Below are 43,414 nucleotides of genomic sequence, written 5' to 3' on the forward strand. Positions count from 1 at the left end.
GACCGAGGCGACCGAGGCGACCGAGGCGACCGAGGCGACCGAGGCGACCGAGCGCAACGACCGGGCGGCCGACCGGGCAACCGCCCCCGGACGGCCGCCGCCCTCTTCGCTGCCCTGGACCGGGTCGACAGCGTGCCCGGTTCCGATCCGACCGCGATGTTGCGCGAGCACCTGACCACTGGTGGCACCCCTGATCTGAACCGGGATCTGCGCGAGGAGGACCGGGACCGGGCCAGAGGGATCCGCCGCGCCCTGCGCCCACCGCGGCGGCAGATCGTCGCCACCGGCGACGCACAGCTCTCCTGGGAGAGCGAGACGTCCCGGCGGGCCCTCGCTCTCGCCCTTGAGCACGGCGTGGCGCTGCTGGCTCCCGACGTACCGGTCGCCGACCGGCTCGTGTTGAACGACTCGGTGCGTCGCTGTACTCGGCGATGCCCCGAGGGAATGGCCGTGGCCATCCTGACCTCGACGGTCTACCGATCCGATGGCGGCCAGCGAGCCAAGTCCGAACTCCTCCTGATCAGCCTCGGTGGCGAGCCCGGCGAACCGGTCGCCGCGGACGGCGAGCGACCGGTGAACGAGGAGACGACGCGATGACGCATCCGATTCCCGTCCCGGTCTGCCTCGACGTGCGTGAATATCGCGAGCCGCTCCGCGACGCGGACGCCTACCTGGAGCTCTGGCGGGGACTCGAACCGCTTCTTGTACAGGTGGATCCGCGCGAACACCGGCCCCTGCGCCTGGAACTCGGGAATCGCGGCGTCCTGACGCTCCAACTGCTCGACCCGGTCGGCAACCCGGACATCTTCGACGCGGACACCCGGTTCGCCATCCGAGGAATCCTCGAAGTCCCGCGGATCCGGTACGCGTGCGGGCCCTGTGCCGCCCAGGGTGTCACCGGTTACGGCCCATTCCAGTGCCACGCCTGCAACGAGGACAGGAGCACCGGCACCCGAACCCGGCTGTGTGACCGGCACGTGGTGATCCTCGACGGCACCTTCCGGACCGTGTGCCCCGAACACGCACCCGCCTGCCCGGCGTGCGACAGCCCCGGCGTGTTCTGGTGCGACGGCGCCCTCTGCCGAAACAAGCGGGCGTGGTGTGCGAACCACCGCACCGCGCATCCAGGTGACGCGAGAACGTCCTACTGTCCGGACTGCTTCAGCGACCGGTTTCCGACCTGTGTGGCACCGCGCTGCGGACAGACCGGCTACCTCCGGTGCGAGCACGTCTCCCGCTCGGACGGCACCTGTCCGCACCGTATCTGCGCGGCGCATGCCGGACGCTGGCAGATCTACGGCCCCCACAAACGCGGGCCGGCCCTGTGCCCGGCCCATCTCGACGGCTTGCGCAGACTGTCGCGCGACGAGCTCGTCTTTCAGATCGTGGCCGCCACCGCCGCACGCCGACGCAGCGCATCCCGTTCGACCGGACCGGCCCTGCTCCCCCGACTGTCCGTGGTCCGCCACATCCTGATCCATGTCCGCGACGAAGCCCTCGACATGGGCATCATCGACGACCTGTTCAACGGGCTCCGGGCGAGGCTGACCGACGATCGGCGCGACGCGACGATGATCGCGCTGCTGGACGCGCACGCCACCGTACGCAGGCAGGATCTCACCGCTTTCCAGGACGATCAGAACCAGGGGCGTCGCCACTACGGCGCGTTGCTCGGCCTGCTGATCGCCGACGGCAAGGCGCAACTCGCCGACCGTCTGGCCTTCTCGGATTTCCGGCCCAAGGCGAACACCCTCTACGTCCGGGTCCCACAAGACGTGACGGGGCTGTTCATCGGGCGCGGCGGATCCGGCATCCGCGACCTCGGTGCCCGGCTGGGCATCACTGTGAAGGTGGAGAAGCGATGAACGTCCACGTGCGCTCCGGCCCCGACACGCGACTGGTGATCGTAGGGGGCGACGGCCTGGTCTCGGACAACCGCGTCGGCGTCTCCGCCGTCGAGTCGCCCGCCGAGTGCGCCGGCCTGCTCTTCCCCGCCGCTTCGGATCTGGAGCGGAGCCGGGCCGTGCGAGTGGTTCCGCTGCCCGAGGTACCGCGGGGAGTGGTGGTGGTCCATGAGGACCTGGCCCGCGCCGCCTCGCTGTCCGGTGCCCCTGGGGAGGACTGGTTGCTGCGCGCCGAACCCGCCGTCGTCGCCGCGTCCGTCGTGCTGGAGTCCGGCGCCGAGACCCTCCCGGACGCGTGCGTGCGGCAGCTCCAGGGATCCTCGGCACTGGACGGCCAGGTCTTCCGGCACGAACCCGGGGCACGGTCGGCCACCACGTGGCTGCACGCGGACGGCGTCCCGTACCGGGTCCGGAGCGTCACCGACGGCTCCGGGAATCCGTTGACCGGGCTCCTGCGCATCGGCGTCACCACGACGCTGCACTTGTTCCTACCGGGCAACCGAACCGGCATCGACGTGGTGATCCTCGCCGACTGCAGTGGCTCGATGTCCTGGAACGATGTCCTGGACAGCAGCGATGTCGGCCGATTCGGCAGCCGCTCGGATGCTTACGTGACCCGGATGGACGCGCTCAAGCGCGCGCTGCGCGAGATGGCCGACGTCCGTCTGTCCACCGGTGGACGACCCACTCGGCTGGCGCTCGTACGCTTCACGAAGGGGTCCGTCCCAGTCTTTCCGCGCACAGGCGGCATGGCCGAGGTCGGCGACGAGGCCACCATCGAGGAATTCCGCGCCGCGGTGGGTCTACTCAAGCCGGAAGACGCGGGGACCGACATCGGCCAGGCGCTGCATCACGCGTCGGAACTCCTACACCGGTACGGCACACCGCACAACGAGCGCCTGGTGGTACTCGTCAGCGACGGCGCCGACTGGGCGGAGAAGGGGGTCGACGCCACCGGTGAGATGCTCGCCGCCACCGCCGATCCGGTGTCGCTGGTGGAGGAGCTGAGTGGCTCTCTCGGTATCCGGTTGCACGCGGTCGGGGTCAGTGACGAGGCCACCTTCTGGCCCTGGTGGGAACGACACCACCGGCGCGACAGGGGCGAACCACACGTCAGCATCGTCCCCAACCACGGGCTGCTACGCCGCTTGGTCGCGGTGGGAGGAGGAGATCCCACCCGCATCGGCGGCACCGACGTGCTGCGGGAGTACTTCGGCGAACTGGGCGCGGGTGTCACCCAGACCGTCGGTCATCCACGCGCCGGCCGACTGCCCGGGCCGCAGTCCGAGATCGCCGAAGCCATCCGGGAAACCGCCGGCAGCGAAACGGACATCAGGCGAGTGGACCTCGCCGAGCGAATCAGCCTGTTGTACTCGTCGTGCGTGGAGGCCTCCCGCCGCCGCATCGGTCGGCCCATCTACCGGCAGACCAACGACATCCGGGCATTGCACCGCGTGCGCCTACCGGTCCGGAGCCGATCAGCCTTCGCAGCCTGGGTGCTCGATGTGCACAAGGTCTTCCACGAGCAGCAGGAAAGCGCGCTCAACTCCCCTCCGGAAACCTGCAGCTACCCGATCCCGGGCATCGCCGAGATCATCTGGGACGGGCGCCTCGGCCGTATCCACACCATGCGCCTGGAGACGGCACACGACAAGGTCGGCCGGAACAACGACAACAAGGCGGAGCAGCACCAGCGGGCCATCGGTGAGATCTACCTCGCGCTCACCGGCCGCTACCACCTGGCCGACGACGACGCCATGGGTTGGACTCGCCTGCAACTCGGCCTCATGGAGGAGCTCGCCGGGATGCTCGGCGATATCTACGACGTGCTGAACGCCAAGTCCGCACCCACCGCGGCGGACAATGACGGAGAGCAGGAGGGCGGGGGCTTCGTCCCGTCGGACAACGGAAGCATCCGGATCCAGGGTTTTTGACCCGCGCCTGGAAGTCCTTCATGCAGGCGCCCGGGACCGGCCCGGACGCGGTGGCCGTCACCGTGATCCTTTCGCCAACCAGGCGGAAGAGGTCTTTTTCTGGCGGGTGACGGAACCCGGAAAACGGTATCCGATTCCACTGATCGTCGAGGCGCGGACAGGCACTGAACGGGTGACGATCCGAATCATTGGGCTTGGTACGCGGTATGCGTGGGGTGCGCCTCGCGGCGAGAGATGCCTGGCGCCGGACGACCCCTGGAGGATGCCGTGGAGCCACGCCCGGCACGTCTGTCTGCGCTGATGCGCGTCGCGATGCGCGCAGAACACGACACAACCCGCCAGTCGCCGTTCATGGCCAACCTCCTCGCGGGCCGGCTGGGGACAGAGGCGTTCACCGCATTGTCGCGACAGCTCTGGTTTGTCTACCGCGAGCTGGAAGTCGCTGCCACGGCGCTGGCTGATCATCCGCTGCTGCGGCCCCTGCTGGACCCGGCGTTGTCGCGGATCCCCGCGCTGGAGCGCGACCTGGCCCACCTTGACGGGCCCTCCTGGCGGCCGGCCCTGGTCCCGAGCCGGGCGACCCGCGTCTACTGCGATCGGGTCCGCGAGGTCGCACGGACCTGGCCAGGGGGATACGTAGCCCACCATTACACCCGCTACATGGGCGACCTCGCCGGCGGCCAGATCGTCCGCGACATCGCCGCCACGGCCTGGGGCCACGTCCACGAGGGCGCCCTGTTCTACCACTTCGACCAGGTAGCCGATCCTCCCGCCTACCGCCGCCGTTACCGGGACGTCCTGGACACGCTGCCGCTGGGCGATGACGAGCGGCAGCGGATCGCCCGCGAGGTCACCCACGCCTTCCATCTCAACAAGGCGATGTTCCGCGACCTGGCCACAGCCCACACCCCCACCGGGCCCGGCCGCCCGCCACAGGTTCGGATCTTCCTAGGCCAAGCCTGCGGCCTCGTCCCGCAGGTGATCCCGTAAAGGGACGCGAGCCCGGACACCCGGAAGTGTCCGTGAGCCCGGGTCGTGAGGACGGTGACCCGCGCCGTCGGCGGCCTCACATGGAATTCGACCGCGGGGGCAACTTTACCGGCGGCTGAAAGTGTTTGCTCGCCCGCGCTCGCCGGAGCGGTCTCACCTTTTGCCTTGTTGCGGCCGTCTTGGGCAACTGATGTTCGAGGGTCTCTGCATCCCGGTGACCGCACAGAGGGCAACCTCTCAAGGCTGCCGCGGCCTTCAGCTTGTCGTACTCGTCCTTTCCTGGATTTCCCTTGCGGGACATGCGCTGCGTGTAGTTCTTCGTCAGCCCGGCTCTGTCAGACCTGTCGGTGGGCTTGATCTTGAGGTCAACCAGCGCATAGAGGGCAACCGCCATGGCCACGGTTTCGAACCGGTCAGCGGCGTGGTGATGTCCAGCCGAGTACCGGGGTGACCCGGACTCCGTCGTCCGTGGCGGTCGCGAAACGGACTGCGCCGATCCCGCGCAGAGCACCGTCAGCGATGCCAGGGCCGAGCCCCACTCCGTATGTGCCGCCCGCGTAGCCTTGCCACGACCAGCCGAAAGGGCATTCGAGAATGTCGGCGCCGTGCACGATGCTTCGGGGAGGACGACGCGACGTGTCATCGTTCATTGAGGCGCCCATGAGGGCGTCCGTCCAGCGCTCGGCGATAGCGGCCGTCCAAGTGCTGGCACTCGCTGTCTGGTTCTCCATGTCGGCGGTGGTCCCCAGCCTGCGCACCAGCTGGGGCATCGGCTCCACTGCCGCCGTGTGGCTGACGGCGTCGGTCCAGCTCGGATTCGTTGTCGGTGCCGTCGCGTCGACCGTCCTCGGTCTCGCCGACCGCTACGCCCCCCAGCGTCTGCTCGCCGTTGCGGCGGCAACGGCAGCGGCCTGCACCGTCCTGCTGGCTCTCTTCGTCCACGGGCTGCCGGCTGCCGTCCCGCTGCGCTTCGCCACCGGAGTGTGCCTGGCAGGTGTGTATCCGGTGGGCATGAAACTCATGGCCTCCTGGGCGACCAGCGCCAGGCGCGGTACGGCCATGGGCATCCTCATCGCGGCTCTCACCCTCGGCTCCACGCTGCCGCATCTCATCACCGGGCTCGGCTCACTGCCCTGGCGAGGGGTCCTCCTCGCGGCCGCGGCGGCAGGGCTCCTAGGGTCGGCGCTCGCACTGACCGTGGTACGTGCGGGTCCGCACGTCAAGGCGACCTCTCCGACGGGAAACCCCCGCTACGCGCTGATCATGTTCACCCAGCGCGGCCCTCGCCTCGCCAACCTCGGCTACTTCGGTCACATGTGGGAGCTCTACGCCCTGTGGACCTGGCTGCCGACCTTTCTCCTGGCCACCGACGCCGCTCACAGCCTTCCCGGCTCGGTCGAGATCACCGTTTTCGTGACGATGGGGCTCGGCGGGGTGGCCGGCTGCCTCCTCGGAGGCTGGTTCGCCGACCGCTTCGGCAGGCCCGCCGCGGCTCGAGCCGCGCTCCTCGCCAGTGGGCTGTGCTGCCTGCTCTCACCTTTCCTCTTCCACGCCTCGGCCGCAGTCGTGGTGGCGTTCTGTGTGGTGTGGGGGGCGGCTGTGATCGCGGATTCGGGTGTGTTCTCGACCTCGCTCAGCGAAGCGGCCGATCCCCGCTACGTCGGTACCGCCCTGACCGCCCAGACTGCGATCGGCTTCGGCCTCACTGTCGTGACCATCCAACTCGTCCCCGCCATCGCCGGAGCCGTCGGCTGGCACTACGCCTTCCTTCTCCTCGCCCCAGGACCTCTGATCGGCGCTCTCGCCATGAACGCACTGGCCAGGCCCCGGCCCTCGCAGGCACTCGCGTAGCCCCCGTGCCGCTTTCAAGGCACCCGATCCCCGTGAGCTGCCGCCGCCCTTCCCGACAGGACCGTGCGGTGCCCCGATCAATCGCCAACGGGGGGACGCGGTGCGCGACGCTCCCTCCGGCTTCGAACAGGCGCCCCCGATGGTCGCGTGTCCGCGCGGCCTGCCTCGGGGAGGACGGCCTCATGTCCACTCCGCAGCGAAGCGCACTATGCGTCTTCCCCCCTTGATCATGGACACCTGGAGAATGGGATCTTGAGGTTCCACGTCTTGGAGCCGCTTTTCAGGCCCGGACGTGGGAGCCGTCGACCGCCGCCCGGGAGAAGTCCAGGGCGTTCGCGGCGCGGAGCTTGGCGAGGAGAACCTCGTGCAGCCGAGGAGAACCTCGTGCAGCCGGTGCCACACACCGGCCTCGGTCCACTCGGCCGGGCGGTACCAACAGGTCATGCCCGAGCCGAAGCCGAGTTCCTGCGGCAGGTGTTCCAAGGAGAGCCCTGTACACAGTACGAACACGATGCCCTGAACACCGGTCGGTCCGGATGCCGCTGCGCCCGGATGACGTGCCCTGCATTCCACCTTGGGCAGCAGCGGTTCGATCGCCGCCCACCACTCGTCATCGACGTCCCACAGCTTCGGCCGAACCATCCCGCACCCCCGGATCAACGTTCACAAAGTGATCCAACCACCTTGAAGATCATTTCGTTGGGAGTTCTTGGCGGCCAGGTTCTCGCCGCGGTTTCAGAGTCGACCAGCCACGGCCCGTAACTTGCCAGCACCTCAAGCGCAGAGTCGTAGCGGATCGCTCGGCTGACTCAGTGAGCACAGCTCGATACGCGCCGCGACGGGTTACGTCGGGCTCGACACCTACGATGTCCTGCGCCAGCAGGTCGTCTCGCACCACCTACCACCATATGCACGACGTCTTGTCAGCGCTCCGGACCAGACCGTCCGGCTCGGATACCTGCCCGAGGGTCCAGGCGACGCCCGGTGGAGGGTCGTCAGGAAGTTTTCTGTGCACGGTAGAACACACGTAACGATCACGCCGGCCGACCCGGCGCGGCTACCGGGGCACCCCGCCGCAGCCGTCCTGCATGCGTCACTCACTCCTGAACTCATAGGGCCGGCTGCAGCCCTTCGAAGCGCACCGTCCAGCGTTGGTCTGCTGGAAAGCCCGGCGCATGCCGGTCGGGTGCGCCGTCCCAGCCGGCTGCCATGAACGCGATGGCGTACAGCAACGCGGCGTTGCTCGGGAAGTACGGGAACGGTCCGCCGGTTGCCAGGCCCGCGTCGTCGAACTGGAAACCCGCGGCCGGGTGCAGCAGGAAGTCCACGGCGTCGTCGGAGCGTCCGAGCCGCGCGGCGCACATGGCGAGCATCGGGAAGTCCCATCCCCAGGTCCGGTCGAACTGCCAGCCGGTGAAGACCTTCTCGGCCGTGCGGGCCATCGTGGGGACGTCGACGCCGTCGCCCGGCAGCCAGCCGTACGGGCCGATCAGGGCCGGGTGCTCGTTGTTCCACTGTGTCCACATGTTCTGGACGCCTTCATGCAGGACGTACGTGCCGTCCTGCACCGGCAGCGGCGCGAGCCCGTCGTGGACCCGCTGCCACCCCGGGTCGCCGTGCAGGCCGAGACGTTCACGCCACTGCTGCGCGACCCGCAGGCCGAAGCGCCAGTAGGCGAGCTCGAACGTCGGGTTCTGCGTGGTCTTCGGGTCGGTGTTCTCCGAGACGATGTACATGGGCGGGCCGAGGATGTAGCGGCACGTGACCTCGTCCCAGAAGGCCCAGGAGGAGAGGAAGTCGGCGGTGTCAAAGACGATGTCGCGCCACTTCTGCAACGTGCTCTCGTCGGGATGCGCCCGGTAGTTCATCTCGGCCAGGAAGATCGGGTGCGGCTGTTGCCACACCAGCAGGGCGTGGATGGCGTGTGGTGACTCGCGCCCGTCGGCCGTCGTGCACTTCGGCCAGCGCGCTCCGCGGAAGCCCTGGGACTCCGCGCGTTCGCGCGCCGACCGGTGGAAGCGTTCATAGACGTCCAGGCTGCGGTCGAGCATCGGCCAGCGGTTCCACAGCGCCCAGTGCGCACCGTGCCACCAGTACATCTCCATGTGGAACTTGCCGTTCCAGCCGTTGTTGACGAGCCCGGATTCCTGCGGTGGCAGCGAGCCCGCCTCGTTCGCGCGCATCAGGTACTGGGAGAGCACGACACGCCGCTCCAGTTCCGTCCAGCGCGGGTCGGTGCTCGCGGAGAGGTCGATCGCTCCGCCGGAGAGCCAGTACTGCCGCCAAGCCCGCGTGCTCGCCGCGAAGGTCGCGCTCGGCGTCGGCCCCGACCCGGACGGCGTGGGCGCGAACGTGCAGGTGAACCGCAGCCGATCGGCGTGGCGGTCGCCGGCGAGACGGTAGCGATGCCGGTTGGCCGCTGCCCCGATCGACAGGTTCTGGTCGTCCGGGACGACGATGTCGTGGTCCTGGCCCGCGTAGGTGTAACCGAGAACCAGGCGCTTGGCCAGGCCGGGCGCCGGGTCGCCGAGGTTCAGGTAGTTGACAAGGAGGATGAGCGAATTGTCCGTGACCAGTTGTGCGAGCTTGCCGGTGACGTCGGCCCAATGACCGTCGGTTCCGTACTGCGCAGTGCGGATGACGAGTTCTCCGGCGGTAGAGTCCAGTCCGGTGAACACCCCGTGGCCTTCCCAGGCGAGCGCGGCGTGGTACTCGGTGGAGTCCAGGCGGTGTGTGATGTCGGCGTGGTTGTGCCCGCGTGTCGCCGCCGTCGTCTCGTGGGCGTCGGGGGCACCGTAGGTGCCGACATACGCGGCGAACTCCTGCTTGTCGGGGTAGGGGAAGTCGAGGAAGACCGCCAACCGCTCGGCAGCGACGAGCGGCGAGTCGATTTCCACAGCGACCGTGTCGTGATCGGGGTGGCAGCAGGTGCGGACGTGCACTGGTTCACCGGCGATCTCGAACCGGCTGTCGACGACGCCGGTCCACAGGTCGAGTTCCTGGTGGATTCCCGTGATATCGCCGGCGACGGCGGCGCGGCCGTCGGGCATGGCCAGCTCCAGACCGATACGTCCGAGGTTGATGCGAGCCGGGCTGGCGTAGAGCCACGACGACAGGTCCGGCTGGTCCGGATTCGGGATGGGGTAGTCGACGGGGCGGCCGTGCGTGTCCCAGGTTTGGCCGCGGAAGTCCGACGGCTCCTGGCCGGGCGGCAGCGGAAAGCTGTGCCATCCCCAGTCGGACATGGTGTTGAAGGGGACGAACGTCTGCAGCCCGGTGACGTCGACACCGAATGCGAACCCGCCATTGCCGACCTGCAGCGGGCTCTGCGTGTCGAGTTTCCCGCGCACGACTCGATGGCGGGCCACGACGGATTGCCGATCGATCGGACGCACCGACGTGGCATCGGCCGGTGTTCGAGCCGCGGCGGCGGGCTCCGAAGTGACGCCGACCATCGCCGCGGCCGCCGAGCCGGACAGGAACGTTCTACGAGTGACCATACGATGCTTCCTGACTGAGAGATGGAATGGCCACCCTTCTCGGCCATGTGGGCGAGGTAGCGGCGGCTGTCTCCGCACTCATCACGGGACCTGACGCGACATCAATGGATGGGCGGAATGCCCCCGGTCCGCACACCACGCACTCGGCAAGAGACTGGTCGGCCAGTCAGCCGACCAGTGCCCGTCGTGCTCCTTCACCGGCATCGAACAGTGGACAGCGCACGTAGATGATGATGCCGTTGATTCGATTCAAACTGTGCGACAGGCTAAGCCAGTTGTCTCGATTCAGGCAATGCGCAGTACACAAGTCGTCTGTGCCGTCCCTCGGCGTGAAACCTCACCCGGCCACGTCTGACGCCATTGAACGTTTCAATCTCTCCTTCGCTCCGATGGGGCGGACGGTCCGGGCGTCTACCTGTCCGGCGAGGTTGAGGTTGTGCGGACGGGCGACGCCGAGCATGGCGTGGTGGACACCATCGCCTTTGAGTCGGCAGTCGCGGAGGATCTTCCAGGTCTCCATAGGTCGTGTGCGGTGAAACGATTCCGGTGCAGTCTGTTTACAGGCTTCGTTCCGACCGGTAAGCAATCACCAGTACTGCGCGAAGTCGTCCGGTGTTGTTGATAGTTGGTCGGTTCCGATACGGAGGACTGGATGAGACGGCGAAACCTGCGTAGCGGCCCCATGGCGCTGATGGTTGCGGCAGTCAGCGCCGCACTGGCCCTGGCTTTGGCCAACCCGGCGAGCGCATTGCCTGATAACGTTGTCGGTTCACATTCCGGCCCCGCGGCCACGTCATGGACCGTGCAGCGTGGCGGGCCCACCGCAGTCGTCACCCTCGACCGGACCGACGGCTCGCTCGACTTCTCCGTCCGGCGGAACGGACGGACGGTCCTCGAACCCGCGCCCGTCGGTGTGGTCACCGATCAGGCGGATCTGACCTCGCACCTGCACCTGCTGCACCGCAGCAGCCGGGCGGTCGACGAGAAGTACACGACGACCGTCGGCAAGCAGCTCCGGCGGTCCGTCCACATGAACGAGTCGCGGTTCGCCTTCGAGGGGAAGGACGGTGCACGCCTCGATCTGGTGGTCCGGGCCGCCGACGACGGGGTGGCATACCGCTATGCGCTACCTGGCAAGGACGGCATGACCGTCGAGCACGAGGACTCCGCCTTCCAGCTCCCGGCCTCCTCGCCGGCGTGGCTCAGCGCCTACTCCGCCCCTCACGAACAGCCTTACGACCGGACCACCGCGGCCTCCGCGGGCAGCGGCGAGTACGGCTACCCGGCGCTCTTCCAGGTGGGCGACCAGAACGTCGTACTCGCCGAGTCGGACCTCGACGGCCGGTACTCCGGCAGCCGTCTCGTACACGAACAGGGCACCGGACGCTACGAGGTGGCGCTTGCCGACAAGGAGGTCCACTCGGACGGACCACTCACCACCCCGTGGCGCGCCGCCGTCATCGGCGATCTCGCGACCGTCACCGAGTCCACCCTCATCGACGACCTGGCGCCGCCGTCCCGGATTCGCGACACCTCCTGGATCAAACCCGGGAAGGTCGCCTGGTCATGGCTGGCCGGTTTCAACGAGGCTCAGCGCAGCCTGGAGACGCAGGAGAAGTTCGTGGACTACGCCGCGGCGCACGGGTGGCAGTACGCCCTCGTCGACGACGGCTGGAAGACCACGGACTGGATGCCGCAGCTCATGGACTACGCGAAACGGCGCGGAGTGAAGATCCTGCTGTGGATGGCCTGGACGGACCTCGACACCGCCGCCAAGCGTGACGCGCAACTGAACAAGGTCAAGGAGTGGGGCGCCGCCGGCCTCAAGATCGACTTCATGGACTCCGACACCCGTGAGCGTTATCAGTGGTACGACGAAATACTCAAAGCCACAGCCGAGCGCAAACTCCTCGTCGACTTCCACGGCTCCACGATCCCGAACGGCATCCAGCGCACCTGGCCGCAGGTGATGTCGATGGAGGCGGTGCACGGGGCCGAGCAGGGCGACGTCCGGGCCGACAACATCGCGACGCTGCCGTTCACCCGTAACGTCGTCGGGTCGATGGACTTCACCCCGATGGGTTTCCAGTTCGGTCAGCGCAACACATCCGATGCGGCGGAACTGGCCCTGTCCGTCATATTCGAGTCGGGTCTGCAGAACTTCGCGGGCAGCATCGAGGAGTACCGAGCCCGTCCCGAACTGGCCCGCTTCCTGGAGCAGGTGCCGACGGTCTGGGACGAGACGAAGCTACTGAAGGGCAGCGCGCCCGGTCGGAGCGCCGGCTTCGCACGCCGCAGTGGCGCCCGATGGTTCCTGGGTGAGATGGCCGCAGGTGCGGCTCGTACCCACCGGGTGCCGCTGGACTTCCTGAGCGGCGGGAAGTGGCGCGTCGATGTGGTCCGCGACGGCTCGGACGGTCTGGTCCGGGAGAGCCGCCTGCTCACTCGCCACGACACCCTGAAGGTGCCGGGTGTCGAGAACGGTGGATTCGCCGCGATCGTCTGCCGTGCTGTGCCCGGCCGGGCCGGTTGCGACGAGCCCGTACGCCATGTCCCCTCGGGCACGCTGACGGTGGACCCGCGGCAGATCGCGGCGGATCCGGGCACGGAGGTGCAGCTCGACGGCAGCTTCGCGATCGACGAGTTCGGTCCGGTCACCGATGTCACGCTCAGCACGAAGGCCCCGGAGGGCTGGAGCGTCGAGGGGCCGGGGGCGACCGCGGCCGAGCTGGCCACCGGTCAGCCGCTGACCGCGGACTGGCGGATCACCGTGCCGGAGCAGCCCGCCTACGGCTGGACGGAAATTCCGGTCACCGTCACCTATCGGAACCCGGCCACGGGCGCAACAGCCCCGAAACTGAGTCTGCAGAGGCAAGCCCGTGTCTTCGTGTCGCCGCCCGGCATCGACTACGTCAGCAATCTCCCCTTCACGGCGGAGAGCAACGGCTGGGGCCCGGTCGAGCGGGACACGTCCAACGGCGAGTCGGCCAAGGGCGACGGGGGCCCGCTGCGTATCGGCGACCGGACCTACGACAAGGGGCTCGGCGCGCACACGCCCTCCGAGGTGACGGTCGACCTGGGCGGTACCTATGACCGTTTCAGCGCCGACGTCGGCATCGACGAGGAGAAGCCGGACAAGGGTTCCGTGGTCTTCGAAGTCATCGGCGACGGGAAGGTACTGGGCACGAGCGAGGTCATGGGGCCGAATGACGCCGCCCATGCCTTCGACATCGACGTCACCGGCGTGCGGCAGCTGACCCTGCGCGTGACGGACGGCGGCGACGGTAACGACTCGGACCACGCGGACTGGGCCGACGCACGGCTGCACATCGCCGCCGGCACCGCCCGCCGGTAACCGGTCGGGTCCGGGTGAGGTGCCCCGATGTTTCCGGACAGGGACCCAATAGGTTTGCCCTGAACAGGAAACGAGGATGAAGTGGCGCCACCGAGCAAGTACTCGCCGGGCTTCCGCGAGGAAGCCGTCCAGATCGCGCTCCGGTCCAGCCGGTGATGTGACCACCGACCGATGAGGCAGCGGTAAGCACCTCCTCGCCTTGACGCTCCGGGGAGGAGCCGGCCAACTTCCTGCGGGAAAGCCTGCGGACGCCCAGCAGACACCTTCCACAACCGTCGTAGGGTCGTTCGAACACATCCAGATCCGTACCGCGCACAGCTTCTCCGTTTCGCGCACGCGGAGTACGGAGATTTGGCGGCCGCTCCCAGGACGATCTTGATCAACCCAGGAAGCTCAGGCGGACCTGGCGATCCGTGTTGTCGACGTTCGTGTCCGCCAACCTCCGCTAAGGCAACCGTCAAGATACCCACCCAGCCCCACGAGTCAGCAGGGTCGGTCCAGATGATCGTGAAGTACAAGGAGACAGCGCGCGACGGGCTCGCCGTGAACATCATCGAGTGCTGAGAAACAGCCGCTGATCAGGTGTTTCCCGTCTTTCAGCTCTGTCACGGGCCTTCCCGCTCGCACGGCGGATCGTCCCTGAAAAGTCCCTCCGACAGAGCTGAAAGTCCCTGAAAAGTCCCTGCCAGTTGGATCCTCTGGGGTAGCACCGACGCCGACGAACCACACGAACCGACTCGTACGTGGACGGTCCTCGGCTTGTGGTCGTAGCACAGCAGACTCAGGCCCACGCATTACAAGACCGTGGGCATTCGTGTTGTGTTGTGCCCGGCCATGCCGTCTGGTGCTGTTCTGCCTGATTCGAGCGCATACAACTGGTTGGCTTGTAGTGCCGCGTGTTACGTGGTCCACCGAAGGCGTCCGGCCACCGGTCGGCCACCGGAGGCGTCATAAAGACCTCCACCGAGGGGTTTGTCGGTCTTGAACAGAACCACTGCGCACTGTCCTGTTGTCTCGTTGAGGAATTCGGCCAGTGACGGAGTCCAGAGGGACCTACGAACGGCAAGGCTTCATCGCGCACGAGGCGCGGTGAAGCGCGAGCGACCCATCCCGAACTCATGCACGCGCGACCCGGGCCTCCGCACGTCCGTCGCCCCAATGAGAAAACTGCCCCCACGGCCGGACCGGAACCTGCCCAACACACAGAAAGACCGCGCCAGTTCGGATCGTTCTCGCACTGAAGCAGCGGCTTGGACGACCATGCCTTACGCGGCGGCCAGCCTGGGGCGCCGTTCAAGGCGGCGGTCATGTAGTTCTTGAAGAGTTCCGAGGGATCAATTCTCCGCAGATCTCGGCCTGGTCACCCGTCATGTATCCCTCCAGGAACGTCCGGCCGCTGACCTCGGGGTTGCCGTCACGTCGGTACATATCGATGGCGGTCGGCATCTGCAGCGCGTACCGGACGAACAAAACTATCTTGCCCTGCCCGGCACCAGGCATTCATCATGGCCCGACCCTGACATGAGTGACGACGGCGCGACGGCTCGAATCACAGGAGTTCCTCCGTAGCGAAATCGCCAATTGCAACATCCCATCGAATACCAAACCCCGGCTGGGCCCTTGAGCCGGAACGGAGCGGATTCGTCCAGGTGCAAGCCCCGTGGCAGTAGTCCCATACGCTCGTCCGCATGCCCGAACAGCCCGCGCACATGAGCCGCGCCGGCCTCCCCTGCGGCTCGGAAGGCCCATGAGTCGTGCACGTTTGTCTCACTCCTTGACCGGGGTGTTGCCGTTCATGGCGAAGCGGGCGGAGCACTGCTCGTCGGATCGGTCGTTGGCGTTCCAGACGCAGATATACATCGTGTGGCCGACGTCCGAGACGAAACTCGTTTTCGTGGCGCCCACGGAGGCCTGGAACGTGTACGCGATGCCGTCGTTGCGGTACAGCTCGGCGCCGCAGCTCTGGCCCAGGGAGGTGTTGAGGACGCCTGCCAGCTCCCCGGAGCCGTTGTCGTCCAGCCAGGCGGAGCAGGCGGCGTCGTTGCCGACCCAGGATGTGTCCGCCTCGGAGCCCTTGACCTGCTGCGGGTCGTCGCCTCCGTTGACACCGCTGATCGACGACGAGGTGACGCGGGTGGCGGCTGCCGAAGACGCGGCGGTCGTGACGGGGCCGGAGGGCGAACGCGTGCTGGACGCGCTCGCCGGGACGGTCGTGTCCGTACCGGCCGGGGCCACCGGGGCCGGGTGCCCGGACTGCGAGGTGGGCGAGTCCGAACGGCTCGGGCTCGCGGAGGACGTCCGTGTCGCCCCGGCCACGGGCTCGACGCTGACCGACGCGCTGTCGGACGGATGCGCGGCGCCGTTGTGCCGGGAGCCGAACGGGACGTTCACGAACGCTGCGCCGGCGCCGAGGACGATCACTGCGGTGGTCGCGAGCAGGAGCGGGCGTTTGCGCGGGCGGCGAGGTAACGCGGCGGACGGGGGCGCGGTCTCAGGCGTCGGATCCGCATCCCGGTCCGGCGGCGGGACGGTCTCCAGCTTGCCGACCGGCGTCGCGGCGAAGGCACGTCGCGAGGCGATGCGTGTCATGACCTCGGACGGCCAGGAGGGAGGAGGAACAGGCAGGTGTGCGCGGGCCGCCTCCGCCACCTCGCCGGCGGTGGGGCGGGCTCCGGGGCCGGTCGCGAGACAGGGCCCGATGACGGCGGCCAGGTCGGCGTCCACGGCACGCAGCGGCTCGACGTCGGGGACGACACCGGGCGTGCGGCCCGAAGCCCCGTAGAGCACGAGCGCCCCGAGCGAGTAGACGTCCGCGGGCGCGTCCACGTCCTCGTCCCCGGCCTGCTGTTCCGGTGCCGAGAATCCCTGCGTGCCGTAGCTGCCACCGCTCTTGGTGAGCCTCGCCTGGTCCGCGGCGCGCGCGATGCCGAAGTCGATCAGCTTCACGCCGTCCCGCACCAGCATGACGTTGCCGGGCTTGACGTCGCGGTGCACGACCCCGAACTCGTGCACGACCGACAGGTGAGTGGCCGTCTCGGCCAGCAGCAGCCACAGCGCCTCGACGGGCAGCGGGCCGCGCAGCCGGACCGCCTCGTCCACGGTGAGGCCGGGCACGTACTCGGTGGCGAACCAGGGACGTTCGGCGGTGCCGTCGCTCGCCAGCACCCGCGGCCCGACCCCGGCCGGCACACGGTAGAGGATGCCGACCTCACGTTCGAAGCGCTCGCTGGAGACCAGCCGTGGCCGGACACGCTTGACGGCGGCATAGCCCTTGTCGGACGCCCCGAGGTAGACCTCGCCCATGCCGCCGACGCCGAGCAGACCGATGATGTTGAAGCTGCCGATCTCCTGCGGATCGTCCGCGCCGAGCAGTTCGGCGATCGTGCTATCCATCATCAGCAGTTCCCCGACCGCTCGCGTTCACGGGCGGGCAGGCTATCGAGCAAGTCACGGCGAGGCAAAACGAGTTGGCGTCGCGCGCGCCCTCCCCGGCGCGCCTCTGGGGGAGGACCGGTCCTCGCGGTGCGCTCATACACTGACGCGAGCCGAGCCGGAGGTGTGCGATATGGCATACGGAAACTTCCCACCCCAGATGCTGCCGCCGGGCAGTCCCTCCGACAGAGTGCCCTCGGCGCCGCCGGGGACGATCTTCCTACTGGGTCCGGAGGGCGGGTACGCCGTGCCGCCTCGCCGGTACACGCTGCTGTTCGGGCGCGACCGCGAGGACGTGCATGTGCCGGTCGGCGTCGGCGACCCGACCGTCAGCCGTCGGCACGGCGTGTTCACCTGCACGGCCACGGACGGCGACTGGTGGCTGGTCAACACCGGCAATCTGCCGATCGAACTGCCCAACGGCGTGCTGATGCTCACCGGCCACAAGCGGCTCATCGAGTCCGGGTACACCCCGCTGGTGATCAACTCGTCCAAGCGGCGTTCCCACCTGGTGGAGGTCCGCGTCGTGGACGAGGACGACCACAATCCCCGCTCCACGAGCGGTGCGGAGACCGTGGATCCCGAGACGGTCTACGAACTCTCCCCGCAGGAGCGGCTGGTGCTCACCGCGCTCGCCCGGCGCTACCTGGAGGGCCACGACGCCTTCCCGCTCCCGCTGGCCTGGGAGGACACGGCCCGTCTGGTCAACGCCTCCCCCTACGTGACCAAGTCCTGGACCTACAAGTCGGTCGCGAACACGGTCGAGGACGTGCGCGAACGGCTGCACCGCCGGGGCGTGCGCGGACTGCTGCGCGACGAGGTCGGCGAGCCGGTCGGCTCGACACTCAGTGTCAACCTGATCAGGGAACTGCTGAAGACGGCGACGCTGAGTGCTCAGGACCTGGAGCTGCTGGCCGACAAGGACTGAAGGATTGAGCGGAACGCAGAGTACGTGCCCCGGCCGATCGTCGGCCGGGGCACGCGGCGTTTCTCAGCCCTGCGCCGCACGCTCGGCTGCGGCGTTGTACGTGACGTGCATGATGCCGTCTTGGACTGCGAAGGCGGCTGCCTTGTCCTTCGCGGAGCTCTGCTGCTGCGGCGGCTGCGGCTGCTGCGGGTCGGGGTGAGGCGTCGTGTTCGTCACGCGATTGTTGTCGCCTACGACAAAGGTGCCGGAGACGTCCCCGGTGTGGATGTCTCCGTGTGTGGATTCCACGGGCATGGCCTGCCTTTCTTTTGCTGGGTCTCAGGGGAGGTCAGGCGCCGCAGTCGGTCAGCAGGCCTTCCACGGCAGATTGCATCGCCGAGCTCTGACTCGATGTTTCGAGCACGGCGCCTGACACATCGGGTCCGATTGCCTCGTACTGACTCGCCAAGTCCTGAGTGGCGGTCAGCATGTTGTTGAGGTCTGCTTCCACGGAGCTGTCCTGAGCTTCCGATATGGCCTGCTGCAACGTGGACGCGGTGGCGTTCAGGTCGGTGACGACGGTTTTTGCGGAGGAGACCACCGTGCTGCCGTCGGGAACGGTGGACGTCGCGCCCGTGTTGTAGTCGCCCACAGCACTGTTGTACGAGTCGAACGCGGCGTCCACTGCGTCCGCATCGATGTCGTACTGCTGGGCCTCTGACGTCAACTGCGGGAGCACTGTCGCGCACAGGGGATCGACACTGGGCGAGGTGTCGTCGGCGGGCAGGGTGTCGTCGGCGGGTGCGGTGTCGTCGCTCAGGCTCGACGTGATGACGGGGCTCGGCACGACGACTGAAGACGAAGTCGGTTGATCGTTCGTGGAGACGATGGCACCCACGCCCAGCACGGCCGCGAGGCCGAGCGAGCAGGCGAGGACCAGTCCCGATACTCCGGTCTTGAAACCTGTCGCACCGACGGCGGCCACCCCCGTGTGGCCTGTACTCGCCGTGGTCGTCGTGGTGCTCGCGGCGTGCGTCGACGGGGCGACGGAGGAATGCGCCGCCGAGAGGTCGATCCGTTGGGGTATCGGTGCGGCTGAGTGCGCGCCGGCCGCGTTCACGACGACGTGCGGCTGCGCGGCGGTATGGGACAGGTCGACCACCGGCCTCGCCGCGTGGGCCATCAAGGGCGTGTGCGCGGGAGCCGAAGTGGCGGACGTGGAGACGGTCGGGTGAGTGATGGCCTGCGTGTGGACCGCGCCGTGCGTCGGGGTGACCGGGTGGACCGGCGGTGTGGCGATCGGCGGCGCCGTGGTGGACGCCGCGCCGGCGACCTGGTGGGCCGTCGAATGCGCGTGCGGGGCGGTGAGTTCATGCCACAGCACCTCCGCCTCAAGCGCCAGGGCCGTCGTCTGCGCGGCCCGGCCGATCGCCCTGCGGCGGGTGCGAGCCTCGTTCAGGAAGAACTCCTCACCCTCCGTGTCCCCCGCGCTCCTCGCCGCCGCCCAACCGACTCCGAGCAGGCTGCCCCACGCGTCGAACTGCCGGGACAGCGCCAGCTTCGGCGAGGCGGCACGGGCCAGCGCCGCGCCGAGCCGCGCGTGTCCGCTCCGCTCCGCTCGCAGCACCGCGACGTCCAGGGCCTGGAAGTGCGCCGCGACGTCGTCCGGAGCGGTGTCCTTCGCCTCGACCCACACGGTGAACGCCTGGCAGAGCCGATCGGCGGGGAACTCCGTCTTCCGCGTGTTCAGCACACACTCGGCGACATCCGGCGGACAGGCGTAGCCGGTCTCCGAGGAGACCAGCAGGCCGTGTCGCACCAGACCGTCGGCGAGCGCGCCGCTGTCCGGCAGACGGAGCAGATCATTGAGATGCCGGGCGGCCAACTCGGCGCCGGACAGCGAACCGAGCAGGTACAGCAGGTCGCGCTCCTGCGGCCGGAGCTTGTTCAGCAGCGCGGGAAGCAGTTCGGGAAGATCGGCGATGCCCGGCAGGCCCTTGCCGGTCGCGGCCGCCATGGCGATGCGCCGCAGCCGGAGCGGGTTGCCGTCCACCGCGTCGCGCAGCGCGTCCACGACCGGCACCTCGTCGGGCCGCAACCCGCGGGAGAGCAGCGCCGCCACCAGTTCCGCCGCCGCCGAGGCCGTCAGTCCTGCGAGTTGGATCGCGTGCACCCCGTCGACCGCGGACCGCTGCTGCGAGGTGAAGACGAACGTGGACTGCTCGGCCATGTCGAAGAGCCGGCGCAGGTCCTTCTCGTCGAGCCCCGCGTCGTCCAGGTAGATCCGCAGCCGCAGGGTCTTCAGACGCTCCTTCAGCACCTCCAGCGACGGCTTGTAGTTCGGCGCGTCGAAGCTGATGTCGAATATCGCCTGCGCGATGTCATCGGCCGTACGTCCGCCGGCTTCGACATAGGCCGCGCCATCGTGCCCGGGCGCCATCGTGCACGCGAGGTGGCGCAGCAACGCGCTCTTGCCGACCCCGGGCGCGCCCCAGACCTGCACCAACTGGTGTGTCCCGATCGCCTCTTGCAGGAAGCGCAGGTCCCGCGCCCGTCCGATCAGCGGCTCGACGGCGGACCGCGGCAGATGGGAGATCGGTTGGCGCTTGACCGGATCCGGCAGCGGCCCTGTGTGCAGTTTGAAGGTCGAACCGGACCCAGTGTTGATGGTCAGGTTGTTCACGGTGTTGTGGTGGCCTACGACCATCGTTCCGGACACATCACCGGTCCGGATCCGCTCGACAGCCTCCGGAGCACCGTTGTTCTCTGGCATCTGCTTCCCCCGTCCTCTCCAACGCCCGGGTCGCGGCGCTTGGTCATGCTGGTGCCCGCCCGTCGTGCGAACCCTGCGTTTTTACGTGTTCCGCGAGATCGCCGGCGATCCGGCGGGCCCGGCCGCGACGGCGATCCGGGCGAGGTGATCCAGGTCGAGGATCGTGATCCTGCGGTAGCCGGTCACGACCGCGCCCGACTCCCGCAGTACCCGCAGGGCCTTGTGGATCGACGACTCGGCCGCGCCTACCAGGGTGGCCATCTCCGGCTGTGACAGCGGGAGTTGGGCTTCGTTCCGGCCTGGACGCCCGTAGGTGACGGCCAAGTGGTGCAGGATCCTGGCCAGCCGTCCGAGCACATCGCAACCGGTGAAATCGACGATCCGGCCGGTCGCCGTACGCAGCTTGGCCACCACGCTCGCGCTGAGCGCGAGTCCTATGGTGGGGTGCTGTTCGGTGCACTCCAGCAGTTCGGAACGGAGTACGTAGCGGGCCAGCACCCTTCCACAGGCGGTCACGGTGCCGACGCGCGGCTGGCCGTCGATCCCGGCGAACTCCCCGACCAGGTCCCCGGCCATCCGCACGGCCAGCAGCGCCTCGCGGCCGTCCTGCGCACGCGCGGTGACCTTCACCATGCCGCCGAGCAGGAGCAGCGCGAAGTCCGAGGTGTCGGCCTCGCGGATGGTGATCTGGCCCGCCGGGTAGGCCACGCCGTGGCCGAGTCCCATGAGGATTTCGCGGTCGGCCTCGTCGACCCGGCCGAGCAGCCCGGCCGACGGCCAGTAGGCCACGGCCCCGCGCGCACGTGTGTTGCTCATCGGCCACACCTCTCTTCCTCGTGCAGCCGAAGCGGCACAAGCCGTATTAGTAGCCGTTCTACCCGAGGACCCCTCCTCTACGGTCTCGTCAATCATCTTGTCGACACCGGAAAACCCCGACGCCAGCAGACCGATCGTCGAACTGCCTGCGCCCGTCGTGATCGCGGAGGAACTGTGAATCCGATGTACGAATACCGAGCCCTGCTGGCGTGCGACATCGCGGGCTCCGCGGGCCGCGGCGAGCAGCGGCTGCAAGAGATCCGGAGAGTTCTGCGTTCCGCGCTGTTCGACGCCTTGGGCATGTCCGATCTGGACGCGCGAGACTTCGTGTACGTCGACACCGGCGACGGCTGCCAACTCGTCGCCCCGGCCGCACTGCCCAAGGCCAGACTGCTGTTTCCGCTGCTCCCCGAGCTGGGCTCACGGATCCGCGAGCACAACCAGCACGCCGGCGCGGACACTCGGCTACGGGTGCGGGCCGCGGTGCACGCGGGGGAGATCCGGCTCGATCCGGACGGCACCGTCTCCGGCGCCCCCTTCGAGGCGCTGGCCCGGCTGCTCGACTCGGCCCCTCTGCGGGCCGCGGCGCTGGCCGGTACCAGCGGCACCCCGCTGGCCGCGATCCTTTCGCACCACTTCCACGAGGACACAGTCGGGCACGGCTACGAGGGGCTCGAAGCCGACGCCTTCACCGCGGCCGACGTCCGAGTCAAGAAGTACGCCGCGCGGGCCTGGCTCTGGTACCCGGGCAGCCCCGTCGGGCCACGCGTCGCTTCCGTCCCGGACTCAGGCTCCGGCTCCGGCTCCGGCTCCGGCTCCGGCGAGCAGCCCGCGCAGCCCGAGCCGCGGGCCGTGCGGCAGCTCGTCCAGGCCACGGAAAACGGCACGGTCTTCGCCGTACACCGGGGCGACCAGTACATCCGCCACAACGACCGGGGTGATACGCGCCGATGAACGAGGAACTCGCCGGGCTGGCCGCGAGCGGCGCGACCGCTCTGGTCTCCGCGATGGGCACCGATCTCTGGCAGGAGGCGAGGAGGCTGATGAACCGCGTCCTCGCACGGGCTCGCGGCAGCCGCCGCGACCAACTGTCCGACGCGCTGAACCAGAAGTCGACCACCGCGAGGGGAGCGGTCGACGCCGGGACAGTGGACTACTGGACCGAGGCCCTGTCGCAGATGCTCGACCTGAACCCGGATCTCGCCCAGGACGTCACGGCCCTGGCTTCGCTACGGACACCGGAAAGGCCGGACATCGTGATCCAGCTCAATTCAGCCACCCATTCAGGCGAGGTGTTCGCGGTGCAGCACGGCACCCAGCACTTTGCCTCCGGGCCGAAGTCCCGCGATTCCGGGGAACAGCCGTGAGCCGGGACGACGACCGGCGAGACGGTCTCATGGGCGGACGGTGGCGGGCGGTGCTGTTCGTGGCCGTCGTCATCGGGGCCTTCATCGAGGTCAGCACAGAGCATCGGCGGTACGGCGCGCTGGTGGACGTGTTCGCCCTCGCCGCAGTGGGTGTGGTCGGCGCGGCGGCCGTGCTGGGGTCCGAGGCCGCCGCGACGCTCGCCCGGCAGCGGGACCGGCTCGAACAGGAACCCCAGCCCAACGCGACGGTTCCGGTCTGCCGCTACGTCACCGGACCGGCGGCGCCGCAGCCCCAGCCCCCGAGACCGCGGCCGTTCCTGCGCGAGCGGCCGACCGACCTGAGCGTTCCCCGCTTCGGCGACGGCGCCCGTGCCCAGGGCTATCCCTGGCTGCTGCCGGAGCGCACGGTACAGAACGGGATCGCCGCCGACGAGGCCACGGTCGGTGCCTTCACCATCCGCGCGGCCTCCGTCATCGGACCCGGCCACCGCTGCGGCCAGCCCGCCGAGCCGCGGCAGGACTCTTACCGGATCGGGCGAAGCCGGGACAGCCGGTACGCGATCGTCGCCGTGGCCGACGGCCTGTCCAGCGCGGCTTGGTCCGACGCCGGGGCCACCACGGCCTCCAGCCAGGCCGTCACGCTGCTGCGCGAGCAGATCGAGACCGTTGGCTTCGGCGGGCTCGACGTCAAGGAGCTTTATGGGCGGATCGCGGAATCGGTCGCCGCGCACGCGGCAGGACGCGGCGTAAGCACCTCGCACGTGGCCACCGTGCTGATCACCGCGGTGCTCGCCGAACCGGACGCGAACGGCGTTGCAGAGGTCTGGGTCGCGTGGCTCGGCGACAGTTCGGCCTGGACCCTCGATCCGCGCGTCCCGCTGTGGCGGATCTCCGCAGGCGATGCCAAGGACCGCACGGCCGCAGTGGTCTCGAACGAGGTCGCCGGACAACTGCCGGACACGCCGCAACTGGCCAGGGACCTCTACGTCACACTGGCTCCCGGCACGGCCCTCGCCCTGGTCACGGACGGGATCGGCGACGCGTGGGCGGACCCGGCGGGCAACGTCAACGAGTACTTCGCGAACGCCTGGCGCTCACCAGTGCCGGCCACCCGGTTCACCGCCGACGTCTGCTTCGACGCACCGCAGTGCCTCGACGACCGTACCGCCGTAGTGATGTGGAACGGTGGCCCGGCATGACAGAAACCCCTCTCATGGACGGCGCCGATGACAAGGCCGGCGGCGACGTCCCGGCGGCCGATCCCCGGGGCTGGGCTTTGCCACGGACCGTGAGCATCGGCGATCTCGGCCCCTTGGCCGAGCCGATCTCCGAACACAACGGCCAGGCCGTCGCAGTAAAGCCACTGGCGAACCATCCCGGCTGGCTGGCCAAGCTCTACCGGCCCGACCAGCACCCGGAGGACGCCCACCGGCTCGACCTGCTGATCTCGGCTCCGGACACGCTGCCGGAGGCGGATCGTACGGCCCTGTACGCAGGAACCTGCTGGCCCACGGCCCGGATCCACGGGCCCGGCAACCCGGCCGTCGGCTGTGTGATCCCGATGGCACCCGAGCAGTATCGTGCCGAGCTGCGGCGCGGCGCGTTCAGCGAGCGCCGCTTCGTGGAGATCGACTGGCTGGCGAAGTCCGACGAGTCGATACGGGGCGTCGGACTGCCGACCCCCGGTTTCGCGGGCAGGTTGGCCGCCTGTCGCCGACTCACGGAGCTCGCCGCGATCCTGGAGAGCCTGGGCCTGGTCTACTCGGACTGGTCGTTCTCCAACGCCTTCTGGAGCCCGGATCAGCATTCCGTCTACCTCATCGATGTCGACGGCTGTCAGCCGAAGAAGATGCCGGACATCCACCAGCCGAACTGGGCCGACCCGCTCACACCGCCGGGCACCGACGCGGACGAGTACACCGACCGCTACCGGCTGGGACTGCTCGTCGCCAAATGTCTGACGGGCCAACGTAACGCGCACGCCTTCCACACCGTCGCCGCGTGCCACTGGCAGAACCAGCCCGCCGTCTCCGAAGTACTGCTCGACATGCTGCTCGCGACCGACCGCGAGCGACGGCCCTCGGCCGCGCAGTTGAGCCAAGCGCTGGACGGCGGGCCCTATCTCAGGACCGTGCCACGTCCGACCCGCACGGCGCTGCCACCGTTGCCCGTGCAACTCCCGATCCAGCAGCCCCCCGTGCCGGACCCCGTGCCGACGCCCACCCTGAACAAGCCTGAGCCCGACTCTCACGCCGGCTGGATTCTCGTACTCGTCCTGGCCGTGATCGTGCTGTTCGTCATCGCCTCCAACCACTGACTCAGAGGTGCACCATGCCACTCTGCCTGCCCACCTACGTAGTGATCGACGCGTCCTCGTCGATGAAGGAGCACGAGGCAGTGCTCAACGCGACCCTTGCCCGTCTGCACTACAACCTGGCGACGAATCCCCGCGTCTCGGAGTTCGCCCGAGTCTGCGTGGTCGCCTTCTCCACCGATGTGCACGTGGTGGTCCCGATGTCGGACATGGAGCAGGTGCCGGCCATGCCCGAGGTGATCTGCGGCGGGCGCACGGAGTACGGCAAGACCTTCGACCGGGTGCGGGAGTGCATCCAACAGGATGTGAGCAACCTGAAGGCGCAGCACTTCGAAGTACTGCGGCCGGCGATCTTCTTCCTGACCGACGGCGGACCGACCGACGCACACTGGCAGGAATCCTTCCGCAAGATCGTGGACAGGGACTGGCCGCGCCACCCGCACGTCATCGCCTACGGCTTCGGCGCCGCGAAGCGCGATGTGCTGGAAAAGGTGGCGACCAAGGCGTTGTTCATCGCCGACGGTTCGGACACCGAGTCGGCGCTGAGCGGGGCGATCACTGGTCTGCTCAACACCCTGATCGCCTCGTCGGCGGCCGGTACGATGAACATCCCCACCAACGTCAATGGCTTCACGTACGTCCCCGTCACCGAGGAATTCGTGGACTGATGAGGGACATCGACTCGCGTTCCGCGGCGTCCCGGACACGGCGCGCATCCGTCGGACTGACCGCGCTGGCCGTCGCACTGCTCGTCTGCGGCGCCGCGGTCGAGGCAACGGGCAATCTCCTCGACTCCGCGGCGGATGGGAGCAGTGGCGGCTCGCACCCGGCGACGACTGTGCACCCGACCCCCACCCGCTCCCCCGCCTCCGAGGCACCGTCGCCACGCCGTTCGCCCCCGACCTCACCCACCTATCCGCCCAGGCCGACGGCCACGGCCACGGCCACGGCTAACGGTGGTTCGTCAGACGGGCGTCACTGATCACGTATGAGCACATGGCAACTCAGAGCGGGAGGCGCACGTGGGAATACTGCACGCGATCCGGATGCAGAAGCTCGTCGCAGATGCCAGGCACGCACACGCGCAAGGGGACAACACCTTCAAAGCGTCCATCGACATCGACCCCCGGGGCATGGCCCGCGTCAGGAACCCCATGAAGAAGATCCGCAAGGAGATCGACCTGGTCGTGCGATCCGTCGAAGCCGTCGGCTGGGAGTGCGTGGGCATCGACCAGTTCATGTACTCGATCAATATGGCGTTCGTCCGCGCGAGCTGAAAGGGCTTCCCGGTTGCGGGCGGTGCATGCATGGCGGGATGGTTCGGTGGCGGAGGTCTGGGTGTAGAGACGGTTATGGCACTGGCCGCACAGAGCCACCTCGGTGAGCAGATGTCCGATATTTGGACTTGCGGCCCCGAAACACAGTGTCGCGGGGAACCAGCGCCTTCTTAAGTGCGTCGTGGGTGGCCCTGTCCCACAGGCCCTGACACAGCCGGACAGGGTTTCCCTCCTGGTCGATGACGGGCTTGTTCTTGTGCATCAGATAGCCGAGGGTCGCTTCTGACAGGAGAATATTCTTCAGCTCGTCGGCTGCCACGGACGCCCGCGCCGGCTTGCCGTACATCACGGCCAGATGATCGGCCGGCGACAACTCTCCCGCCCGATTCAGCCGGGCCGCCTCGCTGCTCGGGGTCACCTGCTCCGGGTCGGCAAAAAAAAATAGGGCGGGCAACATTCGTGATCACGGCGGTAGCGTGGGGGTGGAGTTCGATGTGGTCGATCTTTCCTCACCTCACTACCCGGACATATCGAAATCCGTAGGAAGGCTTCCCCTTCGGCCTTCCAGCAGCTCGGGTCTTGACCGTGGCACTGCGATTGCGGCGCTGGATGGCGCGAAGCTCCATCTGTGCGCCCCACGCCTCCATGGTGAAGCGGTTCTCGTCGGCAGGATCGTCCAGATCCCAGGGGCCGTCATGTCCACCGCCGCCGCAACGAGTCCGTCTACGGGCCTCGCTCATCGCGGAGCCAGGGGCCAAGCTTCGGACGGGTCATCGGGTCCGTCGCGCCGGAGACCTCCCCGTCGTCGGCCCAACCGGTGATGTGACTTCCGACCGACGAGGCAGCGGTAAGGATGTCCTCGCGCTGACGCTCCGGGGACGAGGTCGCCAACTTCATGCGGGAAAGCCTGCGGACGCCCAGTAGACACCTTCCACAACCGTCGTAAGGCCGTTCGAACACATCCAGATCCGTACCGCGCATAGCTTCTCCGTTTCGCGCACGCGGAGTACGGAGATTCGGCGGCCGCTCCCAGGACGATCTTGATCAACCCAGGAAGCTCAGGCGGACCTGGCGGTCCGTGTTGTCGACGTTCGTGTCGACGAGGCAGACAGACTGCCACGTGCCGAGTTCCAGGTGGCCGGCGATCACCGGGAGCGTGGCGTGGGGCGGGACGAAGGCGGGCAGGACGTGGTCCCTGCCGTGGCCCGGGCTGCCGTGGCTGTGTTCCCAGCGGTTGTCGGGCGGGAGCAGGGTGCGCAGTGCGGCCAGCAGGTCGTCGTCGCTGCCTGCGCCCGTTTCGATCAGGGCGATGCCGGCGGTCGCGTGGGGGACGAACACGTTCAGCAGGCCGTCGCGTCCGGCTGCTGCCTCGCGGAGGAATTCCGTACAGGCCCGGGTCAGGTCGGTCACGGCCTCCGATCGGCCGGTGGTGATGTGCAGGACCTTGGTGGTGAATGCGTCGGACATACGTTCATTCTCCCGCTCCGGCGAAGGGGATCGCGGGTGCGCGCGCCGGGAAGATTCGTGTCCGTGGTCCCGTTGAAGGTGACGTGAGCGACATAGGGGTACGGGACGTGGACGTGGTGGTCGTGGGTGCTGGGCAGGCCGGGCTTTCGGCCGCCTACCACCTGCGGCGTACGGGGCTCGTGCCCGGCCAGGACTTCGTCGTCCTCGATCACGCGCCGCTCGCGGGCGGCGCCTGGCAGTTCCGCTGGCCCTCTCTGACGTACGGGAAGGTCCACGGCATGCACTCGCTGCCCGGCATGGAGCTGGCCACGAGCGGCGCCGACGCGGTCCGGCCCTCGGCTGAGGTGGTCGGGGCGTACTTCACGGAGTATGAGCGGCGCTTCGACCTGCGGGTCCGGCGGCCCGTCGATGTGCGCGCGGTACGCGAAGGGGGCGGCGGGCGGCTGTCCGTCGAGACGTCCGACGGGGTCTGGTCGGCGCGGGCACTGATCAACGCGACCGGCACCTGGGACCGTCCGTTCTGGCCCCGCTATCCCGGCCAGGAGACCTTCCGGGGGCGGCAGTTGCACACCGCGACCTATCAGGGGCCCGGGGAGTTCGCCGGGCTGCGGGTGATCGTGGTCGGCGGGGGCGCGTCCGGCACGCAGCATCTGATGGAGATCGCCGAGGTCGCCGCCGGTACGACATGGGTGACGCGCAGGCCGCCGGTGTACCGCGAGGGGCCGTTCGACGAGGAGGTGGGCCGGTCCGTCGTCGCGCTCGTGGAGGAACGCGTACGGATGGGGCTGCCGCCGCGCAGTGTCGTCTCGGTGACCGGTCTCCCGCTGACCGAGGCCATCGTGCGGGCGCGCGAGTCGGGGGTGCTCGACCGGCTGCCGATGTTCGACCGGATCACGCCCGAGGGGGTGGCGTGGGACGACGGGCGCACGGTGGAGGCGGATGTCATCCTCTGGGCCACCGGGTTCCGGGCGGCGGTCGGTCATCTCGCACCGCTGCGGCTGCGCGAGCCGGGCGGCGGTATCCGGGTCGAGGGGACGCGCGCGGTGCGCGACGGGCGTATCCATCTGGTGGGGTACGGGCCTTCGGCCTCCACCATCGGCGCGAACAGGGCGGGGCGGGCGGCGGTACGCGAGGTGGGGCGGCTGCTGGAGCGCGCCGAGGCGGCTGCCTGAGCGCGCGGAGGCGGCGTTCGGGCGAGTCAGCCGTTGCCGCTCGGATTTCCCCGCTTCGCGTTGAACTCACTTACGTTCCTTGCCTGTTCGGCGTACGTCGTGGCGAAGCGGGTGTCTCCCGGGCCGACCGTGACGAAGTAGAGCCAGCCGCCGGCGGTCGGTGAGGCCGCCGCCCGCATCGCCATGTCTCCGGGGTTCCCGATCGGGCCGGGCGGCAGCCCGCCGTGCTGATACGTGTTGAACGGGTTGTCGACCCTGGTGTCCTCCTCGGTGGTGTCGAGGGTGGAGCGGTTCAGCGCGTAGTTGAGGGTCGAGTCCATCTGGAGCCGCATGCCCCGGTCGAGGCGGTTGAGGATCACCCTGGCCACCTTGCCCATGTCGGACGCCGTGTCGGCCTCGGCCTGGACGATGGAGGCGATGGTCACCGTCCGGTACAGCTCGGCGCCGACGCGCCGCGTGCTGCCGCCGCCCGCCTTGAAGTGCCGGTTCGCTGTGTCGACCATGTAGCGGAGCAGGCTTCCCGGAGTGGTCGCCGATCCGATGGGGTACGTCGCGGGGAACAGGTATCCCTCGGGGTTGCCGCGCGCCGCCGGAGGCAGGGCGAGCCGCGCCGTCGCCGCCGTCCTGCGCGTGGTGCCCGCCGGGAGCGCCAGGGCCTCGTCGACGGACGCGTACACCTGGGAGGCGCGCCGGCCCTCGGGGACGACCAGGGAGGCGGGCTCCTCGGCGGGGTGTCCGCCGGTCAGCAGCCGGACGGACACCAGGACGGCGGCGGCCAGAACGAGGAACACTCCCGCCAGCAGGACCAGGCGGCCACGGCGGGTCAGTCGGGAGCCCCGACCGCGTCGTGGCCGTGGCGGTACGTTCGTCATACGGGCACGCTAACCCGGAGTGATCGCCGATCCCGGCACCTGGCGCCCGGCGACACGGGAACCGTGCGCACGACCCGCCAGCATCACTACGGAGAGTAATAGTGCGACGGACGACCGAGCATGCCGTCCGGCACCGTCACTCGGCATCCGGTGGCAGGTCGTGGCGCCATACCCAGCGGCCTTCGTAGTCGGGTTGGTACCAGCACCGCCCGCCCGCGTACTCGCAGCGCTCCGAGGGCAGGGCGAGCCCCCGGGGCGGGGCGCCGGCGTCGATCCGGGTGGTCGAGCCGTCGAGGGGCCCTTGGTGCAGGGTGATGGTGATCCAGCGGGTGGTGTCTGCCATGGGGCGATGATGCCGCGCCGGGGTGGCGCCCGTCCCTGAAACGGGGCGATACCTGCGCCGCACCCGGTCGCGGCCTCAGGAGTCGTCAGGAGTCGTCAGTAGTCGTCAGGAGCCATCAGGAGTTGTCAGGAGTCACGGGCGGCGGGCAGCGACGGCAGGTCGAGGTGTTCGCGCAGGGTGGTGCCCCGGTACTCGGTGCGGTAGACGCCCCGTTCCTGGAGTTCCGGTACGAGCTTGTCCACGATGTCGCTGATGGAGGCCGGAAGCAGGTGCGGCAGGATGTTGAAGCCGTCGACCGCGCGGCTGGTGACATAGCGGGTCCACTCGTCGGCGATGGTCGAGGGCGTGCCGACGAAGGACGGGTGCCCCGGGGACACCTCAAGCACCAAGTCCCGTATCGACAGGCCGCGTTCGGCCGCGAGGTCGCGCCACTTCTGGATCAGGGCCAGCTTGCCGCTGCGGCGCTCGATCGAGATCGTGCCCCGGGAGGGGTCGAGTTCGTCCTCGCTGGGCTCGATGTCGGGCAGCGGTCCGTCCGGATCGTAACCGGACAGGTCGGTGCCCCAGTACTGCTCCAGGAAGGCGAGCGCCCGAGGTCCGTTGACCTGCTCGCCGCGCACCCAGCGCGCCTTCTCCTCCGCCTCGGCCGGGGTGTCGCCGAGTACGAGGCTCGCGCCCGGCAGGATCCGCAGCGAGTCCGGCGTCCGGCCGTGGCGGGCCAGCCGGTCGCGCAGGTCGGCCGCGTACGCCACGGCCTTGCCGTACTCGGTGTTGGCGGAGAACACCACGTCGGCGTGGCGGGCGGCGAGTTCGCGGCCGCCGTCCGAGTCCCCGGCCTGGAACAGCACCGGCCGTCCCTGCCGGCTGCCCGGCACGGTCGCGGTGGCGCGCAGGCGTACGAGGTCGGTGTCCGCCTCCACCGGGCTGACGGAACCGGGGCGGCTCCACCTCGGGGCCTGTCCGTCGGGCGCGACGGCGTCCGGAGCCCAGGACGCCCACAGCGCCTTGGCCGCTTCGACGAACTGTCCGGCGCGCTCGTAGCGGCGTTCGTGCTCCAGCCAGCCGCCGTGCCGGAAGTTGGCTCCGGTCCAGGCGTTGTCGGTGGTGACGATGTTCCAGCCGGCCCGGCCCTCGGACAGCAGGTCCAGGCTCGCCAGCCGGCGGGCCAGGTCGGCCGGGTAGTTGTAGGTGGTGTTCTGGGTGGCCACCAGGCCGATCCGCTCGGTGACGGCGGCGAGCGCGGACAACTGGGTGATGGCGTCGGGGCGGCCGGCCACGTCGAGGTCGAAGACGCGGCCTCTGTTCTCCCGTACCCGGAGTCCCTCGCCGAGGAAGAACGCGTCGAACAGGCCGCGTTCCAGGATCTGCGCGATCTCGACGAATGTCTCGATCGCCGTGTGCGAGGCCGCGTTCGGGTCGGTCCAGATGAGCTGGGGCCCGACGCCCGTGAAGAACACGCCGAGATGGAGCCGGGGTTGGGGTTGGGGTTGGGGTTCGGTCATGGCACTCACCTCAGGCAGTCGCGGCCGCGGAGGCGGCGAATCGGTTGGCGGGACGGGGAAGGCCGAGCGTTTGACGCAGCATGTCGCCGGGCCGGGGTACGCGTACGGGTCCGGCCGCGGCGAGCTTCGGCAGTACCCGCTCGGTCAGCAGCGGCAGATCGACGGCGAGTACGGCGGGGTGCAGCCTGACCCCGTCGACCGACCCGGCCAGTTCGCGGAGCAGTTCGACCAGTGCCTCGGAGGAGCCGACATGGCGCAGCCGTCCGGAATCCGCCCAGCCGGCCGCTTCGTTCAGCTCGGCGAGCCGGTCGGCGGCCGGGGCCCCCGCGTCGAGGACCACCTCCACCTCGGCGAACACCAGCGGCGCTCCGGCGTCCCTGGCGGTGGCCGCACGGGCGGCGATCGCGGCGAGGTCGGGCCGCCCGACCAGGACCACATCGGCGCGCGCGTCGGCGTCCAGCGCGTCAGGAGCCAGGACAACCACCTGGCCCTGCGGCGGACGCGGAGTGATCAGTGGGCCTTTGACGGTGAAGGACGCGCCCTCGAAGTCGATGTGATGCACCCGTCCCGAATCCACGAAGCGGCCGGTCGCGACATCCTTGATGACCGCGTCGTCCTCCCACGAGTCCCACAGCGCACGGGCGGTGTCGATGACGTCGGCGGTCTCACGGCGCAGCGCGGCGGCGGGCAGTGCCGCTCCCCCCACGGTGGCGAGGGCGTCCTCGCCGGCCGCGGCGCCGATCACCCAGCCGGCCCGGCCGTGCGAGGCGTGGTCCAGGCTCGCCAACTGGGTGGCGAGATGGAACGGTTCGGTGGTGGCGACGTGCAGGGTGGGCGCGAGCCCGATCCGGTCGGTCAGGGCCGAGACGTAGGCGGCCCGGGTGCCGGCCTCCACCCGTCCGACCGCCCCGGGGCCCGCGTCGGGCGGCAGCGGCGAGTCGGCGAAGGTGACGAGGCTGAAGCCGCCCTGCTCGGCTGCCGCGATCACCGCCCGCAGCGCCCTCGGGGTCAGGACGGCACCGGGTGAACGCCCCGAGTGGCGCCAGGCGGCGGGGTGGGCGCCGTCGCCGTCGACCTCCACGGCGAGGTGCGGGCCGGGAAGCCCGGCGTCGCGGTCAGTCATGGGGAATGCCTCCGGTCGGAGTCGGTTCAGGAGTTGATGTGGGTGCGGACGTCGAAGTGGGTTCAGGGGCGGCGGAGTTGGCCGAGGCCCGAGCGGGATCGGCGGCCCCGGCCCGCGCGCCGGGAAGCGGCCTCGGGACGGCGGCGCGCTGCCGCGACAGCCAGAGCGCCACGGCGACGGCGGCCAGTACGGCTGCCGCACCACCCGACGCCATGCCCCAACGCACGCCCGCGTGCTGGGAGATCCAGCCGATCACGGGACCGCCGAGCGGAGCGCCTCCCATCGAGATCACCGTGTAGACGGCCATCACCCGGCCGCGCATGGCGTTGCTGACCTCCGACTGGACGAAGGCGCTGACCGCCGTGTTGAGCGTCATCAGGGTGAATCCGGCCGGCAGCAGCATGACCAGGAAGGCGAGGTACGACGGCATGAACGCGGCCAGCGCCTCGCTGACGCCGAACAGCACCGCGCCGGCGATCACCGTCCGTACGCGTGGCGAGGCACGGCGGGTGGCGACGAGGGTTCCGGCGATCGTGCCGACGGACAGCGCGGTCGACATGAATCCGAGACCGCTGGAGCCGACGGCGAAGACCCGTCCGGCGAACAGCGTGAGTGTCGTGGAGAAGTTCAGCGCGAAGGTGGCGACCAGACCGAAAATGGTGAAGACCCCGACCAGTTCGGGCCGGGCGGCGACATAACGCAGCCCGGCGGCGCCCGCTCCCGCCCAGGGAGGCCGCTCCACGCGGATCGGCCTCGCCCGCTTTCGTATCGTCAGCAGGCCCACGGTCACGACCGCGAAGGACACCGCGTTCACCGCGAACACCCAGCCCGTACCGATCACGGCGATCAGCATTCCGGCGATGGCCGGCCCGATCAGCCGGGCGGCGTTCAGGGACAGGATGTTCAGCCCGGCCGCGTTCGGGATCAGGGGGCCGCCGACGAGTTCCGTCACGAAGGACAGCCTCGCCGGGTTCTCCACCGTGAACACACAACCCAGCCCGAACGACAGCAGGTAGACGGACCAGAGCGGGGCGTGGCCGGACAGCACGATGACCGAGAGAAGCACCGCCTGCGCCGCGTACAGCGACTGCGCCCACAGCAACAGGGTGCGCCGGTCGCACCGGTCGGCGATCACCCCTCCCCACAGTCCGAACAGCAGGACCGGGGCGAACTGCAGACCCGCCGCCCAGCCGACCGCTGTCCCGCTGTGCGTGAGGTTCAGCACGAACCAGTCCAGCGCCACACCCTGCATCGAGGTGCCGACGTTGGAGACCAGGCCCGTGCTCCAGTAGACCCGGTAGTCGCGCACCCGCAACGCGGCGAACACCCCTGGTCGTGCGGTGCTCTTGGACACCGGGATCCTCTCGGTCGGATCAGGTCGGATCAGGTCGCGTCGCGTCGCGTGATCGGTGGCGCGTACGGGCAGGCCGGACGCGGGAAGCGCGCGAGACGTCGGACACAGGGGAACGGGGGTGCGCGAGGCGCGCCGGTGGACGCGGAGCGCGATCAGATCGAGGCGTTGAACGGGGCGGGGCGGCAGGTGCGCGCTCAGTAGCCCGGAGACGTCCTCGGACACAGCGCGCTGCTCACCCGGAGCAGGTCGACATGGCGCCGGGCGACCTGCAACTCGAAGGACCCACCGTGGCGCGGCGTACGGCCGTCACGGGCACCGGGGCGTCGTGTGCGCATGGCCGGTCCCACCTCACAGTCCGTCGGGTCGATCAGCGGCTCGGATCGCTCTTCACGTTAACCGCTCGGCCACCGTTGAACAATGACGCCCCGAACCACCGTTCGGGGCCATCTGGACCCCGGGGACAGCCCGTTCGCGCCCGCCGCGTACGCGCCCGCGAGGCCGATTCTTCATACGAGTGAAACGATGCGGCCCGACCTGCGCCGCAAGGACCGTCCTGCCGCTCGGAGCGGGCTCCCGACCGGCCGTCGGACTCGTACGCTCCCCCACCGGCGCGGCTCACCCGTCTACCGTGGTCGGGTGACCGCCCCGGTTCTGCACCGCAGACTGCATGTCGATCTGGCGCGCACCAGCGCGTCCCTCTGTTGGCGAGCCTGACACCCTTCGCCACGCCTCCGCTCCGGTCGGCGTGCGCTGTCCGCACGAGAACGTGAGAGGGATGGGCATGACCACTGTCACCAGCTTCGACATACGGCGCGCCGGACCGCGATTCGGCGCCGAGGTGTTCGGCGTCGACCTGACGGACACCGTCGACGACAACACCGCCGACCAGCTTCGCCAGGCCTTCCGGGACCACAAGGTGCTGGTGTTCCGGAACCAGAACCTGACGCCCGACCAGCACGTGCGGGCCGTACGTATCTTCGCGGAACCCTTCGACCACCCCACCGCGGCGAGGGACGCCGCCAACCCGCTGGTCTACCCGTACAACGTCCGGCAGACCGGCAAGGCGAGCACCTGGCACATCGGCGGGCTGTGGCGGACCCCCGTGTTCGCCATCGAATCACTCACCTACGAGGAGGTGTCGCCGCTCGGCGGACACACCCTGTGGGCGGACCTCCAGACGGCGTACGACGACCTGTCGGAGCCGTTCAAGGTGCTGCTCGAATCGGTGAGCGCCGTGTACGACGCCGACCCGGGGAACTACGCCCAGGGCGCCAGGCGGACCGGCGTCGGGGAGACCGTCGAGCACCGGGTCGTCCTGAAGCACCCGGCCACCGGGCGGAAGGGGCTGTTCATCAGCACCTCGGCGCTCAGGCTCACCGGTGTCACGCCCGAGGAGTCGAAGACCCTGCTCGACCACCTGCTCAGGCACGCCTCTTCGCCGGACTACACGATCCGGTTCGGCTGGAACCCCGGGGACTTCGTGCTGTGGGACAACCAGGCGACCTGGCACTACGCCGTGGACGACTACGGCGACGGCGCCCGCGTGTACCGCAAGGTCATCGGCGTGGAACGGTAAGGGGCCGCCCGCGCCTCAACCCCGGGTGCCCGAACCCCGGGTGCCCGGGAGCCTGGCCCTATCCTCCTCGTATCGGCTTCGGGGGCCCAGGATCAGCGCAAGGAGCACAGCTTTGGACGTCCACGCATCCCTGACCGACGTGGTCGGCAACACCCCGTTGGTACGGCTCAACCGTGTCACCGGCTCGGTGCCCGCACCGGTCTACGCGAAGTTGGAGTACGTCAACCCCGGCGGCAGCGTGAAGGACCGCATCGCGCTGTCGATGGTCGAAGCGGCCGAGGAGGCAGGCCTGTTGCTGCCGGGTGGCACCATCGTGGAGGGCACTTCGGGCAATACGGGCGTCGGCCTGGCCATGGTGGCCGCGCAGCGCGGCTACGGCTGCGTTTTCGCGATCCCGGAGAAGAGCAGCGCGGAGAAGATCGCCGTACTGCGTGCCTATGGCGCCGAGGTCCTCGTCTGCCCGAGTGATGTGCCGCGCGAGCATCCCGACCATGTGCACTCCGTGGCGGCCAGGGTCGCCGATGAGACACCGGGCGGCTGGCTGGCCAATCAGTACGACAACCCGGCCAACCCGCGGGCGCATTACCGCACCACCGGACCCGAGATCTGGCGCCAGACCGACGGGCGGATCACTCATCTCGTGTCCGGCATCGGCACCGGCGGCACCATCACGGGGACCGGCGAATACCTCAAGGAAGTCAGTGACGGCAGGGTGACGGTCGTCGGCGCCGACCCGGAGGCCTCGGTCTACTCCGGCGGCGACGGAAGCCCGTACTACGTGGAGAGCATCGGGCACTTCCGCCACCCGGAGACGGTGGACGACACCTGGCCGATGTCCTACCACCCGGAGGTGGTCGACCGGTTCGAGCGGATCAGCGACCGCGACTCCCTGGGAACCGCCCGGCGGCTGGCCCGCGAGGAGGGGCTGCTGGTCGGCGGCTCCGGAGGTACGGCCGTGGCCGCCGCGGTGCGGGTGGCGGCCGGACTGACTCCGGACGATCTCGTCGTCGTGCTGCTGCCGGATTCCGGCCGCAACTATCTCTCCAAGGTCTTCGACGACGGCTGGCTGCGCGAACTCGGCTTCCTGGACAGCGAGGACTCCCCGCCGAACGCCCGCGTCTGATCCAGCGGAGGCGGGGCGGCCGAGGGGGCTGCCGGACGACGGAATCGACGACGGAATCAGGGAGAGGCCGGTGCCAGCGACCCGGCGGGGCTCTCGGCGGCCCCGGCCGGCCTGCTGTCCCTGCGGACCAGCGCGGCGTAACGGCCGTCCTGGGCGAGCAGTTCGTCGTGCGTGCCGCGCTCGGCTATCCGGCCCGCGTCCAGGACGACGATCTGGTCGGCGTCCCTGATCGTGGAGAGCCGGTGCGCGATCGTGATCGTCGTACGTCCCTCGGTGAGCGAGTCGATCGCCTGCTGCACCGCGTGTTCGGTACGGGTGTCCAGGGCGCTGGTCGCCTCGTCGAGGATCAGGACGGGCGGGTCGCGGAGGATGGTGCGGGCGATCGCCAGGCGCTGCTTCTCGCCGCCGGAGAAGCGGTATCCGCGCTCGCCGACGAGCGTGTCGTAGCCGTCGGGGAGCGAGGCGATGTGGTCGTGGATCTGCGCGGCCTTCGCCGCCGTCTCGATCTCGTCGTCGGTGGCTTCCGGCTTGGCGAACCGCAGGTTCTCCGCGACGGAGGCGTGGAAGAGGTATGTCTCCTGGGAGACGACGCCGACGGCGCGCGCGAGGGTGTCGAAGTCCATGTCGCGTACGTCGATCCCGTCGATCAGGACCCGGCCGCCGGTCACGTCGTACAGCCTCGGTACGAGGTAGCTGAGCGTCGACTTGCCGGAGCCGGTCGGCCCGACGACGGCGAGCGTGGAACCCGCCGGGACGGTGAGGTCGATGCCGTGCAGCGTCTTCCCGTCCTTCTCGTCGTAGCTGAAGTCGACGTGGTCGAAGCGCACTTCGCCGTCGACCTTGCCGAGCGGGACTGGGCTCTCGGGCTCGGTGATGTCCACCGGCAGATCGAGGTATTCGAAGATGCGCTGGAAGAGGGCGAGCGAGGTCTGCATCTGCACGCCGGTGGCGAGCAGGCTCACCGCGGGCCGGAACAGGCCCTGCTGGAGCGAGACGAACGCGACGAGCGTGCCGATGGAGACGGCGAGGCCCTGGGTCTGGAGCGCGAGCCCGGCGACCCAGTAGATGACGGCCGGCATGGCGGCCATGACGATGCCGATGGTCGACATGCGCCAGCGCCCCGCCATGTTGGAGCGCACCTCCAGGTCGACGAGTTGCTCGGACTCGTCGGAGAAGGCCTTGGTGAGCGAGTCGGAGCGGCCCATCGTACGGCCGAGCAGGATGCCGCTCACGGACAGCGACTCGGTGACGGTGGCCGCCATGGTGGCCATCTGCCGCTGGCGCTGTGTGGTGATCTTCTTGCGCTCGCGGCCGACCCGACGGCTGATCCACACGAAGACCGGCAGCAGCAGCATCGAGACGATCGTGAGCCGCCAGTCGAGCGCGATCATCGCGACGACGGTGGCGACGACCGAGGTCAGGTTCGAGACGAGGGAGGTCGCCGTCGAGGTGACGGTGGCCTGCATGCCGCCGATGTCGTTGGCGATACGGGACTGGACCTCACCGGTCCTGGTCCTGGTGAAGAAGGCGAGCGGCATGCGCTGCAACTGGGTGTACACGGCGGTGCGCAGGTCGTGCATGACGCGCTGGCCGACCGTGGTGGAGATCAGGGTCTGGAGCACGCCGAAGACGCTGTTGACCACGGCGGTCGCGATCATGCCGAGCGCGAGCAGGCTGAGCAGCCCCGTACGGCCGTGCGGGATCGCGACGTCGAGGATCTCCCGGAGGAGGAACGGCGAGGCCACCGAGACCAGTGACGAGGCGGCGACGAGCAGCCCGACCAGGCCCAGGCGCGCGCGGTAGGGGCGGAAGAGGCCGAAGATGCGCCGCAGTTCGGCGGGCGGCTCCGGCTGCGCGCTGGTCTTGGCCTTGCGAAGTGGGTCTTCGGGGCGTGGCGAGGGCGTCCAGGTGGACAGTACGGATTTCATGGGCTCCTTCGGGGAACTCGGCGACCTTGGAGAGCATAGCTCACTGTTACCTATGTACACAATGAGCGCTGTCCTGCTAATATTCCGGCATGAGCACCCCCGACGCCGACGGCATGCTGGCCGAGCAGCTCCTGCGGCTGACCCGGCGGATCCACCGCATCCAGAAGCAGCAACTGGAGCCGATCGGCATCACCCCCGCGCAGGCCCGGCTGCTCCGCACGGTCGCTTTCTACGACCGGCCCCCCCGAATGGCCGATCTCGCGGAACGTCTCGAAGTGGTGCCCCGCGCCGTCACCAGCCTCGTCGACGGCCTGGAGGCGAGCGGCTGGGTGCGCCGGGCCCCGGACCCGACGAACCGCCGGGTGATACGGATCGAGCTGACCGATTCGGGCACGGCCACGCTCAGATCGCTGCGTACGGCCCGCCGTTCGGCCGCCGAGAGCGTCCTCGCCCCTCTGACCGCCGAACAGCGCGAGGTGCTCGGCGGGCTGCTGTCCACCCTGGTCGACGGCGGCGCCCGGCTCCCCCGCTGACCCGTACACGTACGCCGTCCGCAGGCTCGTTCCGTGTCTCTCACCCGTAAAAGCGATTGCCCTTGACTGTGAAAAAGGGCGAACCTTGCACGGTTTGGGCCACTACACCAGTCATGGGACGTCATGCAGATTCGCGATCTTCCGTACGCCGACCCCGGTATCCCCGACGCCAGGTCGGGTCCCCGGTTCCTGTGGTGGCTCGGGCGAGGTCAGCTCCGCGGCCAGCTCAAGGCAGTTGCCTGGGGCCTGCTCCACCATCTCGGCGTCGCCGGGCTGCCGGTCGGGGCCGGGATCGCCGTCCAGTCCGTCGTCGACCGCTCCGGCGGCCGGCTCGCGCTCGCCGGCGGGCTCATCGCCCTGTTCGGTGTCGCCATCGCCGTCGGCGACACCATGCTGCACCGGGTGGCGGTCACCAACTGGATCACCGCCGCCGCGAGGCTCCAGCAGCTCCTGGCGCGCAAGACCGCCGAGCTGGGCTCGGCGCTGACCCGCAGGGTCGCGGCCGGCGAAGTGGTCGCCGTATCGACCGGTGACGTGGAAAAAATTGGCTGGTTCGTGGAGGCGGTCTCCCGCTTCCTCGCCGCCGCCGTCGCGATCGTGCTGATCTGCGTCGGACTCGTCATCTACCTGCCCGCACTCGGCTGGGTGGTGGCCGTCGGCGTACCGGTGCTCGCTCTCGCCGTACTCCCGCTGCTCCCCTACGCCACCGCGCGCGCCGACGTCCAGCGCGAGAAGGCGGGCAAGGCCACGGAGCTGGCGTCGGACACCGTCGCCGGGCTGCGGGTGCTGCGCGGGATCGGCGGTGAGGAGCTGTTCCTCGGCCGCTACCGCACCGTGTCGCAGGAAGTGCGTACGGCGGCCGTCCGCAGCGCCCGCATGTGGTCGCTGATCTCCGCCGTCCAAGTCCTGCTGCCGGGCATCATGCTGATCTCCGTGGTCTGGTACGGCGCGAACCTCGCCCTCGACGGCCGCATCGGCGTCGGTGCGCTTGTGACCGTCTACAGCGCGGTGACCCTGATGCTGTTCCCGCTCAGCCAGTTCGAGGAGATCGCCATGGCGTACTCCTTCTCCCGCCCCTCGGCTAAACGCGCAGCGGCCGTCCTGGCGCTGGAGCGTACGGCGCACGACAGCGAACGCGGAAGCCTGGGCGCCACCGCCGACCTGCCGACCGGCGACCTGTACGACCCGGCGACCGGACTGCTCGCGCCTGCCGGGCAGTTGACCGCCGTCGTCTGCGGCGACCCGGACGCGGCGGGCAAGCTCGCCGAACGCCTCGGCGGACACGCCACCGACGACGAGCGGACCGCATCCGTACTGCTCGGCGGTGTGGCCCTGGACGACCTGCCGCTGGACGCGGCGCGCACCAGCGTCCTCGTCCAGGACAAGGACCCCGTCCTGCTGTCGGGGACGCTCGCCGAACTCCTCGACGTACCGGCGTCGGGCGCCGTCGACCCGGCCAAGGCCCTGGCCGCCGCGCAGTGCGAAGACGTCCTCGACGCGCTGGTCCAGGCGTCGGTGGACGGCAGCGGCGACCCGATGCGCTCACGGATCACCGAACGCGGCCGCTCGCTCTCCGGCGGCCAGCGGCAGCGCCTCGCGCTGGCCCGCTCGCTGGTCACCGACCCGGAGGTGCTGGTGCTCGACGAGCCGACCTCCGCCGTCGACTCCCACACCGAGGCGCGGATCGCGGAGAGCCTGAAAACGCTGCGGGCCAGCCGTACGACCGTACTGTTCGCCTCCTCGCCGCTGCTGCTCGACCGCGCGGACCGGGTGGTGTTCGTCCTGGACGGCGCGGTCGCCGCGGTGGGCCTCCACCGAAGGCTCGTCTCCGACGACCTCCGCTACCGCGCCGTCGTCACCCGCGAGACCGAAGAGGCCACAGTGGCCCCTGTGCCGGTCCGCGACCAGACCCGCGACCAGATCGAGGAATCCGCATGATCGGCCTCGCCCCACCGGAATACGACCCGGCGGCCCCGCAGTCGGCCGCCACCCTGCCTGTCGGCTCCCCCGCGACCGTACGGGCCTACGTGGGCGAACTGCTGCGACGCCACCGCACCGCGTTCATCCTGCTCGTCACCGTCAACGCGGTCTCCGTGGTCGCCTCGATGGTCGGCCCCTACCTGCTCGGCAACATCGTCGAGGACCTGTCGCAGGGCGCGCGCCACCTCCCCCTGGAACGCACCGCCGCGATCTTCGCCGGGGCGCTGCTCGTCCAGACCGTGTTCACCCGTACGGTACGGCTGCGCGGCGCGATGCTGGGCGAGCGGATGCTCGCCGACCTGCGGGAGGACTTCCTGGTCAGGGCCGTCGGGCTGCCGCCCGGCGTCCTCGAACGGGCCGGCACCGGCGACCTGCTGTCCCGTATCACCACCGACATCGACCGGCTGGCGAACGCGATGCGCGAGGCAGTGCCGCAGCTCGCCATCGGCGTCGTCTGGGTGATCCTGCTGATCGGCGCGCTCACCTTCACCGCGCCGCCGCTGGCGCTCGGTGTGCTGCTCGCCCTGCCCCTGCTGATCGCCGGCTGCCGCTGGTACTTCAAGCGCGCACCCTCCGCGTACCGCTCCGAGGCCGCCGGATACGCGGCGGTCGCCGCGCTCCTCGCCGAATCCGTCGACGCCGCACGGACCATCGAGGCGCACCGCCTCGGCAAGGGCCGCGTCGCGGTCTCCGACAAGCGGATCAAACAGTGGAGCGGCTGGGAAAGGTACACGCTCTTCCTCCGCTCCGTGCTGTTCCCCGTCATCAACCTCACCCATGTGACGATCTTCCTGGCCGTCCTCGTGATGGGCGGGGCCTTCGCCCTCCAGGGCTGGATCGACGTCGGCCAGCTCACCACCGGCGCGCTCCTCGCGCAGATGCTGGTGGACCCCGTCAACCTGATCCTGCGCTGGTACGACGAACTCCAGGTCGCCCAGGTCTCCATCGCCCGGCTGGTGGGCGTACGCGAGATCGAACCGGACTCGGGTGACGCGTCGGTCGTACCGAACGGCCGGACGGTCCAGGCGGACGACGTCCACTTCGGCTACCGCGCGGGCGTCGACGTCCTCCACCAGGTGACGCTGGACGTCCCACCCGGCACCCGGCTCGCCCTGGTCGGCCCCTCGGGCGCCGGCAAGTCGACCCTGGGCCGGCTGCTGGCCGGAATCTACGGGCCCCGCACCGGCAGCATCACCCTCGGCGCTGCCGAGCTGTCCCGGATGCCGGCGGAGGAGGTGCGCCGCCATGTCGCCCTCGTCAACCAGGAACACCACGTCTTCGTGGGCTCCCTCCGCGACAACCTGCGGCTGGCCCGCCCCGAAGCGGCGGACGCGGAACTGTGGGCGGCACTCGGCGCGGTCGACGCGGACGGCTGGGCGCGGGCGCTGACTTACGACTTGGACACGGAGGTCGGCTCCGGCGCGACGACCCTGACCCCGGCGCAGGCCCAGCAGATCGCACTGGCCCGCCTCGTACTGGCCGACCCGCACACCCTGGTCCTGGACGAGGCGACCTCCCTGCTGGACCCGAGAGCGGCCCGCCACCTGGAACGCTCACTGGCCCGGGTACTGGACGGCCGCACGGTCGTAGCGATCGCCCACCGCCTGCACACGGCGCACGACGCGGACGTGATCGCGGTCGTCGAAGAGGGCCGCATCACGGAACTGGGCAGCCACGACGCCCTGGTAACGGCGAACGGCGCGTACGCGGCGCTATGGCGCTCATGGCACGGCTAGGCTATGGCGCCGGCGGCCCCGTTGACGCGTTCGGTGTGCGCCGGGTTCGTCTCGCGGACGCGGTTGTGGTGCGCGGCCGTTGGTTGCGGTTGTTGACGGGGTTCGCTCCGGGGTGGAATCCGGGATGCACGATTTACGGCGCCGTCACCGCGGTTGCCAGGTGAACGCGGTCGTCCGCCGCAAATCACGCGTTAGTATCCCGGACACCACCCCTGCGCGCCCCCCTTCACCTGCGGGAACGCCGCGCTCACTGTCCCGGGCGCGCCGTTACGGGTCCGGCCACGG

Annotated in this window: 33 protein-coding genes and 2 pseudogenes; 19 read left to right on the forward strand and 16 right to left on the reverse strand. The window is 69.5% G+C overall.

What is annotated here, in order from left to right:
* The first annotated feature begins 132 nt into the window (after positions 1-132).
* The 5 genes from QR77_RS44850 to QR77_RS03420 all read left to right on the forward strand — a co-directional run bounded on the left by QR77_RS44850 (position 133) and on the right by QR77_RS03420 (position 6,679).
* Positions 133-597 carry a hypothetical protein gene (locus QR77_RS44850; RefSeq protein WP_040019577.1) on the forward strand — a complete coding sequence of 155 codons (465 nt, stop codon included), beginning with the start codon at positions 133-135 and terminating at the stop codon, positions 595-597.
* On the forward strand, positions 594-1,865 hold the full coding sequence (locus QR77_RS03405) for a KH domain-containing protein (protein WP_040019578.1): 1,272 nt from the start codon (positions 594-596) through the stop codon (positions 1,863-1,865). Before QR77_RS44850 ends, QR77_RS03405 begins: the two co-directional genes overlap by 4 nt.
* Complete coding sequence (locus QR77_RS03410) at positions 1,862-3,838, forward strand: vWA domain-containing protein (protein ID WP_040019579.1); 1,977 nt, start codon at positions 1,862-1,864, stop codon at positions 3,836-3,838. The genes QR77_RS03405 and QR77_RS03410 overlap by 4 nt, the downstream gene beginning before the upstream one ends.
* 234 nt (positions 3,839-4,072) lie before the next feature.
* On the forward strand, positions 4,073-4,828 hold the full coding sequence (locus tag QR77_RS03415; protein WP_078876465.1) for a biliverdin-producing heme oxygenase: 756 nt from the start codon (positions 4,073-4,075) through the stop codon (positions 4,826-4,828).
* A gap of 636 nt (positions 4,829-5,464) precedes the next feature.
* Positions 5,465-6,679 carry an MFS transporter gene (locus tag QR77_RS03420; RefSeq protein ID WP_236710527.1) on the forward strand — a complete coding sequence of 405 codons (1,215 nt, stop codon included), beginning with the start codon at positions 5,465-5,467 and terminating at the stop codon, positions 6,677-6,679.
* 396 nt (positions 6,680-7,075) lie between these two features.
* On the opposite strand, the pseudogene QR77_RS48215 reads toward QR77_RS03420, so the two are convergent.
* The 3 genes and pseudogenes from QR77_RS48215 to QR77_RS44855 form a co-directional block, all read right to left on the reverse strand.
* Positions 7,076-7,321: pseudogene (locus QR77_RS48215) on the reverse strand (transposase); the annotation flags it as partial.
* Between the two features lie 467 nt (positions 7,322-7,788).
* Positions 7,789-10,257 carry a DUF3395 domain-containing protein gene (locus QR77_RS03425; protein WP_201778791.1) on the reverse strand — a complete coding sequence of 823 codons (2,469 nt, stop codon included), beginning with the start codon at positions 10,255-10,257 and terminating at the stop codon, positions 7,789-7,791.
* Positions 10,258-10,597: 340 nt separating this feature from the next.
* Positions 10,598-10,699: pseudogene (locus tag QR77_RS44855) on the reverse strand (IS5/IS1182 family transposase); the annotation flags it as partial.
* Positions 10,700-10,981: 282 nt separating this feature from the next.
* Between QR77_RS44855 and QR77_RS03435 the strand changes: the two are divergent.
* Positions 10,982-13,534: a glycoside hydrolase family 97 catalytic domain-containing protein gene (locus QR77_RS03435; protein ID WP_347359768.1), complete on the forward strand. Its 2,553-nt coding sequence runs from the start codon at positions 10,982-10,984 to the stop codon at positions 13,532-13,534.
* 1,767 nt (positions 13,535-15,301) lie between these two features.
* Here the strand turns inward: QR77_RS03435 and QR77_RS03445 are convergent.
* A complete protein-coding gene (locus QR77_RS03445; protein WP_040019585.1) occupies positions 15,302-16,930 on the reverse strand; it encodes a serine/threonine-protein kinase in 1,629 nt (542 codons plus the stop codon).
* Positions 16,931-17,099: 169 nt separating this feature from the next.
* Between QR77_RS03445 and QR77_RS03450 the strand changes: the two genes are divergently transcribed.
* A complete protein-coding gene (locus QR77_RS03450; RefSeq protein WP_236710529.1) occupies positions 17,100-17,894 on the forward strand; it encodes an FHA domain-containing protein in 795 nt (264 codons plus the stop codon).
* Positions 17,895-17,957: 63 nt separating this feature from the next.
* Here QR77_RS03450 and QR77_RS03455 read toward each other — a convergent pair whose 3' ends face one another.
* From QR77_RS03455 to QR77_RS03465, 3 genes are all read right to left on the reverse strand, one after another.
* The gene (locus tag QR77_RS03455) at positions 17,958-18,188 is read right to left on the reverse strand and encodes a hypothetical protein (RefSeq protein ID WP_040019588.1); all 231 of its coding nucleotides are present in this window, start codon (positions 18,186-18,188) and stop codon (positions 17,958-17,960) included.
* A 34-nt stretch (positions 18,189-18,222) separates the two neighbouring features.
* Positions 18,223-20,646 (reverse strand): ATP-binding protein, encoded by a 2,424-nt coding sequence (locus QR77_RS03460; RefSeq protein WP_040019589.1) that lies wholly within the window; start codon positions 20,644-20,646, stop codon positions 18,223-18,225.
* A gap of 81 nt (positions 20,647-20,727) precedes the next feature.
* Positions 20,728-21,462 carry a Crp/Fnr family transcriptional regulator gene (locus QR77_RS03465; RefSeq protein WP_040019590.1) on the reverse strand — a complete coding sequence of 245 codons (735 nt, stop codon included), beginning with the start codon at positions 21,460-21,462 and terminating at the stop codon, positions 20,728-20,730.
* A gap of 183 nt (positions 21,463-21,645) precedes the next feature.
* Between QR77_RS03465 and QR77_RS03470 the strand changes: the two genes are divergently transcribed.
* The 6 genes from QR77_RS03470 (at position 21,646) to QR77_RS03495 (ending at position 26,420) form a co-directional block, all read left to right on the forward strand.
* The gene (locus QR77_RS03470; RefSeq protein ID WP_040019591.1) at positions 21,646-22,416 is read left to right on the forward strand and encodes a hypothetical protein; all 771 of its coding nucleotides are present in this window, start codon (positions 21,646-21,648) and stop codon (positions 22,414-22,416) included.
* The gene (locus QR77_RS03475; RefSeq protein WP_040019592.1) at positions 22,413-22,829 is read left to right on the forward strand and encodes a hypothetical protein; all 417 of its coding nucleotides are present in this window, start codon (positions 22,413-22,415) and stop codon (positions 22,827-22,829) included. Before QR77_RS03470 ends, QR77_RS03475 begins: the two co-directional genes overlap by 4 nt.
* Positions 22,826-24,028, forward strand: coding sequence for a protein phosphatase 2C domain-containing protein (locus tag QR77_RS03480; protein WP_040019593.1), 1,203 nt, complete (start codon positions 22,826-22,828; stop codon positions 24,026-24,028). The genes QR77_RS03475 and QR77_RS03480 overlap by 4 nt, the downstream gene beginning before the upstream one ends.
* Positions 24,025-25,146: a hypothetical protein gene (locus tag QR77_RS03485; RefSeq protein ID WP_150130350.1), complete on the forward strand. Its 1,122-nt coding sequence runs from the start codon at positions 24,025-24,027 to the stop codon at positions 25,144-25,146. The genes QR77_RS03480 and QR77_RS03485 overlap by 4 nt, the downstream gene beginning before the upstream one ends.
* A gap of 14 nt (positions 25,147-25,160) precedes the next feature.
* Positions 25,161-25,811, forward strand: coding sequence for a VWA domain-containing protein (locus QR77_RS03490; RefSeq protein ID WP_040019595.1), 651 nt, complete (start codon positions 25,161-25,163; stop codon positions 25,809-25,811).
* A gap of 354 nt (positions 25,812-26,165) precedes the next feature.
* Complete coding sequence (locus tag QR77_RS03495) at positions 26,166-26,420, forward strand: hypothetical protein (protein WP_040019596.1); 255 nt, start codon at positions 26,166-26,168, stop codon at positions 26,418-26,420.
* Positions 26,421-26,493: 73 nt separating this feature from the next.
* Here the strand turns inward: QR77_RS03495 and QR77_RS03500 are convergent, their stop codons facing one another.
* Both QR77_RS03500 and QR77_RS03510 read right to left on the reverse strand, forming a co-directional pair.
* Positions 26,494-26,877, reverse strand: a complete 384-nt coding sequence (locus QR77_RS03500; RefSeq protein WP_040019598.1) for a hypothetical protein — start codon at positions 26,875-26,877, stop codon at positions 26,494-26,496.
* A 587-nt stretch (positions 26,878-27,464) separates the two neighbouring features.
* A complete protein-coding gene (locus tag QR77_RS03510; RefSeq protein ID WP_040019600.1) occupies positions 27,465-27,887 on the reverse strand; it encodes a YjbQ family protein in 423 nt (140 codons plus the stop codon).
* An 83-nt stretch (positions 27,888-27,970) separates the two neighbouring features.
* Here QR77_RS03510 and QR77_RS03515 point away from each other — a divergent pair, with 83 nt between their 5' ends.
* Positions 27,971-29,059, forward strand: a complete 1,089-nt coding sequence (locus QR77_RS03515) for an NAD(P)-binding domain-containing protein (protein ID WP_040019601.1) — start codon at positions 27,971-27,973, stop codon at positions 29,057-29,059.
* Positions 29,060-29,085: 26 nt separating this feature from the next.
* Here QR77_RS03515 and mltG read toward each other — a convergent pair whose 3' ends face one another.
* The 6 genes from mltG to QR77_RS46485 all read right to left on the reverse strand — a co-directional run bounded on the left by mltG (position 29,086) and on the right by QR77_RS46485 (position 34,588).
* Complete coding sequence (gene mltG, locus QR77_RS03520) at positions 29,086-29,931, reverse strand: endolytic transglycosylase MltG (RefSeq protein ID WP_040019602.1); 846 nt, start codon at positions 29,929-29,931, stop codon at positions 29,086-29,088.
* Positions 29,932-30,067: 136 nt separating this feature from the next.
* Positions 30,068-30,274 carry a hypothetical protein gene (locus QR77_RS03525; RefSeq protein WP_040019603.1) on the reverse strand — a complete coding sequence of 69 codons (207 nt, stop codon included), beginning with the start codon at positions 30,272-30,274 and terminating at the stop codon, positions 30,068-30,070.
* A gap of 125 nt (positions 30,275-30,399) precedes the next feature.
* On the reverse strand, positions 30,400-31,776 hold the full coding sequence (locus QR77_RS03530) for an NtaA/DmoA family FMN-dependent monooxygenase (protein ID WP_040019605.1): 1,377 nt from the start codon (positions 31,774-31,776) through the stop codon (positions 30,400-30,402).
* A 10-nt stretch (positions 31,777-31,786) separates the two neighbouring features.
* Positions 31,787-32,899: an LLM class flavin-dependent oxidoreductase gene (locus QR77_RS03535; protein WP_040019606.1), complete on the reverse strand. Its 1,113-nt coding sequence runs from the start codon at positions 32,897-32,899 to the stop codon at positions 31,787-31,789.
* Entirely contained in the window at positions 32,892-34,253 is a 1,362-nt protein-coding gene (locus QR77_RS03540) for an MFS transporter (RefSeq protein WP_160310879.1), read from the reverse strand. Before QR77_RS03540 ends, QR77_RS03535 begins: the two co-directional genes overlap by 8 nt.
* A 194-nt stretch (positions 34,254-34,447) precedes the next feature.
* Positions 34,448-34,588, reverse strand: a complete 141-nt coding sequence (locus QR77_RS46485) for a putative leader peptide (RefSeq protein ID WP_160310880.1) — start codon at positions 34,586-34,588, stop codon at positions 34,448-34,450.
* Positions 34,589-35,034: 446 nt separating this feature from the next.
* Here QR77_RS46485 and QR77_RS03545 point away from each other — a divergent pair, with 446 nt between their 5' ends.
* Both QR77_RS03545 and QR77_RS03550 read left to right on the forward strand, forming a co-directional pair.
* Entirely contained in the window at positions 35,035-35,829 is a 795-nt protein-coding gene (locus QR77_RS03545; RefSeq protein WP_040027242.1) for a TauD/TfdA family dioxygenase, read from the forward strand.
* A 112-nt stretch (positions 35,830-35,941) separates the two neighbouring features.
* Positions 35,942-36,952: a pyridoxal-phosphate dependent enzyme gene (locus QR77_RS03550; RefSeq protein WP_040019607.1), complete on the forward strand. Its 1,011-nt coding sequence runs from the start codon at positions 35,942-35,944 to the stop codon at positions 36,950-36,952.
* Between the two features lie 56 nt (positions 36,953-37,008).
* On the opposite strand, the gene QR77_RS03555 is transcribed toward QR77_RS03550, so the two are convergent.
* Positions 37,009-38,880 (reverse strand): ABC transporter ATP-binding protein, encoded by a 1,872-nt coding sequence (locus QR77_RS03555; protein WP_040019608.1) that lies wholly within the window; start codon positions 38,878-38,880, stop codon positions 37,009-37,011.
* An 89-nt stretch (positions 38,881-38,969) separates the two neighbouring features.
* Between QR77_RS03555 and QR77_RS03560 the strand changes: the two genes are divergently transcribed.
* The 3 genes from QR77_RS03560 to QR77_RS03570 all read left to right on the forward strand — a co-directional run bounded on the left by QR77_RS03560 (position 38,970) and on the right by QR77_RS03570 (position 43,129).
* Positions 38,970-39,413 (forward strand): MarR family transcriptional regulator, encoded by a 444-nt coding sequence (locus QR77_RS03560; protein ID WP_040019609.1) that lies wholly within the window; start codon positions 38,970-38,972, stop codon positions 39,411-39,413.
* A 123-nt stretch (positions 39,414-39,536) separates the two neighbouring features.
* Positions 39,537-41,351 (forward strand): ABC transporter ATP-binding protein, encoded by a 1,815-nt coding sequence (locus QR77_RS03565; RefSeq protein ID WP_040019611.1) that lies wholly within the window; start codon positions 39,537-39,539, stop codon positions 41,349-41,351.
* Positions 41,348-43,129, forward strand: coding sequence for an ABC transporter ATP-binding protein (locus tag QR77_RS03570; RefSeq protein ID WP_040019612.1), 1,782 nt, complete (start codon positions 41,348-41,350; stop codon positions 43,127-43,129). Before QR77_RS03565 ends, QR77_RS03570 begins: the two co-directional genes overlap by 4 nt.
* Positions 43,130-43,414 lie beyond the last annotated feature (285 nt).

The organism is Streptomyces sp. 150FB (assembly GCF_000818195.1).
Lineage (GTDB): Bacteria > Actinomycetota > Actinomycetes > Streptomycetales > Streptomycetaceae > Streptomyces.

What these genes read in the sequence shown, in the direction of transcription:
- QR77_RS03545 (WP_040027242.1), top strand. Translation starts at nt 35,035, where the DNA reads ATGACCACTGTCACCAGCTTCGACATACGGCGCGCCGGACCGCGATTC.
- QR77_RS03510 (WP_040019600.1), bottom strand. Translation starts at nt 27,887, where the DNA reads ATGTCCGACGCATTCACCACCAAGGTCCTGCACATCACCACCGGCCGA.
- QR77_RS03565 (WP_040019611.1), top strand. Translation starts at nt 39,537, where the DNA reads ATGCAGATTCGCGATCTTCCGTACGCCGACCCCGGTATCCCCGACGCC.
- QR77_RS46485 (WP_160310880.1), bottom strand. Translation starts at nt 34,588, where the DNA reads ATGCGCACACGACGCCCCGGTGCCCGTGACGGCCGTACGCCGCGCCAC.
- QR77_RS03470 (WP_040019591.1), top strand. Translation starts at nt 21,646, where the DNA reads ATGTACGAATACCGAGCCCTGCTGGCGTGCGACATCGCGGGCTCCGCG.
- QR77_RS03560 (WP_040019609.1), top strand. Translation starts at nt 38,970, where the DNA reads ATGAGCACCCCCGACGCCGACGGCATGCTGGCCGAGCAGCTCCTGCGG.
- QR77_RS03445 (WP_040019585.1), bottom strand. Translation starts at nt 16,930, where the DNA reads ATGATGGATAGCACGATCGCCGAACTGCTCGGCGCGGACGATCCGCAG.
- QR77_RS03415 (WP_078876465.1), top strand. Translation starts at nt 4,073, where the DNA reads ATGCCTGGCGCCGGACGACCCCTGGAGGATGCCGTGGAGCCACGCCCG.
- QR77_RS03535 (WP_040019606.1), bottom strand. Translation starts at nt 32,899, where the DNA reads ATGACTGACCGCGACGCCGGGCTTCCCGGCCCGCACCTCGCCGTGGAG.
- QR77_RS03500 (WP_040019598.1), bottom strand. Translation starts at nt 26,877, where the DNA reads ATGTTGCCCGCCCTATTTTTTTTTGCCGACCCGGAGCAGGTGACCCCG.
- QR77_RS03555 (WP_040019608.1), bottom strand. Translation starts at nt 38,880, where the DNA reads ATGAAATCCGTACTGTCCACCTGGACGCCCTCGCCACGCCCCGAAGAC.
- mltG (WP_040019602.1), bottom strand. Translation starts at nt 29,931, where the DNA reads ATGACGAACGTACCGCCACGGCCACGACGCGGTCGGGGCTCCCGACTG.
- QR77_RS03410 (WP_040019579.1), top strand. Translation starts at nt 1,862, where the DNA reads ATGAACGTCCACGTGCGCTCCGGCCCCGACACGCGACTGGTGATCGTA.
- QR77_RS03525 (WP_040019603.1), bottom strand. Translation starts at nt 30,274, where the DNA reads ATGGCAGACACCACCCGCTGGATCACCATCACCCTGCACCAAGGGCCC.
- QR77_RS03530 (WP_040019605.1), bottom strand. Translation starts at nt 31,776, where the DNA reads ATGACCGAACCCCAACCCCAACCCCAACCCCGGCTCCATCTCGGCGTG.
- QR77_RS03465 (WP_040019590.1), bottom strand. Translation starts at nt 21,462, where the DNA reads ATGAGCAACACACGTGCGCGCGGGGCCGTGGCCTACTGGCCGTCGGCC.
- QR77_RS03570 (WP_040019612.1), top strand. Translation starts at nt 41,348, where the DNA reads ATGATCGGCCTCGCCCCACCGGAATACGACCCGGCGGCCCCGCAGTCG.
- QR77_RS03450 (WP_236710529.1), top strand. Translation starts at nt 17,100, where the DNA reads ATGGCATACGGAAACTTCCCACCCCAGATGCTGCCGCCGGGCAGTCCC.
- QR77_RS03485 (WP_150130350.1), top strand. Translation starts at nt 24,025, where the DNA reads ATGACAGAAACCCCTCTCATGGACGGCGCCGATGACAAGGCCGGCGGC.
- QR77_RS03455 (WP_040019588.1), bottom strand. Translation starts at nt 18,188, where the DNA reads ATGCCCGTGGAATCCACACACGGAGACATCCACACCGGGGACGTCTCC.
- QR77_RS03475 (WP_040019592.1), top strand. Translation starts at nt 22,413, where the DNA reads ATGAACGAGGAACTCGCCGGGCTGGCCGCGAGCGGCGCGACCGCTCTG.
- QR77_RS03490 (WP_040019595.1), top strand. Translation starts at nt 25,161, where the DNA reads ATGCCACTCTGCCTGCCCACCTACGTAGTGATCGACGCGTCCTCGTCG.
- QR77_RS03460 (WP_040019589.1), bottom strand. Translation starts at nt 20,646, where the DNA reads ATGCCAGAGAACAACGGTGCTCCGGAGGCTGTCGAGCGGATCCGGACC.
- QR77_RS03405 (WP_040019578.1), top strand. Translation starts at nt 594, where the DNA reads ATGACGCATCCGATTCCCGTCCCGGTCTGCCTCGACGTGCGTGAATAT.